This is a genomic window from Streptomyces olivoverticillatus, from assembly GCF_014203555.1.
Taxonomy (GTDB): Bacteria; Actinomycetota; Actinomycetes; order Streptomycetales; family Streptomycetaceae; genus Streptomyces; species Streptomyces olivoverticillatus.
In genome coordinates, this window is sequence record NZ_JACHJH010000003.1 from 664,048 (window position 1) to 719,128 (window position 55,081).

51 protein-coding genes (1 of these 51 cut by a window edge) are annotated in these 55,081 nt (G+C 72.6%); 22 read left to right on the plus strand and 29 right to left on the minus strand.

The annotated features are described in order from the left end of the window. Positions 1-128: the end of a lysophospholipid acyltransferase family protein gene (locus FHS39_RS13685; RefSeq protein ID WP_184349589.1), read on the plus strand. Its footprint begins 598 nt before the window's first position; only the last 128 of its 726 coding nucleotides appear in the window; its start codon lies off the left edge, out of view; the stop codon is at positions 126-128. On the opposite strand, the gene FHS39_RS13690 is transcribed toward FHS39_RS13685, so the two are convergent. From FHS39_RS13690 to FHS39_RS13700, 3 genes are read right to left on the minus strand one after another with little or no spacing between them, the layout of a single operon-like run. Further along, the gene (locus FHS39_RS13690; protein WP_184349590.1) at positions 125-1,207 is read right to left on the minus strand and encodes a threonine aldolase family protein; all 1,083 of its coding nucleotides are present in this window, start codon (positions 1,205-1,207) and stop codon (positions 125-127) included. The two genes, FHS39_RS13685 and FHS39_RS13690, sit on opposite strands and share 4 nt — an antisense overlap. Continuing rightward, positions 1,204-1,965 carry an SDR family NAD(P)-dependent oxidoreductase gene (locus FHS39_RS13695; RefSeq protein WP_184349712.1) on the minus strand — a complete coding sequence of 254 codons (762 nt, stop codon included), beginning with the start codon at positions 1,963-1,965 and terminating at the stop codon, positions 1,204-1,206. Before FHS39_RS13695 ends, FHS39_RS13690 begins: the two co-directional genes overlap by 4 nt. Before the next feature lie 35 nt (positions 1,966-2,000). Next, complete coding sequence (locus FHS39_RS13700) at positions 2,001-3,398, minus strand: DUF6421 family protein (RefSeq protein ID WP_184349591.1); 1,398 nt, start codon at positions 3,396-3,398, stop codon at positions 2,001-2,003. Positions 3,399-3,704: 306 nt separating this feature from the next. Between FHS39_RS13700 and FHS39_RS13705 the strand changes: the two genes are divergently transcribed. Genes FHS39_RS13705 through FHS39_RS13715 form a run of 3 tightly spaced genes read left to right on the plus strand, consistent with a single transcriptional unit; the run spans position 3,705 to position 6,345 of the window. Beyond that, positions 3,705-4,664, plus strand: a complete 960-nt coding sequence (locus FHS39_RS13705) for an ABC transporter substrate-binding protein (protein WP_246470193.1) — start codon at positions 3,705-3,707, stop codon at positions 4,662-4,664. Between the two features lie 44 nt (positions 4,665-4,708). Beyond that, positions 4,709-5,584 carry an amino acid ABC transporter permease gene (locus FHS39_RS13710; RefSeq protein WP_184349713.1) on the plus strand — a complete coding sequence of 292 codons (876 nt, stop codon included), beginning with the start codon at positions 4,709-4,711 and terminating at the stop codon, positions 5,582-5,584. After that, a complete protein-coding gene (locus tag FHS39_RS13715) occupies positions 5,581-6,345 on the plus strand; it encodes an amino acid ABC transporter ATP-binding protein (protein WP_184349592.1) in 765 nt (254 codons plus the stop codon). Before FHS39_RS13710 ends, FHS39_RS13715 begins: the two co-directional genes overlap by 4 nt. 16 nt (positions 6,346-6,361) lie before the next feature. On the opposite strand, the gene FHS39_RS13720 is transcribed toward FHS39_RS13715, so the two are convergent. Further along, complete coding sequence (locus tag FHS39_RS13720; protein WP_184349593.1) at positions 6,362-6,913, minus strand: GNAT family N-acetyltransferase; 552 nt, start codon at positions 6,911-6,913, stop codon at positions 6,362-6,364. An 85-nt stretch (positions 6,914-6,998) separates the two neighbouring features. On the opposite strand from FHS39_RS13720, the gene FHS39_RS13725 reads away from it, so the two are divergent. From FHS39_RS13725 to FHS39_RS13745, 5 genes are all read left to right on the plus strand, one after another. Further along, the gene (locus FHS39_RS13725) at positions 6,999-7,391 is read left to right on the plus strand and encodes a VOC family protein (protein ID WP_184349594.1); all 393 of its coding nucleotides are present in this window, start codon (positions 6,999-7,001) and stop codon (positions 7,389-7,391) included. Between the two features lie 152 nt (positions 7,392-7,543). Next, positions 7,544-8,149 (plus strand): DUF5134 domain-containing protein, encoded by a 606-nt coding sequence (locus tag FHS39_RS13730; RefSeq protein WP_184349595.1) that lies wholly within the window; start codon positions 7,544-7,546, stop codon positions 8,147-8,149. An 81-nt stretch (positions 8,150-8,230) separates the two neighbouring features. Next, positions 8,231-9,178: a M56 family metallopeptidase gene (locus FHS39_RS13735; protein ID WP_184349596.1), complete on the plus strand. Its 948-nt coding sequence runs from the start codon at positions 8,231-8,233 to the stop codon at positions 9,176-9,178. 74 nt (positions 9,179-9,252) lie between these two features. Beyond that, positions 9,253-9,816 (plus strand): YceI family protein, encoded by a 564-nt coding sequence (locus FHS39_RS13740; RefSeq protein WP_184349597.1) that lies wholly within the window; start codon positions 9,253-9,255, stop codon positions 9,814-9,816. 43 nt (positions 9,817-9,859) lie between these two features. Beyond that, positions 9,860-10,555 (plus strand): HAD family hydrolase, encoded by a 696-nt coding sequence (locus FHS39_RS13745; RefSeq protein WP_184349598.1) that lies wholly within the window; start codon positions 9,860-9,862, stop codon positions 10,553-10,555. Positions 10,556-10,581: 26 nt separating this feature from the next. Here FHS39_RS13745 and FHS39_RS13750 read toward each other — a convergent pair whose 3' ends face one another. From FHS39_RS13750 to FHS39_RS13780, 7 genes are all read right to left on the minus strand, one after another. Continuing rightward, positions 10,582-11,427 carry an ATP-grasp domain-containing protein gene (locus FHS39_RS13750; RefSeq protein ID WP_184349599.1) on the minus strand — a complete coding sequence of 282 codons (846 nt, stop codon included), beginning with the start codon at positions 11,425-11,427 and terminating at the stop codon, positions 10,582-10,584. Continuing rightward, a complete protein-coding gene (locus tag FHS39_RS13755; protein WP_184349600.1) occupies positions 11,424-12,290 on the minus strand; it encodes an ATP-grasp domain-containing protein in 867 nt (288 codons plus the stop codon). The genes FHS39_RS13750 and FHS39_RS13755 overlap by 4 nt, the downstream gene beginning before the upstream one ends. A gap of 147 nt (positions 12,291-12,437) precedes the next feature. Beyond that, positions 12,438-13,433, minus strand: coding sequence for a methylmalonyl Co-A mutase-associated GTPase MeaB (meaB, locus tag FHS39_RS13760; protein ID WP_184349601.1), 996 nt, complete (start codon positions 13,431-13,433; stop codon positions 12,438-12,440). A 4-nt stretch (positions 13,434-13,437) separates the two neighbouring features. Then, complete coding sequence (gene scpA, locus FHS39_RS13765; RefSeq protein ID WP_184349602.1) at positions 13,438-15,639, minus strand: methylmalonyl-CoA mutase; 2,202 nt, start codon at positions 15,637-15,639, stop codon at positions 13,438-13,440. Further along, positions 15,639-17,519, minus strand: coding sequence for a methylmalonyl-CoA mutase family protein (locus tag FHS39_RS13770; RefSeq protein ID WP_184349603.1), 1,881 nt, complete (start codon positions 17,517-17,519; stop codon positions 15,639-15,641). The genes scpA and FHS39_RS13770 overlap by 1 nt, the downstream gene beginning before the upstream one ends. Before the next feature lie 81 nt (positions 17,520-17,600). Next, positions 17,601-18,626 carry a CinY protein gene (locus FHS39_RS13775; RefSeq protein WP_184349604.1) on the minus strand — a complete coding sequence of 342 codons (1,026 nt, stop codon included), beginning with the start codon at positions 18,624-18,626 and terminating at the stop codon, positions 17,601-17,603. Between the two features lie 102 nt (positions 18,627-18,728). Further along, on the minus strand, positions 18,729-20,822 hold the full coding sequence (locus FHS39_RS13780) for a SpoIIE family protein phosphatase (protein ID WP_184349605.1): 2,094 nt from the start codon (positions 20,820-20,822) through the stop codon (positions 18,729-18,731). An 80-nt stretch (positions 20,823-20,902) separates the two neighbouring features. Here FHS39_RS13780 and FHS39_RS13785 point away from each other — a divergent pair, with 80 nt between their 5' ends. After that, complete coding sequence (locus tag FHS39_RS13785) at positions 20,903-22,333, plus strand: lipase maturation factor family protein (RefSeq protein ID WP_184349606.1); 1,431 nt, start codon at positions 20,903-20,905, stop codon at positions 22,331-22,333. Between the two features lie 28 nt (positions 22,334-22,361). On the opposite strand, the gene FHS39_RS13790 is transcribed toward FHS39_RS13785, so the two are convergent. Next, positions 22,362-23,786, minus strand: a complete 1,425-nt coding sequence (locus FHS39_RS13790) for an FAD-dependent oxidoreductase (RefSeq protein WP_184349607.1) — start codon at positions 23,784-23,786, stop codon at positions 22,362-22,364. Between the two features lie 122 nt (positions 23,787-23,908). Between FHS39_RS13790 and FHS39_RS13795 the strand changes: the two genes are divergently transcribed. Then, the gene (locus FHS39_RS13795) at positions 23,909-24,922 is read left to right on the plus strand and encodes a PHP domain-containing protein (protein WP_184349608.1); all 1,014 of its coding nucleotides are present in this window, start codon (positions 23,909-23,911) and stop codon (positions 24,920-24,922) included. Positions 24,923-24,946: 24 nt separating this feature from the next. Here FHS39_RS13795 and ligD read toward each other — a convergent pair whose 3' ends face one another. Next, positions 24,947-25,849 carry a non-homologous end-joining DNA ligase gene (gene ligD / locus FHS39_RS13800; protein WP_184349609.1) on the minus strand — a complete coding sequence of 301 codons (903 nt, stop codon included), beginning with the start codon at positions 25,847-25,849 and terminating at the stop codon, positions 24,947-24,949. 32 nt (positions 25,850-25,881) lie between these two features. On the opposite strand from ligD, the gene ku reads away from it, so the two are divergent. Continuing rightward, the gene (gene ku, locus FHS39_RS13805; RefSeq protein WP_184349610.1) at positions 25,882-26,901 is read left to right on the plus strand and encodes a non-homologous end joining protein Ku; all 1,020 of its coding nucleotides are present in this window, start codon (positions 25,882-25,884) and stop codon (positions 26,899-26,901) included. A 37-nt stretch (positions 26,902-26,938) separates the two neighbouring features. Here the strand turns inward: ku and FHS39_RS13810 are convergent, their stop codons facing one another. Then, positions 26,939-29,644, minus strand: coding sequence for an ATP-binding protein (locus tag FHS39_RS13810; protein WP_184349611.1), 2,706 nt, complete (start codon positions 29,642-29,644; stop codon positions 26,939-26,941). Positions 29,645-30,030: 386 nt separating this feature from the next. Here FHS39_RS13810 and FHS39_RS13815 point away from each other — a divergent pair, with 386 nt between their 5' ends. From FHS39_RS13815 to FHS39_RS13835, 5 genes are read left to right on the plus strand one after another with little or no spacing between them, the layout of a single operon-like run. Then, the gene (locus FHS39_RS13815; protein WP_184349612.1) at positions 30,031-31,518 is read left to right on the plus strand and encodes an ATP-binding protein; all 1,488 of its coding nucleotides are present in this window, start codon (positions 30,031-30,033) and stop codon (positions 31,516-31,518) included. Positions 31,519-31,546: 28 nt separating this feature from the next. Beyond that, positions 31,547-31,933: a roadblock/LC7 domain-containing protein gene (locus FHS39_RS13820; protein WP_045933771.1), complete on the plus strand. Its 387-nt coding sequence runs from the start codon at positions 31,547-31,549 to the stop codon at positions 31,931-31,933. Further along, the gene (locus FHS39_RS13825; RefSeq protein WP_184349613.1) at positions 31,930-32,298 is read left to right on the plus strand and encodes a DUF742 domain-containing protein; all 369 of its coding nucleotides are present in this window, start codon (positions 31,930-31,932) and stop codon (positions 32,296-32,298) included. Before FHS39_RS13820 ends, FHS39_RS13825 begins: the two co-directional genes overlap by 4 nt. Then, positions 32,279-32,902 carry a GTP-binding protein gene (locus tag FHS39_RS13830; RefSeq protein ID WP_184349614.1) on the plus strand — a complete coding sequence of 208 codons (624 nt, stop codon included), beginning with the start codon at positions 32,279-32,281 and terminating at the stop codon, positions 32,900-32,902. Before FHS39_RS13825 ends, FHS39_RS13830 begins: the two co-directional genes overlap by 20 nt. Continuing rightward, a complete protein-coding gene (locus FHS39_RS13835) occupies positions 32,899-34,326 on the plus strand; it encodes a cytochrome P450 (RefSeq protein WP_343069567.1) in 1,428 nt (475 codons plus the stop codon). The genes FHS39_RS13830 and FHS39_RS13835 overlap by 4 nt, the downstream gene beginning before the upstream one ends. On the opposite strand, the gene FHS39_RS13840 is transcribed toward FHS39_RS13835, so the two are convergent. Then, positions 34,212-35,399 carry a terpene synthase family protein gene (locus FHS39_RS13840; protein WP_184349615.1) on the minus strand — a complete coding sequence of 396 codons (1,188 nt, stop codon included), beginning with the start codon at positions 35,397-35,399 and terminating at the stop codon, positions 34,212-34,214. The genes FHS39_RS13835 and FHS39_RS13840 overlap by 115 nt on opposite strands. 336 nt (positions 35,400-35,735) lie before the next feature. Here FHS39_RS13840 and lnt point away from each other — a divergent pair, with 336 nt between their 5' ends. Continuing rightward, positions 35,736-37,292: an apolipoprotein N-acyltransferase gene (gene lnt, locus FHS39_RS13845; RefSeq protein ID WP_425507774.1), complete on the plus strand. Its 1,557-nt coding sequence runs from the start codon at positions 35,736-35,738 to the stop codon at positions 37,290-37,292. Here the strand turns inward: lnt and FHS39_RS13850 are convergent. Next, positions 37,264-38,169, minus strand: a complete 906-nt coding sequence (locus FHS39_RS13850) for a Gfo/Idh/MocA family oxidoreductase (protein ID WP_184349616.1) — start codon at positions 38,167-38,169, stop codon at positions 37,264-37,266. The two genes, lnt and FHS39_RS13850, sit on opposite strands and share 29 nt — an antisense overlap. A 187-nt stretch (positions 38,170-38,356) precedes the next feature. Here FHS39_RS13850 and FHS39_RS13855 point away from each other — a divergent pair, with 187 nt between their 5' ends. Both FHS39_RS13855 and FHS39_RS13860 read left to right on the plus strand, forming a co-directional pair. After that, the gene (locus tag FHS39_RS13855) at positions 38,357-38,881 is read left to right on the plus strand and encodes a DinB family protein (RefSeq protein ID WP_425507775.1); all 525 of its coding nucleotides are present in this window, start codon (positions 38,357-38,359) and stop codon (positions 38,879-38,881) included. A gap of 103 nt (positions 38,882-38,984) precedes the next feature. After that, positions 38,985-39,584: a hypothetical protein gene (locus FHS39_RS13860; RefSeq protein ID WP_184349618.1), complete on the plus strand. Its 600-nt coding sequence runs from the start codon at positions 38,985-38,987 to the stop codon at positions 39,582-39,584. 21 nt (positions 39,585-39,605) lie between these two features. On the opposite strand, the gene FHS39_RS13865 is transcribed toward FHS39_RS13860, so the two are convergent. The 5 genes from FHS39_RS13865 to FHS39_RS13885 form a co-directional block, all read right to left on the minus strand. After that, positions 39,606-40,292 (minus strand): uracil-DNA glycosylase, encoded by a 687-nt coding sequence (locus FHS39_RS13865; protein WP_045933713.1) that lies wholly within the window; start codon positions 40,290-40,292, stop codon positions 39,606-39,608. Between the two features lie 122 nt (positions 40,293-40,414). Beyond that, positions 40,415-41,176: an SDR family oxidoreductase gene (locus FHS39_RS13870; protein ID WP_184349619.1), complete on the minus strand. Its 762-nt coding sequence runs from the start codon at positions 41,174-41,176 to the stop codon at positions 40,415-40,417. 19 nt (positions 41,177-41,195) lie between these two features. Next, positions 41,196-41,957, minus strand: coding sequence for a 3-oxoacyl-ACP reductase FabG (gene fabG / locus FHS39_RS13875; protein WP_045933715.1), 762 nt, complete (start codon positions 41,955-41,957; stop codon positions 41,196-41,198). A 126-nt stretch (positions 41,958-42,083) separates the two neighbouring features. Further along, complete coding sequence (locus tag FHS39_RS13880; protein ID WP_343069569.1) at positions 42,084-42,476, minus strand: DUF3037 domain-containing protein; 393 nt, start codon at positions 42,474-42,476, stop codon at positions 42,084-42,086. Further along, positions 42,473-43,297: a HipA family kinase gene (locus FHS39_RS13885; RefSeq protein ID WP_184349620.1), complete on the minus strand. Its 825-nt coding sequence runs from the start codon at positions 43,295-43,297 to the stop codon at positions 42,473-42,475. The genes FHS39_RS13880 and FHS39_RS13885 overlap by 4 nt, the downstream gene beginning before the upstream one ends. A gap of 186 nt (positions 43,298-43,483) precedes the next feature. Here FHS39_RS13885 and FHS39_RS25855 point away from each other — a divergent pair, with 186 nt between their 5' ends. Further along, positions 43,484-46,165: an AAA family ATPase gene (locus tag FHS39_RS25855; RefSeq protein ID WP_184349621.1), complete on the plus strand. Its 2,682-nt coding sequence runs from the start codon at positions 43,484-43,486 to the stop codon at positions 46,163-46,165. Between the two features lie 44 nt (positions 46,166-46,209). On the opposite strand, the gene FHS39_RS13895 is transcribed toward FHS39_RS25855, so the two are convergent. The 8 genes from FHS39_RS13895 to FHS39_RS25150 all read right to left on the minus strand — a co-directional run bounded on the left by FHS39_RS13895 (position 46,210) and on the right by FHS39_RS25150 (position 54,182). Beyond that, on the minus strand, positions 46,210-47,349 hold the full coding sequence (locus FHS39_RS13895) for an NADase-type glycan-binding domain-containing protein (protein WP_184349622.1): 1,140 nt from the start codon (positions 47,347-47,349) through the stop codon (positions 46,210-46,212). Beyond that, complete coding sequence (locus tag FHS39_RS13900) at positions 47,346-47,903, minus strand: phage tail protein (protein ID WP_184349623.1); 558 nt, start codon at positions 47,901-47,903, stop codon at positions 47,346-47,348. Before FHS39_RS13900 ends, FHS39_RS13895 begins: the two co-directional genes overlap by 4 nt. A 28-nt stretch (positions 47,904-47,931) precedes the next feature. Further along, complete coding sequence (locus FHS39_RS13905; protein ID WP_184349624.1) at positions 47,932-49,890, minus strand: putative baseplate assembly protein; 1,959 nt, start codon at positions 49,888-49,890, stop codon at positions 47,932-47,934. Further along, positions 49,890-50,348, minus strand: coding sequence for a GPW/gp25 family protein (locus tag FHS39_RS13910; protein ID WP_184349625.1), 459 nt, complete (start codon positions 50,346-50,348; stop codon positions 49,890-49,892). Before FHS39_RS13910 ends, FHS39_RS13905 begins: the two co-directional genes overlap by 1 nt. 34 nt (positions 50,349-50,382) lie before the next feature. After that, entirely contained in the window at positions 50,383-52,314 is a 1,932-nt protein-coding gene (locus tag FHS39_RS13915) for a VgrG-related protein (RefSeq protein WP_184349626.1), read from the minus strand. Then, entirely contained in the window at positions 52,314-53,036 is a 723-nt protein-coding gene (locus FHS39_RS13920) for a CIS tube protein (RefSeq protein ID WP_184349627.1), read from the minus strand. The genes FHS39_RS13915 and FHS39_RS13920 overlap by 1 nt, the downstream gene beginning before the upstream one ends. 60 nt (positions 53,037-53,096) lie before the next feature. Continuing rightward, on the minus strand, positions 53,097-53,519 hold the full coding sequence (locus FHS39_RS13925) for a phage tail protein (RefSeq protein WP_184349628.1): 423 nt from the start codon (positions 53,517-53,519) through the stop codon (positions 53,097-53,099). Between the two features lie 66 nt (positions 53,520-53,585). Next, entirely contained in the window at positions 53,586-54,182 is a 597-nt protein-coding gene (locus tag FHS39_RS25150) for a hypothetical protein (protein ID WP_221462697.1), read from the minus strand. Between the two features lie 64 nt (positions 54,183-54,246). On the opposite strand from FHS39_RS25150, the gene FHS39_RS25155 reads away from it, so the two are divergent. Continuing rightward, complete coding sequence (locus FHS39_RS25155; protein WP_221462698.1) at positions 54,247-54,597, plus strand: hypothetical protein; 351 nt, start codon at positions 54,247-54,249, stop codon at positions 54,595-54,597. Positions 54,598-55,081 lie beyond the last annotated feature (484 nt).

Genomic DNA, 55,081 nt, shown 5'->3' on the forward strand with positions numbered 1-55,081 from the left:
AGCTGCTGGAGTCCGCCCAGCGCGCCTACCCGGTGCGCACCGAGGGCGCGCACGACACCTGGTGGATCCCCGCCCACCTGGGCGGCACGGCTCCGGCCCCCGCGGAGGCCGGAGCCGCGGGCTGCTAGCGCTTGGCCATCTCCTCCGCGACCGCGGCGGTAAAGGCGTCGACGTCGGCCTCGGTGGTGTCGAAGGAGCACATCCAGCGGACGTCGCCGGCCGTCTCGTCCCAGAAGTAGAAGCGGTAGCGCTTCTGCAGGCGCTCGCTCACCGCGTGCGGCAGGCGGGCGAAGACGGCGTTGGACTGCACCGGGTGCAGCACCTCGACGCCTTCCACCGCCCGTACGCCCTCGGCCAGGCGGGCGGCCATGGCGTTGGCGTGCGAGGCGCTGCGCAGCCACAGGTCGCCCGTCAGCAGCGCTTCGAACTGCACGGAGACGAAGCGCATCTTGGAGGCGAGCTGCATCGACAGCTTGCGCAGGTGCTTCATCGCCTTGACCGCGCCGGGGTTGAGGACCACCACGCACTCGCCGAAGAGCAGGCCGTTCTTGGTGCCGCCGAAGGAGAGCAGGTCCACCCCGGCGTCGGTGGTGAAGGCCCGCAGGGGCAGGCCGAGGCTTGCCGCCGCGTTGGCCGCGCGGGAGCCGTCCAGGTGGACCTTCATCCCCCGCTCGTGGGCGTGGTCGCAGATCTCCCGGATCTCCTCGGGCGTGTAGCAGGTGCCCAGTTCGGTGGTCTGGGTGATGGAGACGACCTGCGGCTGCGCGCGGTGCTCGTCCTCCCAGCCCCAGGCCTCGCGGTCGATCAGCTCGGGCGTGAGCTTGCCGTGCTCGGTCGGCACGGCCAGCAGCTTGAGGCCGCCGACACGCTCGGGCGCCCCGCACTCGTCGACGTTGATGTGCGCGGAGGCAGCGCAGATCACCGCGCCCCACCGCTCGGTGACGGCCTGCAGGGCGACGACGTTGGCGCCGGTGCCGTTGAAGACCGGGAACGCCTCGGCGGTCGGCCCGAAGTGGGCGCGCATCACGTCCTGCAGGTGGGCCGTGTAGTCGTCCTCGCCGTAGGCGACCTGGTGGCCGCCGTTGGCGAGGGCGAGGGCCGCGAGGATCTCGGGATGGGTGCCCGCGTAGTTGTCGCTGGCGAAGCCGCGCAGCTCCGGGTCGTGCCGGCGTATCGCGTCGGTCGCCGCCGACGGGGTGGTGCTCATGGTTGCGGGGTCAGCCACAGACGGGTTCCGTTCACATCCTGGGCGGGCTTCTCCCAGACGTCGACGATGGCCTGCGCCAGGTCCTTGACGTCGGTGAAACCCGCGAATTTCGCATTGGGCCGCTCGGCGCGCATGGCGTCGTGCACCAGCGCCTTGACCACCAGGACGGCGGCCGCGGCGGGCGGGGCCGCATCGCCCCCCGCCTTGCGGAAGGAGTCGCCGAGCGCAAGGGTCCACGCCTCCGCGGCGGCCTTGGAGGCGGAGTAGGCGGCGTTGCCCGCGGTGGGCTTGGACGCCCCCGCGGCGCTGACGAGCAGGTAGCGGCCGTTGCCGCTGCGGCACAGCGGGGCCTCGAAGGCCAGCGAGGTGTGCTGCACGGTGCGGATCAGCAGCTTCTCCAGCAGCTCCCAGTCCGCGAGGTCGGTCTCGGCGAAGGTGGCCGAGCCGCGCCAACCGCCGACCAGGTGCACCAGGCCGTCGATCCGGCCGAACTCCTTCTCGGTGCGGTCGGCCCAGGCGCGCGTGGCGTCCAGGTCGAGCAGGTCGACGGTGTCGCCGGTGACGGTGGCGCCGCCGTGGGCGTAGCGCGCGGCGTCGACGGCCTCGGCGAGGCGGGCCGCGTCCGCGTCGGCGGCGACGACGGTCGCCCCGGCCTCCGCCAGGCGCAGCAGTGCCGCCCGGCCGGCGGGGCCCGCGGCCCCTGCCACCGCCACGACGGCGCCCTCCAGCCGGCCGTTGCCGTTCGTCGGAGCGCTCATGGTCGTCGCCTCCTTCTCCCGCTCGGTCGTGTCGCTCACGCGGCCACCTGCTCGGTGCGCGCCGGGGTGATCCCCTTGGTCGAGGCGATCACGCCGCGCAGCTTCTTGGCAAGGGCCTCATAGAACATGCTGAGCGGGAATTCGTCCGCGAGCACGTCATCGACCAGCTTGCGAGGCGGCTGAGTGAGGTCGAGGGCGTCGGGGCCCTTGGCCCACACGGACCCGGGGTGCGGGGCGAGGTAGGTGGAGACCAGCTCGTAGGCGGCGAACCAGTGGACGAGCTTGGGGCGGTCGATGCCGTCGCGGTAGAGCTTTTCGATCTCGCCGCACAGCTGGTTGGTGATCTGCGGGGCGCGGTCCCAGTCGATGTGCAGGGTGTTGTCCGTCCAGCGTACGACCTCGTGCTTGTGGAGGTACGCGAAGAGGAGCTGGCCGCCGAGGCCGTCGTAGTTGCGCACGCGCTCGCCGGTGACCGGGAAGCGGAACATCCGGTCGAACAGCACGGCGAACTGGACGTCGCGGCCCTGGGCGTAGCCGTCGGCCTCCAGCTTCACGGCCTCCTTGAAGGCGGTGAGGTCGCAGCGCAGCTCTTCGAGCCCGTACATCCAGAACGGCTGCCGCTGCTTGATCATGAAAGGGTCGAAGGGCAGGTCGCCGTGGCTGTGGGTACGGTCGTGGACCATGTCCCACAGGACGAATGCCTGCTGGCAGCGGTCCTGGTCGCCGATCATGTCGGCGATGTCGTCGGGCAGCTGCAGGCCCAGGGTGGCGACGGCGGACTCGGTGACGCGGCGGAAGCGGGCGGCCTCGCGGTCGCAGAAGATGCCGCCCCAGGAGAAGCGCTCGGGGGCCTCGCGCACGGCGATGGTCTCGGGGAAGAGGACGGCGGAGTTGGTGTCGTAGCCGGCCGTGAAGTCCTCGAAGGTGATGCCGAGGAAGAGCGGGTTGTCGTAGCGGGTGCGCTCGAGCTCGGCGAGCCACTCGGGCCATACGACGCGGAGCACGACGGCTTCGAGGTTGCGGTCGGGGTTCCCGTTCTGGGTGTACATCGGGAAGACGACGAGGTGCTGGAGGCCGTCGGCGCGCTCGGCGGCGGGCTGGAAGGCGAGCAGCGAGTCGAGGAAGTCCGGGACGCCGAAGCCGGTGTCGGCCCACTTGCGCAGGTCGGCAACCAGTGCGCGGTGGTAGGCGGCGTCGTGCGGCAGGAGCGGCGAGAGCTGCTCCACGGCGGCTATGACCAGATCGAACTCGGCCCGGACGGCCGGGCCCGGGGGTGCGCCCTCCGCTTCGAGGTCGATGGAGCCGTCGGCCGACTGCCACGGCCGGATCGTCTCCACGGCGGCCTTCAGGGCGGCCCAGGCGGGGTGCTCAACCACGCGATCCACGGACAAAGTGTCGGCCTTTGCCACTGGGGACGCAAAAATTTCCGTCACGACTACCCCTCCTCAGGAGAACCGGCGTTAAGACACCGTATCCATGTGAGGTTCTCCCGCTCAAGGGGAGCAACCACAAATTATCCTGCGGATCCCCGCGCAGGCCGCTGTTTTTCCTGTCGACTACCGCCGTACGAGGGATCACGCATAGCCATACGTCACGTGCTTCGCACAGGCCTCAGGCGGCGTCCTAGGTTCTTTCCGGCCACTTTCCGGCGACTATGTCAGGTGTCCGTCTGTCCACCCGTTGGGGCCGGAAATTCATGAAGCGGCAACAGTCTTCCGCCATTCGGACGGATCATGGTCATGACCTGGACAGACCGCCCGGTGCACTGCCAGTCTCCCGCCATGTCGCTCGCCGAGAAGCCCAGCCGCGCAGCTGCCCGGACCTCGCTCCGGACCGCCGCCTTCGTCCTCGTGCTCGCAGCGGCCGCCGGCTGCGCCCCTCAGGAGGACGCCGACTCCGCGAAGGCTTCCGGTGCCTCCGGGACCGCTTCCGGGGCACAAGCCTCCTGCACGAAGGGGCATCTGGCCACTCGGACGGCCGGGCGGCTGACCGTGGGCACGGACAAGCCCGCGTACGCCCCCTGGTTCCAGGACGACGCCCCCGCGAACGGTAAGGGCTTCGAGTCGGCCGTCGCCTACGCCGTGGCCGACCGGCTCGGCTACCCGGCGGGCGACGTGGTCTGGCAGACGGTGCCGTTCAACAGCGCGGTGACACCGGGCGAGAAGAAGTTCGACTTCGACATCAACCAGGTCTCGGTCAGCGACGAGCGGCGCCGGGCGGTCGACTTCTCCTCCGGCTACTACGACGTGCGGCAGGCCGTCATCGCTCTCAAGGACTCCCCCGCGGCGAAGGCCCGCACGGCCGCCGACCTCAAGAAGGCGAGACTCGGCGCGCAGGTGGGCACGACCTCCCTCGACGTCGTCAACGACGTCATCAAGCCGGAGAAGCCCGCGGCCGTCTTCCAGAAGAACGACTTCGCCAAGACGGCACTCAAGAACGGCCAGGTCGACGCCATCGTCGTGGACCTGCCCACCGCCTTCTACATCACGTCCACCGAGGTGCCCGAGGCCAAGGTCGTGGGCCAGTTCGAGGCCGCCGCCGGAGGCCGGGCCGAGCAGTTCGGGCTCGTCCTGGACAAGGGCAGCCGCATCACCGGATGCGTCAGCGCAGCCGTCGACGGCCTGCGCAAGGACGGCACGCTGGCCCGGCTGGAGAAGAAGTGGCTGTCCGAGGCCGTCGACGCTCCGGTGCTCAAGTGACGGCCGGCCAGGCGGTGTCGCCGGAGCCGCAGGACGCCGGGCCCATGGCCGCGGACGGCACCGCCGACGTCCGGCCGTACGTGCCCTCGGCCCGGCGGCTGGAGCGCGAGCGCTTCCAACGTGCCCGGACCCGCCGCGCCACGGCCGTCGCGGCGGCCAGCACGCTGGTGACGGCCGTCGCGCTCTTCCTCGTGGTGGTCGAGTCCCCCGGCTGGCCCCGGACCCGGGAGACCTTCTTCAACGCCCACTACGCCCGTGAGGCGCTGCCGCACATCCTCGACGGGCTGTGGCTGAACATCCGGCTGCTGGTGGTCTGCGGCGCGGCGGTGCTCCTGCTCGGCCTGCTGATCGCCGTCGCCCGCACCCTGCGCGGGCCGGTGTTCTTCCCGCTGCGCGCCCTCGCCACCGCCTACACCGACTTCTTCCGCGGGCTGCCGCTGATCATCTGCCTGCTGATGGTGGTCTTCGGGGTGCCCGCCCTGCGGCTGCAGGGGGTGACGAACGACCCGGTGCTGCTCGGCGGCACCGCACTGGTGCTCACCTACTCCGCCTACGTCGCCGAGGTCTTCCGCGCGGGCATCGAGTCCGTACACGCCGGCCAGCGCGCGGCCGCCCGCTCGCTGGGGCTCGGCAGCGGGCAGACGCTGCGCTACGTCGTCCTGCCGCAGGCGGTGCGCCGGGTCGTGCCTCCGCTCCTCAACGACCTGGTCTCGCTCCAGAAGGACACCGGGCTCGTCTCGATCGCGGGCGCCGTCGACGCCGTCTACGCGGCCCAGATCACCGCCAGCAAGAGCTTCAACTACACCCCGTACGTGGTCGCCGGGCTCATCTTCGTGGCCCTGACCATCCCGATGACGCGGTTCACCGACGCGGTCACCGCACGGATGGACCGCCGCCGGGCGCAGGGAGGAATCGTATGAGCGAGAGCGGCGGACAGGGCCCGGTGCTGCGGCTGGAGGCGGTGCGCAAGACCTTCGGGCGGACGGTGGTCCTGCGGGACGTCGACCTGGAGGTGGCGCCGCACACGGTGACCGCGCTGATCGGTGCCTCGGGCTCCGGCAAGTCGACGCTGCTGCGCTGCGCGAACCTGCTGGAGGAGATCGACGACGGTGCGATCTTCCTCGACGGGGAGGAGATCACCGACCCCCGCGCCGATCCGGACGCCGTGCGGCGCCGCATCGGCGTGGTCTTCCAGGCCTACAACCTCTTCCCGCACATGACCGTGCTGCAGAACATCACCCTCGCCCCGCGCCGGGTGCACGGCGTGGGGCGCGCGGAGGCGGAGGAGCGGGCGCGCGAGCTGCTGGAGCGGCTCGGCCTGAGCGGCAAGGCCGGTGAGTATCCCGACCGGCTCAGCGGCGGTCAGCAGCAGCGGGTGGCGATCGTACGGGCGCTGGCCTGCCGGCCCCGGCTGCTGCTGCTCGACGAGATCACCGCGGCGCTCGACCCCGAGCTGGTCGGCGAGGTGCTCGACGTCGTGCGCGGGCTGAAGGACGAGGGGATGACGATGATCCTGGCCACCCATGAGATGGGCTTCGCCCGGGACGTCGCCGACCAGGTGTGCTTCCTCGACGGCGGGGTGGTGCTGGAGCGCGGCACCCCGGCCGAGGTCTTCGGCGAGCCGCGGCAGGAGCGAACCCGGCGCTTCCTGCGACGCCTCGTCCAGGCCGGACGGCTGTAGGGCCTTTCCCGGGCCGTCAGGCCAGCTTCTTGACCAGCAGCTCGAACTCGAGGTCGTCGCGCTGGGGTATGCCGAACCGCTCGTCGCCGTAGGGGAACGGGCTCATCCGCCCGGTGCGCCGGTAGCCGCGCCGCTCGTACCAGGCGATCAGCTCGTCGCGCTGGCGGATGACGGTCATGTGCATCTCGGCCACGCCCCACTCGACATGGGCGAGCCGCTCGGCCTCCGCCAGGACGGTCTTGCCCAGCCCGCCGCCCTGCGCGGTGGGACGGACGGCGAACATGCCGAAGTAGGCGTGGTCACCGCGGTGTTCCACATGGCAGCAGGCCACCGGCTCGCCGTCCAGCTCGGCCACCAGCAGCCGGCTGGCCTCGTGCTCCACCACGGCCAGGACGCCGTCGGGGTCCGTGCGCCGGCCCTCCAGGAGGTCGGCCTCCGTCGTCCAGCCGGCGCGGCTGGCGTCACCGCGGTAGGCCGATTCGACCAGCTGCACGACGGCCGGGACGTCGGCGGCGGTGGCGGGCCGGAAGGCCGGTCCGACGGCGCGGCTGCGGGTGGCGGTGTCCATGCGGTGCGGTGTCCTCTCCTTGCGATTCCCAAGACTTCGGGCGCTTGTACGACCCTAGCCGAGGTGGTGTGCGTACAGTCGCCGCATGGTGCACGTACTGAGCAGCAGGGTGCTACTGACGCCGACCGATCCGGAGCGGTCGCGGGCCTTCTACGGCGGGGCGCTGGGGCTCGCGGTCTACCGCGAGTTCGGCACGGGTCCCGAGCGCGGCGTCGTCTACTTCCTGGGCGGCGGGTTCCTGGAGGTCTCGGGCCGCTCGCAGACTCCGCCGGGGCCCGGGCTCGAACTGTGGCTGCAGGTGGAGGACGCCGCGCGGGCGCACGAGGAGTTCACGGCGCGGGGCGTGGAGGTGCTCCGGCCGCCGGAGAAGATGCCCTGGGGCCTGATCGAGATGTGGATCGCCGATCCGGACGGGGTGCGCATCGCGGTGGTCGAGGTGCCGGAGGGGCATCCGATGCGGTACCGGCCGGGCATCTGACGGCGCGTACGCCCGCCCGCTGCCGTACGCCCACTCTGCGCGGGCGTACGGCGGCGGCCGCCTGTGCTCCCCCTGTGCGCCCGTGCGCTCCCGTGCGACCCGGCTCGGCCGGGCATTCTCCGGGGGTAGGTGTGCATCCGGGGAGGTGGAGCGTGCACGGACCGCCGCTGATCGGCTGGGGGCTGGTGGCGCTCTGCGCCGCGGCGGGGATCTACTGCCTCTCGCGCACGCGGGCCGGCGCGGCGGGGGAGCGCCGGGCCGCATGGGGAGACGCCCTGATGGGCCTGGGCATGGCCGCCATGGCGGTGCCCACCGGCGCGCTTGATGCCCGGCCGTGGGGGACGGCCGCGTTCGCGGCGGTGTTCGGCGCCGTCGGCCTGCACGCCCTGGCACCGGCCCGGGCGCGCGCGGAGGCGAGCCGGGCGCATGACGGACACCAACTGCACCACGCCGTGGGCGCCTTCGCGATGGTCTACATGGCCCTGGCGATGGCCCACTCCCCCACGGCCGGGCACGGCGGCGTCCACCACCTGGGGGCCGGACACGAACCGGCCGGGACGCCGCTGCTCACCGGGGTGCTGTTGGTGTATTTCGCGGTGTACGTCGTCCGGGCGGTGGCCCGCATCGTCCCGGCGCCCGCGATGGTCCCGGGCGAGCCCCCCTGGCCGGGGCCGGAGCGGGCGTACGGGTCCGGGCTGACGCGCGCCTGCCGGCTGTCCATGGGGATCGGGATGCTGGCGATGCTGCTGACCATGTGAGCGGCCGTCGGCTCGCGTGGTGTGCGTCACTTCCCGTGCGGGGGCATGTCCGGCCCCGCGCCGCCCTCATAGGGTGATCGCATGATGGTCCCGCTCGCGTTGCTGGTCCTCGGCGGACTGGTTGCGGCGATGGCGCCGCGCGTGCTGACCCGTACCGACTGGCCCGACCGGGAACCCGTCCTGGCCCTGTGGGTGTGGCAGTGCGTGGTGGCCGCCGTGCTGCTGTGCTGTGCGCTCGCGATGTTGCTGAGCGCCGCCGCGGCCTGGGAGGCCGTCCGGGGCAACGTCTTCGCCCCCGCGCCGCACGGCGTGATGGAGGCCTACGCGCTCACCGGCTACGGGGCGTGGGCCGCGCCCCTGGCCGTGACCCTCGCCTGCGGTGCCGTGTGGACCGGGGCCATGCTCACCCGGGAGATCCGCGGGGCCCGGGCCCGGCGCCGGGCCCGCCGCGCCGAGCTGCGCGTCCGCTCGCCCCGGCTGCCCGGCGAGGCACGCGGCGGCGAGCGGCTGGTGGTGCTGGAGGGCGAGCGCCCCGACGCCTGGCTGCTGCGCGGCGGCGCCGCACCCCGGCTGGTGATCACCACCGGTGCGCTGCGGCGTTTGAAGGGCCCCCAGCTGGATGCGGTGCTGGCCCATGAGCAGGGGCATGCGCGGGCCCGGCACGACTGGCTGCTGCACTGCTCGTCGGCGCTGGCCAACGGCTTTCCGCAGGTGCCGGTCTTCGCCGCCTTCCGCGACCAGGTGCACCACCTGGTGGAGCTGGCGGCCGACGACTCGGCCTCGCGGCGCTTCGGGCGGCTGACGACCGCCCTGGCCCTCGTCGAACTCAACGAGCACCGCGGGGTGTTCGGCCCCTGTCCCACCCGGCCCTCGCACGTCCCGGACCGGGTGCACCGCCTGCTGGCCCCCGCGCCCCGGCTGACGGCCGCCCGCCGGCTGCGGCTGACCGCCGTGGCGGCGCTGGTGCCCTTCGTGCCGGTGCTGGTGACGTTCGTACCGGGCCTGCGGGCGCTGGGCTGGTCGCACTGACGGCCCGCACGACGGGAAAGCCTGTGCTTCCCGGCGTACCCTGACACAGGGGTCACAGCCGCCTGGGAGCCGCCATGGCCACGACAAAATGGTTCTTCGAGCCCAGCCACACCGGTGCGGAGTTCCGCGCCCGGCACATGATGGTCGCCCATGTGCGCGGCCAGCTCAAAAACGTACAGGGGTCCTTGGAAGTCGACCCCGACGAGCCGGAGAAGGCCCGCATCACGGCGACGGTCGACGCCACCGGGGTCTACACCGGCCAGCCGCAGCGCGACGCCCATCTGCGCAGCGCCGACTTCTTCGACGTCGACAACCATCCGACCTGGACGTTCACCGGCTCGCGCATCCACCAGGCGAGCGGCACCGAGTTCGAGGTCACCGGCGATCTCACCGTGCGGGGCGTGACGCGCCCCGTGACGTTCCAGGTGACGTATCTGGGGCAGTGGGACACCCCGTGGTGGGAGGACGGCAAGGACCTCGGCCCCAGGCGCCGGGCCGGCTTCTCCGCGACGGCCCGCCTCAACCGGCATGACTTCGGGGTGAGCTGGAACGACGTGGTCGACCGGGGCGGGGTGGTCGTCAGCGACATGATCGACGTCCTCGTGGACGTCGAGGCGGTGCTGGAACCCGGCGGATGACCATGGGGGGATGAGGCCGTCGCCCGGCGGGGAGACTCCCGCCATGACGATCAAGGGTGTGCTCTTCGACTTCTCCGGAACCCTCTTCCGCATCGAGTCCACCGAGTCCTGGCTGCGCACGACATCGGAGCGTGCCGGTGTGCCGCTCGACGGCGACCGGACGGCTTCGCTGGCCCGGCAGCTGGCGGATGCCGGCGCACAGCCGGGCGGACCTGCGCCGACGGTCGTACCCGCGGACCTCGCCGAGGTGTGGGCCGGCCGCGACAGCAGTACGGAGCAGCATCGGGCCGCGTACACGGGCATGGCCCGCCGGGTGCCGCTGCCGGATCCGGGGCTCTACGACGCCCTGTACGCCCGGCACATGGAGCCCGCGGCCTGGCGCCCGTACGCCGATGCGGCCGGCGTGCTGGCCGGGTTGCGCCGCCGGGGCGTGCGGACGGGGGTGGTGAGCAACATCGGCTGGGACCTGCGCCCGGTCTTCCGCGAACACGGCCTGGACGCCTGGGTGGATGCGTATGTGCTCTCCTGCGAGCACGGGCTGCAGAAGCCCGATCCACGGCTGTTCCGCACCGCGTGCGAGGCTCTCGGTCTGCCGCCCGAGGAGGTCGTGATGGTCGGCGACGACCGGCGCGCGGACGCGGGGGCGGCCGCGGTGGGGTGCGAGGTGTTCCTGGTGGACCATCTGCCCGTGGAAGAGCGCCCGGGCGGCCTGTTGCCCGTTCTCGACCTGGTCGGCTGAGCCGCGGGCGCGCAGCCGCCCCCCGGTCACATGGTCGCGGGCACGCGGGGGCGGCGGCCGCCCGCCGCCGTGCGCAGGGCCAGATCGGCCAGCGCCTCGGGGGCGCCGATCTGCCCGCGTATGCCGGGAAAGGCGTTGATGTCGACGATCACCGGTGTGCCGCCCGCGTCCAGCACGTCGACGCCGTAGACGTCGAGGGCGAAGACCTCGCCCACCCTGCGTACCAGGTCGAGCAGGCCCACGGGCAGGTCGCCGGAGTCCAGCGGACGGGTCGCCTTGTCCGGTACGGGCGTGGCCAGCTCCGAGCGGCGCAGGCCCGCGAAGACGTGGCCGTCGACCACCCAGAGCTTGTGGTCCCAGCCGTCGTTGGGCGTGAAGTCCTGGACGACCACCGGCTCGTCCGGCCACTGCCGGGCCAGCGCCCGCAGCTGCGCGCGGTCACCGACGCGGGCCACCAGGTCGTGGCGGCGGCTGTGGCGGCTCTTGACCACGACGGGGAAGACAGCACCCTCGGCGTCTCCGGCGCCGGCGGCCACGGCGAGGTGGGTGAGCGAGGGCTCGGTGCGGGTGGCGGCAAAGGGCAGCCCGGCGGCCAGCGCGCGAGCGGCCATGGCGGTGCGGTCCTGGCAGAGCTCGGTGGCGGCGGCCGAGTTCAGCACGGGCGCGCCGTGTTCCTCCAGGTGCCGGGCGTAGGCGAGGGCGCGTGGCGTCCGCGTCTTGAGCAGGTAGACGTCGGCGAGCGAGGAGGGATCCGGCAGGCCGGTCGTCTCGTTCGGGTCCAGCGACGAAACCTCGTGCTGCGACCTCAGCAGGGCGGCCGTCCGGGCCAGGAGCGGATGGCCGGCATCCGGTGTGAGCAGGCAGATCCTCATGCGCCGCCGCCGACCGTCACAGGGGCCGCGGGCCGGCCGCCGGGGGTGCGCCCCTCGGCCCCGGCCAGGCGCAGCACGGCCCAGGCCACCTTGGTCACGGCGTCGGGCACCTGACGGAAGCTCGGGAAGTCGTTGACGTCGACGACCACCGGGCCCTCGGGCCCGAAGACGACATCCACGCCGTACAGGTCGAGCCCGTAGACCGCGCCCACCTCGGCGGCGATCGCCGCGACCTCGGCGGTCAGCGGCACCTGGCGTTCGCGCACCGGGTGGTCGGGGTGGAGCGGGGAGCGGCGCTCGGTAGCGTAGAACTCGCCGTCGACGCAGTACACCTTGAGGTCGACGCCCGAATTGGGCACGTATGACTGGGCGATGAGCATGCCGTCGGCGGATATCTCCGGGGCGGCCTCCACCAGGTGCCCCGGGTCCGGTACGAGGCGTACGGCCCGTCCCGAGCTGCCGTCGGCGGGCTTGACGACCAGCGGGTAGGCGTCGGCGGGCAGGGCGGCGAACTCCTCGGCGAGCACGGCCGCGTAGGTGGCGGGCACCGGCAGGCCGCGGGCCTCGGCGAGCACGGCGGCCAGGGCCTTGTCCCGCACCCCGCGTATCGATCGGGCGTCGTTGACCGTGGTGAGCCCCACGGCCGCCGCGCCCTCCAGCAGCGTCAGCCCCGGCCCTCCGGAGACCGTCTTGAGCACCCAGGCGTCGTGCCGGCCGGAGCGCACCTCCTCGGAGAGCCTGATCAGCGAACTGCCGGGCCGCAGCACGTCCACCCGGTGGCCCCAGGCGGTCAGTTGGCGTATCACGTCCACCGGCATGCCGTCGTACCGGTACTGCTCCTCCACCAGGAAGCAGAGTCTCATGTGGTGCATCATCCTCGATATCCCGGATGTCCGACGTTTGCTCCGGCGGAGCTTGTGACGGCTCAGGATGTCATGAGGACACGGCTTCTCCGCCCGGCCCCCCTGACCGTGCCGCGTGGCCGGGCGGGAAGGCGGGCGGACGGGCGGTCAGGAGCCGCTGCCGTCCCGGAATGCGTGCAGCAGCCGCCCCGCGGCCGCACTCGCCGTCATGGTGCCCTCGCGCAGCGCCGCTTCGAGGCCGGGGCCCACCCGGCGCACCTCGGGGTGGTCGCGCAGCTCGCCCAACAGCTGCTCGCGCACCATCGTCCAGGCCCATTCCACCTGCTGCTCGCGGCGCCTGCCGTCCAGTTCCCCGGTCGCGCCGAGCACCCGGCGGTGCTGCTCCACCCGCTCCCACACCGCGTCCAGGTCCGTGCTCTCGCGCCCGCTGCAGGTGAGGACGGGAGGCTTCCAGGCGGCGTCCGGGGTCTGGAGCAGCCGCAGGGCCCCGGCGAGCTCCCGGGCGGCGGACTTGGCGTCGCGTTCGTGCGGGCCGTCCGCCTTGTTGACGGCGACGATGTCGGCGAGTTCCAGCACGCCCTTCTTGATGCCTTGCAGCTGGTCTCCGGTGCGGGCGAGGGTGAGCAGCAGGAAGGTGTCGACCATACCCGCGACGGCCGTCTCCGACTGGCCGACGCCGACGGTCTCCACGAGCACCACGTCGTAGCCGGCCGCCTCCATCACCACGATGGTCTCGCGGGTGGCCCGTGCCACGCCGCCGAGCGTGCCGGCGGTGGGCGAGGGGCGGACGAAGGCCGCGGGGTCGACGGCGAGCCGCTCCATCCGGGTCTTGTCGCCCAGGATGCTGCCGCCGGTCCGGCTGGAGGACGGGTCGACGGCGAGCACCGCCACCCGGTGCCCGAGGCCGGTCAGCATGGTGCCCAGGGCGTCGATGAAGGTGGACTTGCCCACCCCGGGCACGCCGGTGATGCCGACCCGCCGGGCCGCGCCCGCGTGCGGCAGCAGCTGCGTCAGCATCCGCTGGGCCAGCTCGCGGTGGTCGGCCCGGTTCGATTCGACGAGGGTGATGGCGCGGGCTATGGCCGCCCGCTTGCCGTCCAGCACGCCCTTGACGTAAGCGTCCAGATCAATCGTCCGTGCCATGGGCTCACAGCTCGTGGCCGAGGACCCCGGCGAGGGTCTCCAGCAGGTCGTGGGCGGCGTCGGGGATGACCGTGCCGGGCGGGAAGACGGCGGCGGCGCCCATCTCCAGCAGGGTGGGGACGTCCTGCGGCGGGATGACCCCACCGACGACGATCACGATGTCCTCCCGGCCCTGCTCCGCCAGTTGCTCGCGCAGCGCGGGCACCAGCGTGAGGTGGCCGGCCGCCAGCGAGTTGACGCCCACGATGTGCACGTCCGCCTCCACCGCCTGCCGGGCGACCTCGGCCGGGGTCTGGAACAGCGGGCCGACGTCCACGTCGAAGCCGAGGTCGGCGAAGGCCGTGGCGATCACCTTCTGGCCGCGGTCGTGGCCGTCCTGGCCCATCTTGGCGACCAGGATGCGGGGACGGCGGCCGTCCTCCCGCTCGAACGCCTCGACCAGCGCGCGGGTTCGCTCCACTGCGGACGACGCTCCTGCCTCTTCGCGGTACACCCCGGAGATCGTACGGATCTGCCCGGCGTGCCGTCCGTAGACCTTCTCCAGGGCGTCGGAGATCTCTCCGACGGTGGCCATGGCGCGTGCCGCGTTCACGGCCAGGGCCAGCAGATTGCCTTCGAGGCCCGCGCCGGGGCCGGACTCGGCGGCCGCGGTCAGGGCGCGCAGCGCGTCCTGGCAGGCCGCTTCGTCGCGCTCGGCGCGCAGCCGCTGCAGCTTGGCGATCTGCTGGGCCCGTACCGAGGAGTTGTCGACCTTGAGCACCTCGATCTGCTCGTCGCTGTCGACCCGGTACTTGTTGACCCCGATCACCGGCTGCCGGCCGGAGTCGATGCGGGCCTGGGTGCGGGCCGCGGCCTCCTCGACGCGCAGCTTGGGGATGCCCGCGTCGATGGCCTTGGCCATGCCGCCGGCCGCCTCGACCTCCTCGATGTGCTGCCAGGCGCGGCGTGCGAGGTCGTGGGTGAGCTTCTCGACGTACGCGCTGCCGCCCCACGGGTCGATGACCCGGCAGGTCCCGGACTCCTGCTGAAGCAGCAGCTGGGTGTTGCGGGCGATGCGGGCGGAGAAGTCGGTGGGCAGGGCGAGGGCCTCGTCCAGGGCATTGGTGTGCAGCGACTGGGTGTGACCCTGGGTGGCGGCCATGGCCTCCACGCAGGTGCGCGCCACGTTGTTGAAGACGTCCTGGGCGGTCAGCGACCAGCCGGAGGTCTGCGAATGGGTGCGCAGCGACAGCGACTTGACGTTCTTGGGCTCGAACTGCTTGACGAGCCGGGCCCACAGCAGCCGGGCCGCGCGCAGCTTGGCGATCTCCATGAAGAAGTTCGTGCCGATGGCCCAGAAGAACGACAGCCGCGGTGCGAAGGCGTCCACGTCGAGGCCCGTGCCCAGGCCCGCGCGCAGGTACTCCACCCCGTCGGCGAGGGTATAGGCGAGCTCCAGGTCGGCCGTGGCGCCGGCTTCCTGGATGTGGTAGCCGGAGATGGAGATGGAGTTGTAGCGCGGCATCTTCTGCGAGGTGTACGCGAAGATGTCGGAGATGATCCGCATCGAGGGCTGCGGCGGGTAGATGTAGGTGTTGCGGACCATGAACTCCTTGAGGATGTCGTTCTGGATGGTCCCGGCCAGCTTCTCGGGCGGTACGCCCTGTTCCTCGGCGGCGACGATGTAGAGGGCGAGGACGGGCAGCACGGCGCCGTTCATCGTCATCGACACGCTCATCCGGTCCAGCGGGATGCCGTCGAAGAGCTGCCGCATGTCGTGGATCGAGTCGATGGCCACGCCCGCCATGCCGACGTCGCCGGTGACGCGCGGGTGGTCGCTGTCGTAGCCGCGGTGGGTCGGCAGGTCGAAGGCGACGGAGAGGCCCTTCTGGCCGGCCGCGAGGTTGCGGCGGTAGAAGGCGTTGGACTCCTCGGCGGTGGAGAAGCCCGCGTACTGCCGGATGGTCCAGGGCTGGTTGACGTACATCGTCGGGTAGGGGCCGCGCAGGTAGGGCGCGATGCCCGGATAGGTGCCCAGGAAGTCGACGCCGGCCAGATCCTCGGCGGTGTACAGCGGCTTGACGCCGATGCCCTCGGGGGTCTCCCAGACCAGGTCCTCGGCGCGGTGGCCGGTGCTCTCCTTCAGCGCCGTGCGCCACTGGGCGAGGTCGGCGGGGGCGGCGCCGGCCGGGCCCAGTTCGATGCCGGAGAAGTCGGGGATCCGCATCACGCCACTCCCATGCGGTCGAGGACGGTGGAGAGGACGGCGACCGCGTCGCCGCCCGCGAAGACGAACTCGTCGACTCCGGCTCGCCGGTAGGCTTCGCGCCGCTCCCCCGGTCTGCCCGCGAGGAACACCTGCCGGGCGCCCGCTTCCTTGAGGGCGGCGGCGACGGCTTCGGCGTGCTCGGCGTACAGCGTGTCGCTGGAGCACAGGCAGGCCACGGTGGCGCCGCTGCCGGCGAACGCCGCGGCGGACGCCGCGGGGGTCTCGGGCGCCGTGCACGGCACGGGCTCGATGCCGCCGGCCTGGAAGAGGTTGGCGGCGAAGGTGAGCCGCCCGGTGTGCGCGGCGGCGGGGCCGAGCGCGGCGAGGAAGGCGCGGGGCCGGTCGCCGGTGGCGGCGAGGTGGGCGTCGGAGCGGGTCCGCAGCTCCTCGTACGCCTCGTCCCGGCGGACGACGGGCAGGCCGCCGGCCGGGGCGGCGGGGGCGGGGTCCCGGTGCACCGGCTCCTCGCCGAGGTGCGGGAACTCGCTGACGCCGGTGATGGGTTCGCGGCGTGCGGCCAGGTCGGCGCGGCGGTCTTCCCAGGTGGCGGCGAGGCGCTCGGCGACCAGCCCGGAGCGCAGCGCGGCGGCCTGCCCCCCGGCGCGCTCGATCTCCCGGAACCACTCCCAGGCGGCGTGGGCGAGTTCGTCGGTGAGCCGCTCCACGTACCAGGAGCCGCCCGCCGGGTCGATGACGCGGGCCAGGTGGGACTCCTCCAGCAGGATCGTGGAGGTGTTGCGGGCGATCCGGCGGGCGAAGGCGTCGGGCAGGCCGAGGGCGTGGTCGAAGGGCAGCACGGTGACGGCGTCGGCGCCGCCCACTCCGGCGCCCAGGCAGGCGACGGTGGTGCGCAGCATGTTCACCCACGGGTCGCGGCGGGTCATCATCACCGAGGAGGTGACGGCGTGTTGGCGCTGGGCTCCGGCCGCGGGCGCGCCGCCGCTGACCTCGGCGACGCGGGCCCACAGCCGCCGTGCGGCGCGCAGCTTGGCGATGGTCAGGAACTGGTCGGCGGTGGCCGCGTAGCGGAACTCCAGCTGGGCCAGGGCCTCTTCGACGGTGAGCCCGGCGTCGGTGAGCGCGCGCAGGTAGGCGACACCGGTGGCGAGGGAGGCGCCCAGCTCCTGTGCGGCGGAGCCGCCCGCCTCGTGGTAGGGCAGGGCGTCGACGGTCAGGGCGCGCAGGCCGGGGTACTCGCGGGCGCACTGCACGGCGAGGCCGGCGGCGGCCGCCAGCGGCCCGGCGAGGTCGTCGCCGCCGCTGCGGGCGGCGGTGCCCAGCGGGTCGGCGCCGAGGTTGCCGAGGGCTGCGGTGCGAGGCAGCTCGCGCTCGTCGTAGAGGCGCAGCAACTGCCGGGCGGCGGCCTCGAACTCGGCGCCCGCGTCGAGGACGACGGGGGCGAGGTCGAGGTAGACGCCGTCGAGGGCGGCCGGCAGGGCGTCGACGGGCAGTCCGCGCTCGCCGGCAGTGAGCCAGAGGGAGGTGACGCCGTTCTCCAGGTCGGCCAGGATGGCCTCGTTGGCCCGGCGCGGCTCCGAGCGGGCGTGGTTCTGGCGTACGTCCCAGCCCGTGACGGCCGTGCCCTCGGGCCGGCCGCCGCGGGTGAACGGCGGGAAGCCGGGCCGGCCGGGGTCGGGCGCGCCATCCTCGGCCGTGTAGAGCGGCCGGGTCGCGAGCCCGTCCTCGAGCGCGGTGGCCAGCGCTTCCTCGGCCGCCGGACCCTCGGCCGCGGTACCCGCCTTGCTCAGCACGCCTTCGACGAGGCGCTGCCACTGCTGGCGGGTGGCGTCCGGGAATTCGGCGGCCAGGGAGAAGCCGTCATCAGGCAGGACCGTCATGGGGGGAAGGCTAGGCGAGCGGGTGCGCCCGGCAGCAGGGGCAACGGCTGTGACCTTGGCCTCTTCCGGTTCCGGGGCGGCTCAGCGGGGTGTGCAGTCGCGGGCGGGTGCGTCGTGGGTGAGGACGCAAGCGATGGTCTCCCCGCGGCTCTTGCCGTAGCGCTCGGCGAGTGCGGTGCGGAAGTCGGCCCACTGGCGGCGGGTGTCGGTGATGGCTCCGTGCACGGCCCGGTCGAAGTTGTCGGCGGTGCGGCCGCGGGGGGTGGTGGGGTCGGCGGTGCTGCCGGCGACGGGGTCGATGAGGCCGGTGTCCTTGTTGAGGTCGCCGTGGGCGACGCGCTTGGCGCAGACGAGGGGCACCAGGGAGAAGCAGCCGGTGCTCAGGTCGCGCGGGACGTCCGAGGCCAGGGGCGGGCGGCCGGTCGAGAGGGCGAGGAGCGGGGAGGGCGCGGGCAGGCCGAGGCCGGGCGGGTTGGCCGTGCCGAGGGGACGGTCGGCCGCGGCCTTGTCGGCCCAGTTGCTGTGCGAGTAGAAGTCCTGGACGCCGTGCAGGGCGCGGCCGAAGCCCTCGATGGCCTCGCACTTGTTGCGCCCGGGTATGCCGAGCGTGAAGGTGCAGTCCTTGTTCAGGTCGCTTTCGGAGGGGGCAATTCCGCCGTCGGAATTGAGGGTTCCGCCCGCAGCGTCGACGCCCTCCCGGAAGCGGGTCTGCAGTTTGGCAACGCAGGCGAGCAGTTGGCGGGTGGCTTGTTCTCTGCTGCGCGGGTAGCCGGGGGTGGCGAGGAAGTCGGCGTTGTCGCAGTGCGCCTCGGGGGTGGCGGCCTCATCGGAGTCGGGTGCGCCGACCGCGCCGAAGGTGCCCTTGTGCCCGGCGACCTGGCCCAGGGAGCGGGGTTCGAAGCAGCTGCCGTCGGAGGGGGTGCCCGGTGCGCAGGCCAGGGCGGCGCGGGTGATGCGCTCGTGTTCGGCGTGCTGGCCGAGCGTGTTGACGGTGCCGAAGGCCTGGGCGGACGGCGCCTGGAGGGCGACCAGCGTCGGCGCGATCAGGGCCGCTGCGCCGATGAACAGCGCTCCGTGCCGGAATGGGGAGGGTCTGGAAGTCCACATGGTTTTCGGCCTTTTCAGGTCTTCGGGGTGCGAAGAGGCCAGTGGACCCGGCAAGGGCGGTGTGAGGCAATTTTATGTGGTGTGTGCAGCTTTCACGGGCCGTCAGTCGTCGGTCGTCCCTTCCGCCACCTCGTGCCGGCCCGGGACGATGAACTCGCACCACACGGACTTGCCGCCGCCGCGCGGCTCGACGCCCCAGACGTCGGCGAGCCGGTCGACGAGCAGCAGGCCGCGGCCCGAAACGCCCGACTCGCCGGGCTCGCGGCGGCGCGGCAGCGCGCTGGACTTGTCCTCCACCTCGACGCGCAGCCTGCGTTCGGGTCCGGTGAGCATGCGGATGGTCACCACGGCGGCCCCGTCGGTGTGCAGCAGGGCGTTGGTGACCAGTTCGTCCGCGACCAGCTCGATCTCGTCGGAGCGCTCCCGGGCACCCCAGGCCCGTACCGCGGCGCGGATCATGTGGCGGCCCGCGGAGAGGGCCTCGGGGTCGGCGGGGGCGATGTGCTGCTGCAGCCGCCCGCCGCCGCGGACGCCGGGCCCGTGCCGGCGCAGCAGGAGGACGGCCATGTCGTCCTCGCCGACGCGCTCGCCGATCACGTTGCACAGCCGGTCGGCGAGCTGGTGCAGGTCGTAGGGGCCGTCGCGGACGGCGCCGATGAGGCGGCGCATGCCTTCGTCGAGGTCGGAGCCGGGCTGTTCGACCAGGCCGTCGGTGAAGAGCAGCAGGGTCTCGCCCGGGTCGAGTTCGACGGTCGTGACGGGGTAGTCGAGGTGGCCGAAGTCGGCGGAGAGGCCGAGCGGCAGTCCGCCGGAGACGGGCAGCCGCCGGCAGGTGCCGTCGGTGTGCCGCAGCAGCGGGTCTATGTGCCCGGCGCGGACCACCTGCAGCACGCCGGTGGAGAGGTCGGCTTCGGCGTAGGTGCAGGTTGCGAAGCGGTCCGTGTCCAGTTCCTCCAGGAAGGAGGAGGCACGCGCCATGACGGTGGCCGGGGCGTGGCCCTCGGTGGCGTAGGCCCGCAGCACGATGCGCAACTGGCCCATGACGGCGGAGGCATGGGTGTCGTGGCCCTGGACGTCGCCGATGACGGCGCCGACGCGGCCGCCGGGCAGCGGGATCACGTCGTACCAGTCGCCGCCGATGTCCCGGCCCATCCGGGCGGAGCGGTAGCGGACGGCGATCTGGGCGCCGGGGATGTCGGGGATGCGGCGCGGCAGCATGGACTGCTGCAGGCCCTCGGCGAGGTCGTGCTCCTGGTCGAAGAGCATGGCGCGGGCGATGCTCTGGGCGAGGCTGGTGCCCAGGGCGATGAAGAGGTTCCGCTCCTGCTGGGTGAAGCCGCGCGCGTCCCGGTAGAGCAGGCCGAGGGCACCGATGGGGCGGGCGTGGGCGATCAGGGGGAGGTAGGCGGCGGAGCCGATGCCGATGTCCCTGATGCGCTCCCACAGCCAGGGGTAGGAGGCGGCGAACTCCCCGGGGGACTCGATGAAGCGCGGGGCGAGGGTGCGGATGACCTCGCTCATGGGGAAGTTGTCGTCGACACGGGTGTAGCGGGTGCCGGGGATGAAGTGCTCCGAGGGGCCTTCGGCGACCAGGTGGATCCGCCCGGTCTCGACGAGGCCGAGGACCAGCAGGTCGGAGCCGAGGTGCTTGACGGCCTGGGCATCCTTGAAGAAGTCGATGACGTCCTGGACGGTGCTGGCGTGGGCCAGGGCGGCGGTGATCGTCTCCACGACGCTGGTCTGGTGGCGGCGCTCCTCGTCGGCTTCCGGCCTGACCGGACTGCCGAGCTCTTCGGTGGCGTCGCGGACGATGCCGATGATGCGGTGCGGGCGGCCCTGCGCATCGCGCCGGATGCGGCCCTGCGCGTACGCCCAGCGGGTGGTGCCGTCACCGGTGCGGACACGGTAGTAGACGCCGTAGGCCTCGCTGCCGTCCTTGAGGGCCTGGGCGATCAGGCCGTCGGCGCGGGCCGCGTCCTCCGGCGGGAGCCGCCCGGCGATGTCCTCGACGCGGTGTACGGACGTGCCGGGCGGCACGCCGAGGACTTCCTGCGCCATGGGGTCCAGGTGCAGCCGGTCGCCGTCGATGTCCCAGTCGAAGCTGCCGATGCGATTGAGGGCGAGACTCAGCTCGGGGCGAGCCGGCCAGTCGTCCGGCGGCGCTGCGTCGGCGGACGTCGCTCCCCGATCAACCATAGATCCACTCTGCCACTTTTTGTCCGTTTCTTCGATGTGACTGCACGGTCGGGAGCGGTCCGGGTGGTACGGATACCGCCATGGAGTGGTTCACGGCGTCCGGGTACTGGCTGAGCCGTCTGGTCCTGCAGCGGGCGCTCGCCGCCCTCTATCTGGTCGCCTTCACCACGGCGGCCCTGCAGTTCCGCGCCCTGTTCGGCGAGCGGGGCATACTGCCGGTGCCGCGCTTCACGGAGTACGTGCCACTGCGCAGGGCGCCCAGCGTCTTCCACCTCCACTACTCCGACCGCTTCTTCGCCGCCTGGGCGTGGGGCGGGGCGCTGCTGTCGGCCGCGGTGGTCGCGGGCGCCGCCGACGCGGTGCCGTTGTGGGCGTCGATGGCGATGTGGGCCGCGCTGTGGGTGCTGTACCTGTCGATCGTCAACGTGGGCCAGACCTGGTACGGATTCGGGTGGGAGTCCCTGCTGCTGGAGGCCGGTTTCCTCGCCGTCTTCCTCGGCAACGCCCGCACGGATCCGCCGGTGCTCGTGCTGTGGCTGCTGCGCTGGCTGCTCTTCCGCGTCGAGTTCGGGGCGGGGCTGATCAAGATCCGCGGCGACAGCTGCTGGCGCGATCTGACCTGCCTGTACTACCACCACGAGACCCAGCCCATGCCCGGCCCGCTGAGCTGGTTCTTCCACCGGCTGCCCAAGCCGCTGCACCGCGTGGAGACGGCCGCCAACCACGTCGCCCAGCTGGTGGTGCCCTTCGGGCTCTTCGCCCCGCAGCCGGTGGCGAGCGTCGCCGCGGGCCTGATCATCTGCACCCAGTTCTGGCTCGTCGCCTCCGGCAACTTCTCCTGGCTCAACTGGGTGACGATCGTGCTCGCCCTCGCGGCCGTCGACGGATCCGCGGCGGCCGACCTGTTCTCGCTGCCCGCCCACGCGCCGCTGGGCGCGCCGCCCGTGTGGTACGAGGTCCTGGTCCTGGCCGCCACCGTCCTCGTGGTGGTGCTCAGCTGGTGGCCGGTGCGCAATCTGCTCTCCCGGCAGCAGCGGATGAACATGTCCTTCAACGCGTTCCACCTGGTCAACACCTACGGCGCCTTCGGCAGCATCAACCGCAGCCGCTACGAGGTGGTGGTCGAGGGCACCGACGAGGAGAAGGTCACCGCGCAGACGGTGTGGAAGGAGTACGGCTTCAAGGGCAAGCCCGGCGACGTACGACGGCTGCCGCGCCAGTACGCCCCGTACCACCTGCGGCTCGACTGGATGATGTGGTTCGCCGGGATCTCACCGGCCTACGCCCGCGACTGGTTCGGGCCGTTCGTCGAGCGGCTGCTGACCAACGACCCGCCGACCCTGCGCCTGCTGCGGCACAACCCCTTCCCCCAGGCCCCGCCCACCCACGTCCGGGCCCGGCTCTACCTCTACCGCTTCACCACCTGGCGGGAGCTGCGGGAGACCGGCGCCTGGTGGCACCGCACCCTGGAGCGCGAATTCCTGCCGCCGGCGGCCCTGCGGCGCTCGTGAGACACCGCCCGGCCGCTCTTCCCGGGCGTCAGCGCGGCCCCGGGCCCGCCAGGGCCAGCTCGGCAGCGGTGATCGTCGGGCCGGGCAGGGGGCGCCCGCCGGGGCCGCGCAGCACCCGCAGGGCCGTCACTGGGGAGAACAGTGCGGCGGGAGGCGCCGAGAGCGTCATGACGTCCATCAGCGCCCGGATCACCGCCGGATCCACGGTCGAGGTGCGGAGCATCCGCTGGAAGTAGCCGCGCACCAGGCGGGCCGCCACCGGTGGCCGCTCCCCCACGGCACCTGGGTACTGGATGTCCTCACCGACGGCCATGGTCCACGCCGCCTCGGCCGTACGGGCGACCGCGCGCTGCACCCGGCGGGCGGCCCGGGCGTCGGTCGGCGGGCACGCGCGCAGGGTGTCACGCAGCGCGGAGGCGCCCATGGCCGCGACGGACATGCCGTGCCCGTAGACGGGGTTGTAGGCGGCGACGGCGTCGCCCATGACGACGAACCCCGCGGGCCAGGAGGCCGCCCGCTCGAAGTAGCGGCGGCGGTTGACCGTCGAGCGGGAGAGATACACGTCGGTGAGCGGCTCGGCGCCGGCGATCAGGTCCGCGGCGAGCGGATGCCGCAGGCCACGGGCGAACGGCTCGAACTCCTCGGCGCGGCCGGACGGTTCGCCACCCCGGGTGCCGGAGACGGTGACGAGCCAGCGGCCGCCCTCGATGGGGTACAGGGTCAGCCCCTGCCCCGGCCGGGACGGGCCGGATTCGGGCTGCACGTTGACGACGGGGAAGTCCTCGCAGCCAGGCGGCGCCCGGAAGAGCCGGGTGGCATAGACCAGCCCCGAGTCCACGGTCGTCTCGCGGACCGCGGGCAGGCCCAGCCGCGCCAGCCAGCACGGCGCCTGCGAACCGCGGCCGGTGGCGTCGACGACCAGGTCCGCGGCCAGGTGCTCGCTCTCACCGGCCCCGGCCCGGCCGAGCTCGGCACCGGTGACCCGCCGGGCGTCACCGCTGAGCGCCCGGACCTCGGTACCCTCGCGCAGCGTGATCCGCGGGTGTTCGAGGACCCGTTCGCGCACGACCAGGTCCAGCAGGTCGCGACTGCAGGCGATGGTGAAGTGCTCGGTGGGGATCCGGGGCACCCAGCCCTGCGCCGACAGGGAGACGAGGTTCGTCAGCAGCCCGATGCGACGGGCCCCGGCGGCCAGCCAGCGCTCGGTGATGCCGGGCAGCAGCGACTCGACGGTGCGGGCGCCGCCGGACATCAGCAGATGCGCGTGACGGGCCTGCGGCAGGCCCTTGCGCGGGCGGGCGCTGTCGGGCATCCGGTCCCGGTCGGCGATCACGACCTCGTCCACGTGGTCCGCGAGGACGGACGCCGCCAGCATTCCGGTCATCCCGCCGCCGAGCACCAGGGCCCGGCTCGGCCGGTGTCCGGTGCCGCCGCTGTGGTGGGCGTCGCCCATGGCATGCCTCCCTCGTCCCGGCGCCGGGCGGCGCCGGAAGTGACCTGCCCAGGCCGGGGGCGGACGGAACACGTGCGGGCCGCCGTGCGGTGAGCCACGGTAGGGGTGTGGAGGTGGGTGCCATGGGGCCCGTGGAGGCACTGGAGCGCATCGCGTTCCTGCTGGAGCGCGTGCAGGAGCCGACGTACCGGGTGAAGGCGTTCCGCACGGCCGCCGCCGTGGTCGGTGCACTGCCGGAGGACGACGTGCGGCGACGGGCCGCGAACGGTTCCCTGACGGAGCTCAAGGGGCTCGGCCCCAAGACCGCGCGGGTCGTCGAAGAGGCCGTCGGCGGCGCGGTGCCCGGCTATCTGGCCCGCCTGGAAGAGGAGGCGGGCGGGCCGCTGACCGAGGGCGGCGAGGCCCTGCGGGCGGCGCTGCGGGGCGACTGCCATCTGCATTCCGACTGGTCGGACGGCGGCAGCCCGATCGACGAGATGGCCCGGACCGCCCGCGCGCTCGGGCACGAGTGGGCGGTGCTCACCGACCACTCGCCACGGCTGACGATCGCCCGCGGGCTGTCCCCGGAACGGCTGCGCGCCCAGCTCGACGTGGTGGCCGAGGTCAACGAGGAGCTGGGGGACGGCTTCCGGCTGCTGACGGGCATCGAGTGCGACATCCTGGCGGACGGGTCGCTCGACCAGGAAGCCGAGTTGCTGGAGCGGCTGGACGTGGTGGTGGCCTCGGTCCACTCCAAGCTACGGATGGACGCCGAGAGCATGACCCGCCGCATGGTGTCGGCCGTCGCCAGCCCGCTCGTGGACGTCCTGGGGCACTGCACCGGCCGGCTCTCCGCGGGCAAGAAGCGGCCCGAGTCGGAGTTCGACGCGGCCATGGTCTTCGCCGCGTGCGCGCGGTTCGGGACCGCCGTGGAGATCAACAGCCGCCCGGAGCGTCTCGATCCGCCGCGCAGGCTGGTGCGCCAGGCCCTGGAGGCGGGGGTGCTGTTCGCCGTCGACAGCGATGCCCATGCCCCCGGCCAGCTGGACTGGCAGGTCTACGGCTGCGCCCGGGCCGAGGAGTGCGGGGTGCCCGCCGAGCGGATCGTCACCACCTGGACAGCCGGCCGGCTGCTGGAGTGGACCCGGCCGAAATGACCGTGGCCCTCGGACCTGGGCCCTTCACGGGAGGCGGGCGCGGGTGGCGTCGGCGGCGAGCGGGGCCAGCAGGTCACCGTAGGTGTCGACGCGGTCCAGGACGTCCTCCGGGCCGAACACGAGCTCGTCCGGGTCCCGGCAGGCGACGACCTCGTCCCAGGTGACCGGGGCGGCGACGTCGGGGCGCTCGCGCAGCCGCACGGTGTACGGCGCGGCGGTGGTCTTCGCGCTGGCGTTCTGCGACCAGTCGATGAGCACCTTGCCCCGGCGCTCGACGCGGGCCATGGAGACCACCACCAGGCCCGGGTGCTCCCCCATCATGCGGGCGGCCAGCTCCTTGGCGTAACCGCTGACGGCGCGGCCGGACGCCGGGTGCACGGGCGCGTACAGGTGCAGGCCCTTGGAGCCTGAGACGACGGCGTGCGCGGTGAGGCCGTCGTCGTCGAGCAGTTGGCGCAGCCGCTGGGCGACCCGGCAGCACACCACCAGGTCCGCGCCCGGCCCCGGGTCGAGGTCCAGCACGAGGCGGTCGTGGGCGTCGGGCCCGGCGGCCGCGGTCCACTGCGGCACGTGCACCTCGTAGGCGCCCAGGTTCACCATCGCCACCAACACCGCGGTGGAGTCGACCACGACCTGCTCCGTGGTGCCCTCCCGGTGCCGCACGGGCACCCGGGGCACCCAGCCGGGCGCCCCGGGAGGCGGGTTCTTGGCCACCCAGCTCTCGCCCCCGGGCCCCTCGGGGGCGCGGACGAAGGAGGCCGGGCGGCCGGCCGTGTGCGGCAGCATCGCGGGGGCGATCCGTGCGTAGTACTGCAGCACTTGGGCCTTGGTGTGCCCCGTCGCGGGGTAGAGCAGACGGTCGAGGTGGGACAGCGACAGCCGGTGACCCTCGACGTCCACCACCTGCCGCTCCACAGAAGCGGGCATAAAGTAGAAATTCCCCTCGGAGGGAACAAACTATGCGGACCATGTGGAAGGGTGCCATCGGGTTCGGCCTGGTGTCCGTGCCCGTACGCCTGTACGCCGCGACGCAGGAGCACGGGACGAGGCTGCACCAGGTCCACGACGAGGACGGCGGCCGGATTCACCTCAAGCGGGTCTGCGACGCCTGCGGCAAGGAAGTCGACTACGAGCACGTCGCCCGGGGCTACGAGGACGAGGAGGGCCACACCGCGGTCCTCACCCAGAGCGACCTGGCCGGGCTGCCCCTGCCCAGCAAGAAGCTCATCGACGTCCTGGCCTTCGTCGACGCCGACCGCATCGACCCCGTCCAGCTGGCGAACTCCTACTACCTGGCGCCCGACGGGCCGGCCGCCAACAAGCCCTACGTGCTGCTGCGGGAGACCCTCAAGCAGACCGAGCGGGTCGCCGTCACCAAGATCGCACTGCGCACCCGGGAGTCGCTGGCGCTGCTGCGGGTCCACGACCGGCTGATGACCGTCCACACCATGTACTGGCCGGACGAGATCCGCGCCACCGAAGACCTGGCCCCGCCCGACTCCGTCACCGTACGTCCGCAGGAGCTCAAGATGGCGACGAGCCTGATGGACACCCTCTCCGAGGACTTCGACTTCGAGCAGCTCGAGGACGAGTACGAGGTGGCCCTGAGCGAGCTCATCCACGCCCACCTGGACCACCGGCCCGCCCCCAAGAAGGCGGTCACCCGGGCGCCCGACAACGTCATCGACCTGATGGCCGCGCTCCAGGCCTCCATCGACACGGCGGGCAAGAAGGCGCAACCGGGAAAGGCCCCTGCGAAGGCGGCCACGGAAAGCCGCTCCACGAAAACCGCGGAATCGAATAAGAGAACGACAAAGAAGAGCATGGCCAAAAAGGCCACGGCCGGCGCGGGGAAAGGCGCCACCGCAAAGAGTGCGGCCGCCAAGAGCGCTACGTCGAAGTCCGCTGCCGCGAAGAGCACCACTGCGAAGAGCACGAAAAAGACCGCCGCCCGGAAAGCGAGCCATCGCGCCTCCTGAGCACGCGACGGCTGTTTTCCGTCAACCTGCGGACACATCAACCTGTGGGCGGGGCCTCCTCGATGCCGCAGTCGGCGCCTTCGGCGCGGGCGGTGGCCACCAGCCCGTCGGCACCACAGCGCTCCGCCAGGGCCAGCCCGGCGCGCAGCCGCGCGGCGGCCTCTTCCCGCCGCCCGGCGCGCTTCAACGCGGTGCCATGGTCGACCAGTGCCACCGCGTACTCGAAGCGACAGGGCGACCTGCGCAGGTGCTCCACCGCCTTCTCCAGCTTGGCCAGGCCCTCGGCGGGCTCGGCCAGCGGGGCCGAGCGGCGCAGCGCCTCGCCGATCGCGGTGTCGGTGCCGAACCGCAGGGCGTGCCGGAGGGCCTGGCCGGCGAGGGCACGGGCCCGCTCGGGCTCCTCGTCGGCGATGGCTGCGGCCAGATCCAGTGCCCACGGCGCCCACAGGGTGTTGTTGCGGCCGCGTTCCTGCAGCCGGTGCCCCGCGGACTCGAGCTCGGCGACGGCCTCCTTCACCTTGCCGCGGGCGAGCAGCAGCCGCCCGGCCAGGCAGGCGGCGTCCGGCAGGACGATCGCCGGGGAGTAGGGCGGATAGAAGGAGTTCTCCTCCGCCACGACCTGGGCATCCTCCACCCGACCACGGGCGATCAGGGTGTCGATCAGCATGCAGGTGCCGTCCCACTGGATGGGCAGGCCCGGGCCGAGGCGGTGGGCCAGCTGCAGCCCCTTGCGCAAGGACGCCTCCGCCTCGGTCAACTGACCGCGGCGGCGGTACACCAGGCCGCGGAAGTCGTGGGCGAAGGCGAGGTGGGCGCCGCTCCAGCCGGAGATCTCGAAGGCGCGCACGCCCTCGTCGAAGAGCTTCCCCGCCTCGTCGAGCCGGTCGGTGTAGGCGTAGGTGATGCCGATGATGCTGGGGACTTCGAAGCCCCACTCCGTGTTGGTCCAGCCCAGGCCCTCGGCGAGCCGGCCGTCCACCAGGGCGCGGTCCACGGCCTCGATGACCTCCAGGGCGTTCTCGCCGCGGATCATCCCGTCGAAGCCGCGCAGCGCGAGCAGGGCGCGCTCGGCGTTGTCCCGCCCCTTGAGGTGCCGGGCGAGCTCGGCGATCCGACGGGAGCGGCCGTGCGCGTCCTCCTCTTCGACCTGGATGCCCTTCCACAGGTAACGGGCGGCCTGCAGCCGCATCAGGCCGGGCCCCGGCGGGGTGGCGGCGGCCTGGGCGGCCACCACCTCGGCGGCCTCGCGCAGTTGGTTGTTGTGCGCGTAGGCCTGGGAGAGCCGGTACGTGGCGTCGACGCGCAGGTCGTCGCTGAGATCGGGCAGGGCGAGGGCGGCGCGCAGGTGGTTGACGGTCGTCTGCGGCGAGGTGAGCAGGGCCGCGCAGCCCAGCTCGTACAGGAGCATGGCGCGGTCCTCCTCGGGCGGCGGCTCGCGCAGCGCCCGTTCCAGGCAGCGCCGGGCGGCGTCCGGGGCGCCGACCGCGAGGTGCTCGCGGGCCGCCGCGCGCAGCTGGTTGACCACGAGCGGGTCGTCGTCGGGATGGACCTCCAGCAGGTGGCGGGCGGCGACGGCCACACCCAGGCCCGCATCCTCGGACAGCCAGGCGGCCTGCCCGTGCATGGCGGTGCGGGTGGCGGCCGGGATGGCCTTGTAGACGGCCGTGGCGATCAGGGGGTGGACGAATTCCAGCCTCTCGGAGCCGACGAGGATGCGCGCCTCGCGCAGCCGGTCGGCGCTCTCGCCGGCCTCGGCGGGCGTCATGCCCGCGAGGTTGGCGGCCAGCCCCGGCTGGATCTCGGTGCCGAGCACGGCCGCGGCCCAGGCGAAGCGGATGACCGAACTCCCGAGCCGCTCCAGTCGGTTGACCAGGCCGCTGCCGCGGGCCGCGGCGCCCAGGTCGCGCAGCAGGGCGGCGGATTCCTCGACCGGCTTGAGCGCCCGGTCCTGTGCCTTGGCTATCAGCTCCACGGCCTCGTAGGGATTGCCCCCGGTGACGGCCCAGACCTCGCGGCAGAACGGATCGTCGGCGTCGGGGCCGAGGGCCGCGCGCACCAGTCCGGCCACGGCCTCCGGCGTCAGGGCGCGCAGCTCGACGGCGCGGGCCGCCCGCCCGGTCACCAGCTCCTGGAACGCGGGAGTGTGCTCGGGCAGTTCGCCGGGCCGGTAGGCGAGGACGACGAGCAGGGGCAGCTCCCGCAGCCGCACGGCGAAGGAGGTGAGCCAGGCCAGCGACTCGGGGTCCGACCAGTGGGCGTCGTCGATGGCGACGACCAAGGGGTTGTGCTGAAGGGAGAGTTGGGTGATCAGCCAGTCGAGGCCGTCGCGCACGCCCTGCGGGTCGGCCTGCGGTCCGACCGGCGGCGCGATGCCCAGCGCGGGGCCCGCGATGTCGAACCAGCCGCCGAGCAGCTCCTGCCGGGCGGACGTGGACATCGCGGCGAGCGCGGGCTGGAGGAGCTGGCGGACGACGTGGAAGGGGACGGTCTCGGCGGACTCGCTGCCGCGCGCGAAGAGCACCGTACAGCCGCCGCACTCGCCGGCGATGCGCCGGACCTCGGCGAGCAACGCCGTTTTCCCCAGGCCTGCTTCGCCGCTGAACAGGAGCAGCCCGCTCTGTTTGCCGTCCCCTGAGCCGCTCTGGCCGCACAGGCCGCGCACCGACTGTTCCGCGACGGCGAGCTCGCGCTCACGCTCGAACAGGGCGGCAGATGGGTTCCGTTCGCGCTGATGCCCCGACATGGCGATGTCTCCCCGGAGGATGTGGTGGGCCGAGCCTAGCCCCGTGGGCACCGGATGGGGCAGGGTTCGGCGGACGTACCACCCGTGAGCGTGACCCGCCGCCCCGGTCGAACATTCATTCAGGCCGTTCGGAAATGCATTCGCTTAATCATGGGTGGGCCATTATGAGGCCATTCGAATTCCCTCGTCAGCCCATCCCGGGAATATGACAACTTCGCGCCGGAGCGCCGTGCGACAAGCTACGCTCCATGTCGCGCAGCGGGCCGTCTTGACTTCGGGCCGCCGCGGTCAAGTGCTGTGCTGTCGCCGCTTTCCGGAGCCCCTTCGGAAAATGCCGCGCGCCGGCCCCCACACCCCCTCTGTCTTCCAGCGTTCCGAGGATCTCGATGGTTGGTACAGGCTCGTCGGCTCCAAGGCGGCCCGTCTCCGCTCTCATATGGCTGATCTCCCCTCTGGTACTGGCCGTGTGCACGGTGACGGCAGTGCTCGAAGTGACCCCGGCGGCGCGCGCGCCGGTGGCCTGGTGCGGGGCGGCGGCCACCGTGGCAGTGGCGCTCGCCGCCTCGGAGGCGGCCCGGCGCGGACGGGTGATCGCCGGGCTGCGCCGCCGCCACGCCGAGCGCGAGGCCCTGCTGCAGTACCGGCTCGACCAACACGACGCCGAGACCTGGCGCTTCGCCCGCGAGGTGATGCCCGAAGCGCTCAAGCTGATGCGTCACGGTGCCCCCACCGACCAGGTGGTGCGGGTCACCATCCCGGCCCACGAGCTCGAACCCGGCTTCGCCGCCGCGCACCGCTCGATCGTCCGGTCCGTGATCGAAGCCGTGCAGGCGGAAGAGGCGCTGCGTGACGCGGCCCACCGTGCGTTCGTCAACATCGCCCGCCGGATGCAGGCCATCGTGCACCAACAGGCCTACGACATCCGGGACATGGAGCACAAGCACGGCAACAACCCGGACGTCTTCGGCGACCTGCTCCACCTGGACCACGGCAACGCCCTGACCGGCCGGCTCGCCGACAGCATCGCCGTGCTGGGCGGCTCCCGCCCCGGGCGCCAGTGGCGCTCCGAGATCCCCCTCTACAACGTGCTGCGCGGCGCGATGTCGCGCATCCTCGAATACCGTCGGGTGGACCTGCACTCGGTGGCGGACGTCGCCGTCGTCGGCCCCGCCGTGGAGCCCGTGATCCATGCCCTGGCCGAGCTGCTGGACAACGCCACCCGCTACTCGCCCCCGCAGACCCGGGTGCACCTGACCGCGGTGGACATCCAGTCCGGGATCGCGGTCGAGATCGAGGACGCGGGCGTAGGCCTGACCGACGAGGCCCGCCGCCGCACCGACCGGGTGCTCTCCAAGGAGGGCGGCCTCGACCTGGACGACCTGGGCGAGTCCCCGCGGCTGGGCCTGGCGGTGGTGAGCCGGCTCGCCAACACCTACGACTTCCTGGTCTCCCTGCGGCCTTCGGCGTACGGAGGGGTCCGGGCGGTGCTGGTCATCCCGCCGAACCTGATCACCGCGAGCAAGTTCCCCGGCGGCGACATCGCGCGCGCCCCCAAGCTCCCGCCCGCGAAGAAGCGGCGGCGCCCCGGCTCCATCCCCGTCCAGCCGTCGGCGGCGCCCATCATGGACAGCCCCATCCCGCCCCCACTGGGCGACAGCGGCCTGCCGCAGCGCCGCCGTCGCCGCGGCCCCGCGCCGCTGCCCTTCGGCCGGGCCGCGGCGGCCCAGCGGACCCCGGCCCCGCCCGCTCCGGAGGAGCCGCCCGTACAGCCCGGACTGTGGCTCGCCGCCTTCACCAGCGGCATCAACGGGGAGATGCCGGTGCCGGACCAGGGGCGGCCGACCAGTGACAACCCGTCAGACAAGGAAGAGTAGCCAAGTGACGCAGCAGCCGCGGTTCAACATGGACTGGATGCTCAAGGACCTGGCCACCAGCGTCCCTCAGACCCGCCACGTGATCGTGCTGTCCTCGGACGGCCTGCGCATGGCCCAGCACGGCACGGACACCGAGGTGGCCGACCGCCTGGCCGCCGCCTGTGCCGGACTGCAGAGCCTGTCCTCCGCCATCGCCTCCGAATTCCCGCACGGCGACGGACAGATGCGCCTGGTCGTGATCGAGGTCGACGGAGGTTTCTTCTACCTGATGGCCGCGGGCGCCGGGGCGTACCTGGCGGTGCTGGCCGACGACGACGTGGACGCCGGGCTGATGGGCATGAAGATGCGGGATCTGGTCGCCAGGATCGGCTCGCATCTCACCAGCCCGCCCCGGGTCAGCGGGTCGGTGACATGAGCGGACCCGGACCCGATCCCACGGCGCAGCCCCCCGGCAACCCCGACCGGCTGTACATCCTCACCGGCGGCCAGACCCGCCCGGAAGCCAAGACCGAGCTCGACCTGGTGACCCTGATCGTCACCCGCTCGGAGTCCGACCCCGGGCTCCAGCCGGAGCACACCGCCGTGGTGAGGATGTGCGACTTCCCGCTCTCGGTCGCTGAGATATCCGCCTATCTGGAGCTGCCGGTGAGCACGCTGACCCCGCTGCTCACCGAGCTGCTCTCCAAAGGGGAGGTCGAGGCCCGCCCACCGGTGCCGACGGCCGCGCTGCCCGACGTCCAACTCCTTGAGGCGGTGATGAATGGACTACAAAAGCTCTGACGGCTACGCCGGGCCGCGCAGCGAGGACATCCTTCCGGCCTCCGCCACCGCGGCCGTCAAGGTCGTGATCGTCGGAGGCTTCGGAGTCGGCAAGACGACCCTGGTCGGCTCGGTCAGCGAGATCCGGCCGCTGACCACCGAGGAGACCATGACCCAGGCCGGTGTCGGCGTGGACGATCTCGCAGGGATCGAGCACAAGACCGAGACCACCGTGGCCATGGACTTCGGCCGGATCAGCATCAACGAGCAGCTGGTGCTGTACCTGTTCGGCACGCCGGGCCAGGAGCGCTTCTGGTTCCTCTGGAACGGCCTCTTCGAAGGCGCCCTGGGCGCGGTGGTCCTGCTCGACACCCGCCGGATGGAGGTCAGTTACGACGTCATCGGCCGCCTGGAGGAGCGCGGCGTACCGTTCGTCGTCGGGGTCAACGCCTTCCCCGGAGCACCCAGGTACCCCATGTCGGAGCTGCGGACGGCGATGGACCTCGACGAATCCGTACCCATGATCGACTGCGATGCCCGGGACCGCGCTTCCTGCCGCGACACCCTAATGGCGCTGATGCGCTATCTCTACACCCTCACGACCGTCTCCACGGAGTCACAGTGACCAACCCTGCCGAACACTCCCGCACCGACTCCCTCACGGCGCCTCCCCCGCAGTGCCCGGCCCACTCCGCGGGCGGTGCGGCGCGGCTGTACGGAACGGAGGCCGAGGACGATCCCTACGGGCTGTACGAGCGGCTGCGTGCCGAGCACGGCCCGGTCGCGCCCGTGCTGCTGCACGGCGACCTCCCGGCCTGGCTGATCCTGGGCTACCGGGAGAACCTCGACGTCACCCGCACCCCCTCGCGCTTCTCCCGCGACTCCCGGCTCTGGCGCGCCATGCAGGAGGGCAAGCTCACCCCGGAGCATCCGCTGGCCCCCATCTCCACCTGGCAGCCGGTGTGCGTCTTCGCCGACGGCCCGCAGCACGAGCGCTGGCGCGGCGCGGTGAACGACAGCATCGCGCGCTTCGACAAGCGGGGCATCCGGCGCCATGTGACGCAGTGCGCCAATCAGCTGGTCGACCGCTTCTGCGCCTCCGGCCGCGCCGAGCTCGTGCACCAGTTCGCCGAGCACCTGCCGATGATGGCGATGACACAGCTGCTGGGCATGCCCGAGGAGTACAGCCCCCGGCTGGTCAATGCCGCGCGCGACATGATCAAGGGGACCGAGACGGCGGTCGCGAGCAACGAGTACGTCCAGGAGATCCTGCGCAAGCTGGTGGCGCGCAAACACGCCCAGCCCGGCGCCGACTTCACCACCTGGCTGATCGAACACCCCTCCGGGCTGTCCGACGACGAAGTGCAGCAGCACCTGCGGCTGGTTCTCATCGCCGCGTTCGAAACCACCGCGAACCTCATCGCGAACACCTTGAAGATGGTCCTCACCGACGTCCGCTTCCGGGCCTCACTCGCGGGCGGCCACATGACGCTGCCGGACGCGGTGGAACAGGTGCTGTGGGACGAGCCGCCGTTCATCACGATCCTGGGCCGCTGGGCCACCCAGGACACGGAGCTGGGCGGACAGCAGATCAAGGCGGGCGACGCGCTGGTGCTGGGGCTGGCCGCGGCCAACATGGACACGGTGGTCCGGCCCGACCTGGACGTCCCCATCCACGGGAACCGCGCCCACCTGGCGTTCAGCGGCGGGGCACACGAGTGCCCGGGCCAGGATGTGGGCCGGGCGATCGCGGGCACGGGCATCGACGCCCTGCTGCTGCGACTGCCCGACCTCACCCTTGCCGTGGAGGAATCCGAGCTCGAGTACCGCTCGTCACTGATGTCCCGTCATCTGACGTCGCTGCCGGTGAAGTTCACGGCCCACCAGGCGCCGCTTCCGGAGCTGATGATGGGACCCGGTCCGGACTCCTCCTCTCACACCACCAGCCCCGTGCACCCCATGGCGGCCCCGGCGCCCTCCACGCAGGTCCCCGCCGCGGTCTCCACCTCCTGGTGGCGCTCGTTCAGGAACTGGCTGCGGCGCTGGTAGCCGGTGTCGAGCTGGCTCCACCACCAGGCAATGGACGGGATGGGCAGCGGGGCCAGGCTGTCGTCCGAAGGGCGGGTCTTCCACCACCGGACGACGCCGTCGGCCCCGTAGGACCCGGCATACCGGGAGCAGGTCGACGCCCAGTCGAGGTGCCCGCGGACGAACTGACCGAGCGCCACCAGATAGCAGCGCAGCTCCATCCCGGCTCGCGGCCAGAGCTGCTCGCGCAGGCGCAGGAAGAGAGTCATGACACGGTCGCGCATGGCCATGGCCTCTTCCTGCGCGAGGGCGAGTCCGCAGCCCCGCTCCTGTGCGACGACGTCGATCAGGTTGAGGTTGTCACCGGCCCGATGGATCTCCTTGTTCCGCGAGTAGAAGTCGTTGTCCCAAGCCACGAGGGTCCAGGCCATCTCGGTAAGAGCCCGCACCTCGGGCCGGTCCAGATCCTCGTCCTGCAGTTCGTAACCTCCGGCAATGTCCATCAAGGCCGTCGAGGGCGCCATGCCGATCGCGCGCATCCACATGGCGGCGTAGTCATTGAGGCTGGGCAACGACCGGTCGCGCCGGCAGGCAGCCTCCCACACAAGACCAGACATATAGATACGCATCCCCTCGATCCAGCGCCGCAGCTGCCGGGCACTGGCGTGCTCGGTCAGCTCCAGGCGGATGGCCCGCAGGGCGGCCGCATGGGGCGAATCGTCGGGCCATTCGGGTACGGGCGCCTCCAGGATGCGCATGACGCGCGACGTGGCGTGGGCCAGGCCGTGGGCGGTGGCCCCCGCCTCGTCGCAGAGTCCGTCGTCGAGCGAGAAGAGAACGGCGTGCAGCTTGGCGACCACGATCAGCGGACCGGTCCGTCCGTACGGCATGGTCTTGGCGGTCAAGCCCCCGAAATCGCACTGCGCCAGTCGCTTGCGCTGGTGCCGTGAGGTGTCGAGCTGCTTGTGGAGCATCCAGTCCACCGACTCGTTGTCGATCTCCTTGATCCGGGGATGGACGGCCGGCGGTATAGGGCAGTAGAAGGGAACGATCTCAAGGGGTTGGACTGTTAACCGATCCCGTACGCGTGTCACGCCGCCTCCCCAGGCCGACTCGCAGCGCTCCTGTCTACTTTTGTGCGGTACTTGCCCAGGCCGGACCACGGATAACCCGGTACGGGCACCGGCGCACGGGATTCCGGCGCGGAGCGCAAGGATCGCTTCGGATCGTTTTCGATCAGATCCAGCCAAAGGCATTTTCCATGTGGGTAGGAACGGTTGAATATTGCACGCTGATGTCGGGGTTTTTTTCCTCATGATCCCTCCGGATTCGGGAGCGCCAGGGTTGGCCGGATGTCGTTCGCCCTTGGCACGGATGATGGACGGGCCATGCTCGACACTGGTGACCGGCGCAGCTCTGGGAGGCACGTCATGCCGATGGTGTCGACGGGACGGTGGCAGCCGGTCCTCACCTCACCCCGGTGGCGGGCCGTCGCCGCGGTCCTCGCCGGAGCGCTGCCCGCCCTCGCCTTCCCGGAGCCCTCGCTGTGGTGGCTGGCCTACGGCGCCCTGGTCCCGTGGCTGCTGCTGGTGCGTTCGGCCACGAGCGCCCGCCGCGCCGCCGTCGAGGGCTGGCTGGGCGGAGCCGGGTTCCTGCTCGCGGTGCACCACTGGCTGCTGCCGAGTCTGCATGTCTTCATTCTGGTGCTGGCCGCGCTCCTGGGGCTGCTCTGGGCGCCCTGGGGTGTGCTGGTGCGGCGGCTCCTGGGCGCCTCGCCCGGACCCGGCCGGACGGCTGCGGCGCTCGTCCTGGTGCCGGCCGGCTGGCTGATGGTGGAACTCGTGCGTTCCTGGGAATACCTGGGCGGCCCCTGGGGGCTGCTCGGCGCCAGCCAGTGGCAGGTCCCTCCCGCGCTGCGGCTCGCTTCGGTGGGCGGCGTCTGGCTGGTCGGCTTCGTGCTGGTGGCCGTCAACACCGCGCTGGCCGCGCTTCTTTCGGCGCCCCGGGCGCGCCCGGCCGCGGCGGCCGGGCTGCTGGCCTGTGCGGTGGCCGTCACCGGCGTGTGGGCCTGGGCGCCCCGGCCGCAGCCGGCGGGCTCGGTGCGCGTCGCGCTCGTACAGCCCGGCGTGATCGAGGGCGCGGACAGCGTCCAGCGGCGCTTCGACCGGGAGGAGCAGCTCACCCGGGAGCTGGCCGGGCGGGACGTCGAGCTGGTGGTGTGGGGCGAGAGCAGCGTCGGCCAGGACCTGGCGCACCGCCCCGACCTCGGGCGCCGACTGGCCGCGCTGTCCCGCACGGTCGGCGCGGAAGTGCTGGTCAACGTCGACGCCCGGCGCTCCGACCGGCCGGGGATCTTCAAGAGCTCGGTGCTGGTCGGGCCGGACGGGCCGACGGGCAACCGCTACGACAAGATGCGGCTGGTGCCGTTCGGCGAGTACGTCCCGGCCCGCTCGGTGCTCGGCTGGGCCACGTCCGTGGGCAAGGCGGCCGGCGAGGACCGCAGGCGCGGCGACGCGCAGGTGGTGATGCGGCTGCCGGGCACGGCCGGCGAGCTGCGCGTCGGCCCGCTGGTGTGCTTCGAGTCGGCGTTCCCCGACATGAGCCGGCATCTCGTCGGGGACGGCGCCCAGTTGCTCGTCGCCCAGTCGGCGACCTCGACCTTCCAGCACAGCTGGGCGCCCGCCCAGCACGCCTCGCTGGCCGCGCTGCGGGCGGCCGAGACCTGGCGGCCGATGGTGCACGCGACGCTCACCGGGGAGAGCACGGTGGCCGACGCCCGCGGCCGTACGGTCGGCCGACGGCTGGGTACGGACGCCAGTGCGTCCGCCGTCTACGACGTGCCGTTGGCGCGCGGCACGAGCCCGTACGTCCGCAGCGGCGACTGGGCGGTGTACGGCTCGCTGGCGGCGCTGGCCGTCTTCTGCGCCGCCGAGGGCGTGCGCCTCGCCCGGCGGAGGGTCAGCGGGCCTGTTCCTCCACGAGGCTGACGATGCGCTCGCACAGCTCGTGGGTGCGCAGGGCGTCCTCGGCGTCCAGCACCTTGCCCGCCCGCACCGCGTCGAGGAAGGCGAGGACGATCTGCTCGATGCCGCGCTGGCGGGCGACGGAGACCCAGTCGCCCCGGCGGCGCAGGCTCGGCTGTCCCTTGTGGTCCACGACGTCGGCGAGGTTGAGTACCTGCCGTTTGGTGTCCCGGCCCGAGACCTCCAGGATCTCCTCGGTGGAGCCGCTCATCCGGTTCATGGTGCCGATGGCGGTGAAGCCGGGGCCGGACATCTGGAGCACGACGTGGTGGACGAGGCCGTCCTCCACCCTCGCGCGCACGTCGATGTGGTCGGCGGTGCCGGGTGCCAGGAAGCGCAGGGTGTCGACGACGTGTATGAAGTCGTCGAGGACGAGGGTGCGCGGGGCCTCGGCCAGGCCGACCCGGTTCTTCTGCATCAGGATCAGGTCGCGGGGGTGGTCCGCGCACTGCGTGTACCCGGGTGCGTAGCGGCGGTTGAAGCCGACCATGAGGGAGACCTGCCGGTCCCGGGCCAGGCTCACCAGCCGCCGGCTGTCCGCGAGGTCGTAGGCGAGGGGCTTGTCGACGTAGACCGGCACACCCGCCTCCAGGAGGCGGGCGACGAGCTCGGGGTGGGCGGCCGTGGCCGCGTGGACGAACGCCGCGTCGAGGCCCGCCGCGAGCAGGGAGTCCAGGCTGGTGTGGCGCTGCTCCTGCGGGATCCGGTAGGTGTCCGCGACCCGGTGGAGGGTGTCGGGGTTGCGGGTGTGCAGGTGCGGCTCCAGTCCCGGCTGGGCGGCGAGCACCGGCAGGTACGCCTTTTGCGCGATGTCTCCGAGCCCGATGCAGCCGACCTTCACGAAGCCTCCTCGATGTCCCCTCCGGCCGTCGTGGGGCCGGTCTCCGTACCGGCAGGATACGTGCGCACGGGTGGCCGCCAGTCGGCCACTCCGTCCAGGCCGCGCTCTGGGCGAGGGGGCCACGGAGCTGCTGCGGGGGATGCTCGGGCGATAAATCCCTGGCCGGCTCCGCCCGGACGCGAGCAAGATGGCCCCCATGTCCAGCATCGAGCACATCCGCCCGCCTGCCTGCGTCGCCGAGGCCGAGAGCCTCCGGGCGTTTCTCGATTACCACCGGACCACACTGGCCAGGAAGTGCGCCGGTCTGGACGACGCCGCGCTGCGCGAGGCGTCCGTGCCGCCCTCGCCGCTGACCTTGCTGGGGCTGGTGCGTCACATGACCGAGGTGGAGCGCCACTGGTTCCGCCGGGTGCTGGCCGGGGAGTCGACGGCCGGGCCGCTCTATTACAGCGACGCGGATCCGGACGGGGATTTCAGCCTGTCCGAGCACGACACCCGGGAAGCGGCCTTCGCGGCCTGGGAAGCGGAGGTGGCCGCCTGCCGCGAGGCGGCGCGGGGCCGGTCGCTGGACGACCTGAGCGCCGCTCCGCGCCACCGCGGCGACCATGTCGACCTGCGCTGGATCTACCTCCACATGATCGAGGAGTACGCGCGCCACAACGGCCACGCCGACCTCATCCGCGAGCGGATCGACGGCGCGACCGGGGAGTGACCGCTGCGCGCAGGGCGCACGGCCGGGACTGACGCTTCCGCTTCACCCTCGCGAGGAGTTCCCAACCCCCTTGTGGCTCAGCAGGGTTGGGCGGGTGCATCGAATGTCCGCAGCGGCGGCCCTGGTGGCGGTGGCGATGTCGGCTGCCGTCGGCTGTGTCTCCGTCTCCCCGCATCCCGCTCCGTCCGGCCACTACCGCCCCTCCGGGCCGCAGGCCGCCGAGGGCCCGGCCCGCGAGTCCCTGGCCGGCACCGGGAACGCCCCGGGTCAGGGCCCCGCGGGGAAGCCCGCCCCGGACGCGTCATCGGCGTTGCTGCGCGACGCCCAGGGGCCCGGCCGGGACCCGGTCGCCGGCCGGGCGGCCCCGGTGGCTCCCCCGGACTCCGCGGACGGCCCGGACCTCGCCGACCACCCCGGCCGCGCGCGAGCAGCGGATCGCGGCGAGGCGCCTGCGCACGCCGACGCTCCCCCGTCCGCCCCGGGCCCGGCCGAGGAGGCTCCCGCCCCACCGCGCCGGGAGCCGGACCCCGCGCCTCCCCCCGTCCGGCGCGCCGGACCCCGGCCCGCCCCCGAGGAGCCCCAGGCGGCACCGGCCCCCGCCCCCGGGGCCCGCAGCGGCGTCTGCGGGCTCGGCGAGAGCTACGGACACTGGCAGCAGGGCAGCGACGCCTCCCGGATCTGCCGCCAGGTCTACGGGCACTGACCGCCCCCGGCGCCGCTCGGGTCAGAGCGCGAGGTCGGGGATGCGCCAGTCGATGGGCTCGTGCCCCTGGCCGGCCACGGCCTCGTTGATCTGCGTGAACGGGCGGCTGCCGAAGAACCTCTTCGCCGACAGCGGCGAGGGGTGGGCGCCCTTGACCACGATGTGCCGCTCCTCGTCGATGAGCGGGAGCTTCTTCTGCGCGTAGTTGCCCCACAGCACGAAGACCGCCGGGTCGGGCCGGGAGGCCACCGCGCGGATCACGGCGTCGGTGAACTTCTCCCAGCCCTTGCCCTTGTGGGAGTTGGGCTCGCCGCCGCGCACGGTCAGCACCGCGTTGAGCAGCAGGACGCCCTGCTCGGCCCACGGCATGAGGAAGCCGTTGTCCGGTACCTCGTAGCCGAGCTCCGCCTGCATCTCCTTGTAGATGTTGCGCAGCGACGGCGGCGTCTTCACCCCGGGCCGCACGGAGAAGCACAGGCCGTGCCCCTGGCCCGCGCCGTGGTACGGGTCCTGGCCGAGGATGAGGACCTTCACCTTGTCGTAGGGGGTCGCCTCCAGGGCGGCGAAGACCTCGCCGCGCGGCGGGTACACCGGAGCCTTGGCCCGCTCCTCCTCCACGAAGTCGACGAGCTCCTTGAAGTAGGGCTTCTCCAGCTCTTCGCCGAGGACTCCGTGCCAGGACGCGGGCAGCATGTCGGTGACGGTCACGTCAACAACCTCCGGGGTTCGTTCCGTTCTCGTGGAAGAACCTACCGGCGCCCACTGACAACGCCCGCCGCGGCCCGTGCCCAAGGCCCTGCGGGGCCCCGGGCACGGGCCGCGGCGCGGCGTCAGACCCCGGCGTTGAGGAAGAGCCCGCCGTCCACGACGAGCGTCTGCCCGGTGATCCACCCGGCGGCGTCGGACAGCAGGAAGGCCGCCGCGCCCCCGATGTCCTCCGGCACGCCCAGCCGCCCCAGCGGGTAGGAGGCCACGGCCTCCTCCTCGCGCCCCTCGTAGATGGCGGCGGCGAACTTGGTCTTCACCACGGCCGGGGCGATGGCGTTGACCCGTACCCCCGGCGCCATCTCGTGGGCGAGCTGCAGCGTGAGGTTGACCATCGCGGCCTTGCTCATGCCGTACGCGCCGATGAACGGCGAGGCCGCCACGCCCGCCACGGAGGCGATGTTCACGATCGCCCCGCCGTTCTCCTTCTGCCACGCCTTCCATGTCTGCTGGGCGAAGCCGAGCGCCGAGACGACATTGGTCTCGAAGACCTTGCGGGCGACGGCCAGGTCGAGCTCCGCGATCGGGCCGAACACGGGGTTCGTGCCGGCGTTGTTGACCAGGTAGTCGATGCGCCCGAAAGCCTCCATGGCCCGCTCGACGGCGACGGCCTGGTGGGCCTCGTCGTGGGCCTTGCCCGGCACGCCGATCGCCCGGCCGGGGCCGAGCTTCTCGACGGCCAGGGCGAGGGCCTCCTCATTGCGTCCGGTGACGACGACCCGGTCGCCGCGGGCCACCAGCGCCTCGGCGATGCCGTAGCCGATGCCCCGGCTGGCGCCGGTGACCAGGGCCACCCTGCCGCTGTCCTGCTGCTCCTGCGCACTCATGCGTCCGTCGTCCCTGTCGTCAGTTGAGGGGGCCGCCGGCCACGTACAGCACCTGGCCGGAGACGTAGCCGGCCTGCTCGCCGGTGAAGAAGGCGATGGCGTTGGCGATGTCGTCGGGCGTGCCGATGCGCTGCACCGGGATCTGGGAGGCCGCGGCGGTCTGGAAGTCCTCGAAGCTCATGCCGACCCGGGCGGCGGTGGCGGCCGTCATGTCGGTGGCGATGAAGCCGGGGGCGACGGAGTTGGCGGTGATGCCGAACTTGCCGAGCTCCTTGGCGAGGGTCTTGGTGAAGCCCTGCATCCCGGCCTTGGCCGCGGCGTAGTTGGCCTGCCCGCGGTTGCCGAGGGCGGAGCTGCTGGAGAGGTTGACGATCCGGCCGAACCCGGCGTCCACCATGTGCTTCTGGCAGGCGCGGGACATCAGGAAGGCGCCGCGCAGGTGGACGCCGATCACGGTGTCCCAGTCGCTGTCGCTCATCTTGAACAGCAGGTTGTCCCGGAGCACGCCGGCGTTGTTGACCAGGATGACCGGCGCGCCGAGCTCCTCGGCCACGCGGGCGACGGCCGTGTCCACCTGGGCGGAGTCGGAGACGTCGCAGCCCACGGCGAGGGCCTTGCCGCCCGCCGCGGTGATCTTCTCCACGGTGTCCGCGCAGGCCGCCTCGTCGAGGTCGAGGACGGCGACCGCGCGGCCCTCGGCGGCCAGCCGGACGGCGGTCGCGGCCCCGATGCCACGGGCCGCGCCCGTCACCAGGGCTACGCGCTGCTCGGTGGTGGACATGCGGGTTCTCCTCACCTCGAAGGCGGCTCCCCCGCCACCGGAGCAGCGGATGAGCAACCGCTTAGTAGCTTCAGCCGATCAGACGCTAGAAGCCCCGCCATCCGCTGTCAACGCCCCCGCCTCGCCTCACCTGACCAGCAGGTCCAGCAGGCGTTCGGGTTCGCTCTCGGGGTCCGCGGTGAGGCCCGTGTGCACCGGTCCGGGCTGGACGACCGTGCTGCGCGGCGCGATCAGCCAGCGGAACCGGCGCCCGGCGTCGTCGCAGGCGGCCTGGCCGGCCCGTTCCCCGCCGGCGCAGACGCCCTCGACGGCGTGCAGCGCGGCGCGCACGCCGGCCACGTCCGCCGTGGGGTCGAGTGCCCTCAGCCGTGCCTCGTCCAGGTGGACACGGGCCGCCACATAGGACGTCGCCTGGCAGTAGACGACCACCCCGGCGTTGATCTGTTCTCCGCGCTCCACGCGCGGGACGACGCGCAGCAGCGCGTATTCGAAGACTTCGCGTCCGTTGTGGCGCGTCACTTTCCGGCCTTTCCGTTCAGCCTGACACGCACCCATTCGGGGGCCTGCGAGGGCTTTTCCGCGCTGCGCTCGCCGAGCGCGATCCGGTCCCCGATGGTGGCGGCGCGGGCGAGCAGCACGTCGACGTACGCCCGGCGCACGGCGTCCGGTCCGTCGAAGCCCGGCTCGTCGGCGAGCCATTCGTCGGGGATGTCGGCGGCGGCCTCGGCCAGCAATTCCCTCGTGATCTTCGGGGCGAGCTCGGCCGATGCGGCGGCGATGTCCGGACCGAAGGAGGCCAGCACGTGGTCGGAGGCGTCGTAGGCCTTCGCGGCGGCGGCCTCGGCGGTCGGCCAGTTGTGGTGCCAGATCATGGTCGCGCCGTGGTCGATGAGCCACAGCTCGCCGTGCCACACCAGCAGGTTGGGATTGCGCCAGGAGCGGTCGACATTGCCCACCAGCGCGTCGAACCACACCACGCGCCCGGCCTCGGCCGCGTCGGTCTCGAAGGCCAGCGGGTCGAAGCCGAGGGCGCCGGGCAGGAAGTCCATGCCGAGGTTGAGCCCGCCGCTGGCCTTGAGCAGCGCCTGCACCTCGGGGTCGGGCTCGCCGCGGCCGATGACGGGGTCGAGCCACATCCGCGCGAGCTCCGGCACGCGCAGACCGAGCGCGCGGGCCAGCTGCCCGCAGACGACCTCGGCGACCAGGGTCTTGCGGCCCTGGCCCGCGCCGGTGAATTTCATGACGTACGTACCCAGATCATCGGCTTCGACGATGCCGGGGAGAGAGCCACCCTCCCTCAGGGGTGTCACATAACGAGTCGCAATGACTTCTGTCAGCATTTCCCCAGGTTATCGGGCCCCCTTGCCTCGGGAACCACGACGGGCTGCGGATGGCGCTCGACCGCTGCGGGGACTATCGACCCGCACCGTGGCTCGAAAAGGGTGAACTCGGCACCGTATCCATACGATTGAGAATCTGAGAGGCCTCTAGCAATAGTGACTCGGAGGACGATTCCAGTGCATATCGTGGCTCGACATGCAGAGCGGCGTGAGTTCGATCGATTGGTGACCTCGGCCGCCGTCGGGCGCGGTGGGGCGGTCGTGGTGGCGGGCGAGGCGGGTATCGGCAAGTCGACGCTCATCGACGCCGCGGTGGGAACACTGGACGGGTTCGAGGTGCTGCGAGCCGCCGGTACGGAGTTCGAGCGCGATCTCCTCTACGCAACCTTGCACCAGCTGTGCGCCCCGGTACTCGAACACCGTCGGGCGCTTCCTGCGGTACAGCGGAGGGCGCTGGAGGGGGTGTTCGGCCTCGGGGCGCAGACCTCGCCCGACCCGTTGACGGTCGGACTCGCCGTCCTGGGGCTGCTGCACGAGGTGGCGCAGCACAAGCCGGTCTGCTGCGTGGTGGACGACGCCCAGTGGATCGACGACGCTTCGCGGCGGGCGCTGGTCTTCGTGGCCCGGCGCGTGGCCGCCGAGCGGATCGCGGTGGTGTTCGCCGCACGGGATGTCGGCTCGGTGCCCGGACTCGCCGACCTTCCGCGATTACCCCTCGCGGGTCTGGGTGACGAGGACGCCCGGGCCGTGCTGGGAGCGGCGACGCATGCCGAGCTGGACACCGAGGTCGTCGACCGCATCCTGGCCGAGGCACGTGGCAACCCGCTGGCGCTGCTGGAGTTCGCCCACCACGCGGAGCCGTTCGGGGTGCCCGGCCCACAGCGCTGCCGGGCCACCGTGGTGGACACGTTGGAGGAGCAGTTCGTCCACCGCTTCGAGCGGTTGCCGGACACCACGCGCTCGCTGGTGGTGCTCGCCGCAGCGGAGCCGGTCGGCGATCTCGGCCTGCTCCGTCGCGCGGCGAAGGTCATCGGACTGGATGCCACAGGGCTCACCCTCGCGGAGAACGCCGGACTTCTGGCCTTGGGGCCGCGGCTGCGTTTCCGGCATCCGCTCGTGCGTTCCGCGGTGTACGCATCGGCCACCCCGGGGATGCGCAGACGCGTGCACGGTGCTCTCGCGGAGGCGACCGACCCGGAGGCCGACCGCGACCGCCGGGCGTGGCACCGGGCTCACGCCGTCGTCGACGCCGACGAGAACGTCGCCGCGGAGCTGGAGGGGTCCGCCGATCGGGCCCGCCTGCGCGGCGGATTCGCCGCGGCCGCCACGTTCATGGAGCGGGCGGGGCAGCTGACTCCGGCTTCCGACCGCCAAGCCGGGCGGCTGCTCGCCGCGGCACAGTTGCGGTTGCAGGCCGGGGCCCCCACCCTGGCCCGTACGCTCGTCGCCCGGGCGGAGCGCCGGCCGATGGACGAGAAGGGCCGCGCCGCGGCGCGGCTGTTGCGGGCGCGGGTCGACTACCAGCTGTCGCACAGCCCGCAAGCCACCGCCAGACTCGTCGACGTCGTCGCGGAGTTGGCTCCTGACCAGGCGAGGGAGACCTACCTGGAGGCGTTCGCGTCGTTCATGTACAACGACAACCAGCCCGGCCGTCTCCAGGAACTCGGCGCCCGGATCCGCAACCGGAAAGCGCAGCAGGAGTCCGCCCGGCCGGCCGATCTGTTGCTCGACGCCCTGCTGGCTCAGACCATGCTGCCCGTCGAGCGGGCGGTGCCCGCGATGCGCGACGCGGCGACGGCGTACCATGCGGCTGCCCCCTCGTCGGGCCACTGGCGGATGAATCTTCTCTGCCAGGTCGTCATCGACCTGCGCGATGACGTGGCGATGGAGGAGATCTCGGACCGCCAGGTGGACGTGGCCCGTCGCCAGGGCGCCCTCGCCTCGTTGCCGCAGGCACTGCGCTACCAGGCGATATCCAGGGTTTCGGTCGGCCGGTTCGACGACGCGGCCGCCAGCCTCGGCGAGGCCCAGGCCGTCGACGAGGCGGCAGGCACGACACCGCTCCTGGGGCCCGAGCTCGTCCTGGCCGGCTTCCGCGGTGACCTCGACCGGTACCGCGAGCTGCGGGAGTTGCTGGGCCGGGGTGGGCGACCGTACGAAGCCGCCGGCGAACACTACGCCAGGGCGGTACTGCACAACGGGCTCGGCAACTACGAGGCGGCTCTGGAGGCCGCGCTGGCGGCCCAGCACCGGCACCAGGCCGGCTCCTACTCGATCTGGGCCGTCTACACCGAGCTCGTCGAAGCCGCCGCGCGCGCCGGACGCGGCGAGGAGGCCGTCGTGGCCATGAAGCACCTGGAGGCGCTGGCCCGCACGAACCCCCTTCCTTGGGCCGTCGCCGAGTGGCTGCAGGCACAGGCCCTCCTCAGTCGGGGTGAGGACTGCGAAGCGCTCCACCGACAGGCCATCGACCACTTCGCCCGGACCCGCGTCCGGGTGCTGCACGCTCGCGCCCGGCTGACGTACGGGGAGTGGCTGCGCCGCGCGAACCGACGCGTCGCGGCCCGCGACGAGCTGCGGGCGGCGCACGACATGCTGTCGGGCATCGGTGCCCGCGCCTTCGCCGAACGCGCCGCCCGGGAGCTGCGGGCCACCGGCGAACAGCCGAGCCCGCACGGTGAGCATCCACTCGGCCGGCTCACCCCGCAGGAACGGCTCATCGCCGGAAAGGTCGCTGCCGGAGCGACGTCCAAGGAAGTGGGCGTGATGTTGTTCCTCAGTCCGCGCACGATCGACGCCCACCTGCGCAACGTGTACCGCAAACTGGGCATCTCCTCGCGCCGCCAGCTCCGCGGCATGTCGCTGTGACCACCCGACCCCGCGTGACGTGATCGCTCCGCCCCTCGGCTGATTCAGGACTGGTCCCCACCGGACCGGCCGAAGAGCTCGATCTCCGCTATGGCCGTCTGCTTGTCCGCGGACGCCGCGTAGGACGACTCGATGGTGAAACGCACTCTGGTGACCTCACCGACACGGAAGGCGCGACGCTGCCCGCCCGCGCCCGGGTCCAGGGTGAGTTCGCGGGTCTCGGTGCCTCCGTCCTTCCTCGTGACCGTCGCCTTGACCCGGTGCGGCCGGGCGGACTTGTCGAGTTGGTCGGCACGGGTGGACACACCCGGCGTGATGAGGAGGTCGAGCAGCCGGGCAGGGTGGGCGAAACTCACCTCGATCCACTCGCCCTGGCCCGATTGCGAGACCCCCGGGCCCCACCAGGTGTTGTTGAGCTTGTCGAAGGCCAGCTTCGGTTCGTGACCGGGGTAGGAGCGCGAGGCCCGGATCTCGTCCGGCTCGACCGGCGCACGTGTGGCGAAGTGGTCGCGCGTGGCCTGGATGCCGTCGGGGACGTACAGCACGCCGAGAATGAGCAGCGTCACGGCGATGGCGGCGGTGATCCAGGTGCCGATGCGGTCGAACGCGCGGCGGAGGCGGGGGCGGTCGCCGGCCCAGGGGGCCTCATGGCGACCGGGGCCGAGGAGGCGGCGCCACCAGGGGCGGTGTCCGGGCTCCGGTGTGCCGTCCGCGGCGAGTGCCATCGCGCAGCGCCGGCAGAAGTGGCGGTCGGGGTGGTTCGGGGTGGCACACCAAGGACAGGGCGGGCCGTTTCCCGCCTCCTGGGGGCCGGGGACGCGTACGTGGGGCCGGCCGGTGTCGGGCCGGCCGGGAAGGACCGGGGCCACGGCCGGGGCGGGCACGGGAGGGGTGGCCTCCGGCTCGCTGACGGGGACGAGGAGGGAACGGGCACGGTCGGCCATGGGGTCGCCTGCGTGGTCGGTGCCGGGGTCGGTGGCCTCCTGGTCCGGCGGGCCGGAGGGAGCGGGCGCCGCGTCGGCACCGCTGGGTGCCGGCGCCGGGCCGGTGTCGCGGGCATCGGTCGCGGTCCCCGCGGCGGGCGTCCGGGCCCGCTCCCAGTGGAGGACGGCTCCGCAGGCATCGCAGAACGACTGCCCCGGCTTCGCGCGGGTGCCGCACTCACCGCAGTCCAGCGTGGTCATCTTTCCGAGGTCCTTTCGGCGGCGGTCACCGTGACGGTGTAGGGCATGTGGGCGGGGCGGGCCGCGGCCACGAGGGTGTCCAGGCGGTAGGTGTCGGCCGGGGTGGGGTCGGGCAGCCGGAGGGCGACGTGGAGGTGGGGGCGAGCCGCGCCGGGGAAGGGTCCGCGGGGGCGCGCGCTCCACGCGGCACCGCCGCTCTCCGTGATCTCCGGTGAGACACCGAACGCGAGGCGTACCGCTTCCGACAGGCCGCGCCGGGTACCCCGGACCCGGTGCAGGCCGATCGCGGCGGCCACGGCGACGCGCAGCCGTGGCTCGGGTTCGGTGCCGTCGGTCTCGGCGCCGACCCAGGTCCCGAGCCAGCGGGCGAAGTCGGCCGGTGTGAGGGCGGGGTCGAAGTAGGAGTCCAGGCAGTCGAGCACGTTCAGGATCGGCGCGAGGACGTCGTCGAGCCCCGCGACGAAGCGCTGGGCGAGATCGTCCTCGGCGAAGACGGCCGGGAGCATCGCCCCGATGGGGGCGGAGGAGCCGAGGTTGTCGACGGAGCCTCTCATGGCCGGCTCCCCGCGTACGTCGATGGCGTCACGTCCCGTCTCCGATCACCCGTACGCGGTGGTCGAAGGAGAAGACCAGGGCCGGTGGTTCCAGGTCGATGCGGTCGGTCGGATCGCCGCGCCGGCCGGTCAGCGGGTCGGCGGGATGCAGAACGACCTCGTCGACCAGTTCCACGCCGGGGACCCGTTGCAGGACGGCGAAGACCTCGCCCGACTGGACCGGGCGGCCGAAGGGCCAGCCACGGCCCTCCGCGCCGCCGGTGAGCGGGTCGAGGTGCCGGTAGAGGGCGTCGTGGGCCCGGCGGCGCACGCGGTCGGTGTCGGTGCCGCGGAAGGCATGGACGGTGGCGACGACGGTGACGCCCTGGTAGTAGGGCGGGCCGACCGCGAGTCTGGTGCCGATGAGGCGGCGTTCGTCGAGGTGGCGGGTGATGCGGTCCAACAGGCGGTCGCCGGGGACGAGTTGCTCGAAGCGGAGCCGGCCCCCGGGATCGGGGACGGCCTGCGGTACGACCAGCACCCGCACCGCGTAGGCCCCGTGCTCGTCCGGGTCGCCTTCCAGGCAGGTGATGCGGGCGGACTCGGGCGCGGCCCGGCGGGCGAGTTCCTCGTAGTCGCGCAAGGTGACGGCGCGTTCCTGGGCGCGGAGGGTGATCGGGGCCCGGACCTTGGCTTCCTCGACGGTCTCCCCGTCGACCCCGCCCCGCGCGGCTTCGCGGTTGACGACTTCGGAGACGTACGGAATGGAGGTGCGCAGGACCCGGACGGCACCGCGGGTGACGTTGCCGGTCCGGCCGCCGCCGGTGCGGTAGCGGCGGGCGCGGATGACCGCGCCCTTGGGGGCGACCATGCCGTACTGGCGCAGGGTGCCGTCGGCTTCGCGGACGGCGGGGCCGAAGGCGATGTCGCCGGTCGTGGCGTCGAGGGTGAGGTGACGGTCGTCCGGCCGGGACCCGGCGAAGTGCGGGACGACCTGCCAGTCCTGCCAGCCGTCGTGTTCGGCGGTCTGGAGCAGCAGGGGCGGGTCGTCACCGATGACGGGCGCGTGGGCGAGCCGCCGTCGCTGCCCGGGCAGGCCGGTGGATTCGCCGAGCGCCTCGTCGTACACGGTGGCGGCGTGGACGACGCGGGTGGTGCCGCCGAGGGTGCAGACCTCGGCGGCTCGCACGGTCGGGGACGTGGTGTAGAAGGGCTGGCCGGGCAGGGGTTCGGTGACCCGGCAGCGCAGCCAGCCGGCTTCGTGGCCGCCGTTGCGGGACAGGACGTGGCCGCCGGGGACGTGCAGGACGATGTCGCCGGCCCGGTTGAGGCCGCCGGTGCCGTCGCGGTCGATGTCGCAGGGTTGCCAGCCGTCCTCGGTCCACGCCTCCCACACCAGCGGCGGCTGCCTCGGGTCGACGCCGACGCCGTCCACCCGGCTGTCGAGTTCGAGGGCGACGGCGCAGTGCGGGACGGCCGCCGTGAGACCGATCAGCATGCAGTCGCCGGGGCCGGGTGTTTCGGCGAAGCACCGTATGTGGGTGCCTTCGGCGAGTGCGGTGGTGCGGTCGGCGACGGGCTCGCCCCGGTGCTGCACCACCAGGCGGCTCATGGCGCAGGGGACGATGGCCAGTTCGTGCTCGGTGGCGAAGACCACCGCCTCCTCCTGCTCCGTGCGCAGCGTGGCCACTTCGGTGCCGACCGGCACCGGCACGGTCTCCTCCTGGGGTGCGGACAGCCAGAAGGTGACGTCCGTACGGGCCGCCGACGGCGGAAAGAGGGTGACGCCGACGAGGTCCAGGAACGCCAGGTGGTTCTTCTCGGGGACCCGGTTGAGGCGGTAGACGATCTGGTCGGCCATGTGGGCGACGGTCTCGACGAGGGTGACGCCCGGGTCGGACACGTTGTGGTCGGTCCACTCCGGGGCGCGCTGCTGGATGTAGCGCTTGGCGTCGTCGACGAACTGCTGGAAGCGGCGGTCGTCGAGGTTGGGGGAAGGCAGGGCCATCAGCGGTCGCTTTCGGGGGAGTTGCCGGAACCGTCGTCGAAGTGGCCGCCGCCGGGGCCGTCCGACTCGTGGGAGGGGATGACGTAGAACGGGAAGACGAGGCTGCGCGGGTTGTTGGTGCCGCGGATCTGGTAGCGGATGTCGATGTACAGGACGCTTTGGTCGGTGCCGGCGGTCACCTGGACGTCGGTGACCTCGATGCGCGGCTCCCAGCGGTCCAGGGAGCCGTACACCTCGTGCTGGATACGGCCCGCGGTCTGCTCGTTGACCGGGGCGAACACCAAGTCGTGGATGGCGCAGCCGAATTCCGGCCGCATGGGACGCTCCCCCGGCGCGGTCGCGAGGACGAGGCGGATCGCCTCCTCGATCTCCCGATCGCCGCTGACCAGCGCGATGCCGCCGGTCGGTCCGATGCGCAGCGGGAACGACCAGCCGGATCCGACGAACTGCTCGGCCATCAGCCGCCCACCCCTTCCTCGATCGCACCGGCGCTCACGCCGGAATCACCATCGGCGCCAGTCCGTTGATGGTCACCGCGCCCGTGATCGGGACCGTGACGGCCCGAACACTCACGTTGGCCACGGAGTTGACCTGCACGCTCCCGTCCGCGCTGAGCAGTGCGCTGCCCAGCGCGTTCATGGTCAGGGCACCCATCGCGTCCACCGTGACCGCACCCGCGAGCGACTTGACGCTGACCAGACCGCTGCCCTCGATGTCGAGCGGGCCGCCGCTCTTGATGCTCAGCCGTCGCCGCGCACTGAGGGTGAGGTCGGTACCGGCCTCCACCGACACCGACCGGCTGCCCTTGATGGTGACGGAGCCCTTGCTGTCCACGATGATCTCGGTGTTCGTCCGGTCCAGGTTGATGGTCAGCTGTTTGTCGCCGGACGCCAGCCGGACGCCCTGCTTGCGGCCGCCGGTCTTCTGGCTGAGCAGGTCCACCCGGTTGCCGTCCCGGTCGGAGACGGTGTGCCGGCTCGCCTTCTTCCGCACGGTGTCGTGCAGCGGCACGTCACCGACGACAGTGGGCTGGTCCTTGCCGTTGTAGAGCCCGCCGATCACGAACGGGTGGTCGAGGGCGCCGCGGTCGAAGGCGACCAGCACTTCGTCGTTGACGTCCATCGGGAAGATCCCGCCGCCACCGAGGCCGCCCATCTGCACGGTGCGGGTCCAGTCGCTGACGTACTTGTCGTCCAGCCACGGGAAGCGCAGCCTCACACGACCCTGCTTGAGCGGGTCGTTCACGTCGGTGACCAGGGCGTTGGCCACACTCGGCAGCTTGGGCGCGGTGCCCGTACCGCCCCCGCCGGAGGACAGTCCGAACAGCGAACGCCACTGCCGGCCGCTGACGGTCACCCACGACTCGTAGTGCTTCCCGTCGCCGAAGACGTGCCGTACGGCGGTCGCCGTGTACTTGCCCTCGAAGGGCTCGCCGGTGTCCGTGAGCGTCACCGGCACTCCCGGCCGCAGTTTCGTGTTGCCCAACGCCACGACCTCCACCTCGGCGAAGGCCGCGGTGACGTCCTCGGCAAGGGCATCGGAGGCGAACTTCACCTCGGCCGACGTGTCGTACGGCGTCGACGTCTCGACCCGCTTGCCCGCCGGGAACTTGCCCGCGGCCCCGCCGGGCGTATCGCCGATGGCGAAGCCCGAGTTCTCCTCGGCGGGCGAGACCGAGCTGAGCGGCTTCTTCTGGGTGACGTCCCAACCGCGCGCCTCCACCTTGCCGACCTGGTCGGCTGCGGTGACGGCGGCCCGCAGCCGCAGGATGTCGTGTCCGGCCTGGAGCACGAGCGGGCTCTTGTCGCCCTCCGTGCTCGTCGGGGGCGCCCCCGAGGCGGGCTCCGGCTTGACGAACCGCAACTTGCCCATCGCGTCGATGGACATGACCATCTCGTTCTCGTCGGCGAGCCGCGCCAGGAAGTCCCAGTCGGTGACGTTGGACTGGCTGATGAACTCGTAGACCGTCTTCGTCGACTGGATCGTGCCGATGAGCACACCGTCCCGCGCGGCCAGCTTCCTGGCGATGTCCGAGGCGGACTGGTTCCTGTACGCGGCCACCCGGCGCTGGCGCATGAGCCGGTGCCCGGCGTCGTAGCCCCGGATGACGGTGAACGTGCCGGTGCCGTCGTAGTCGGCCTCGAAGCCGGTGATCTCACCGGTCAGCAGCGTGTCACCGGCGCCCTGCCCGTCGGCCACGGTCGCGATGGTGACCAGGGTGCCGAAGGTGACCGGGGTGTCGAAGGTCTCGTTCAGCCGGCTGATCATGACCCGGTACGGGTCGCGGAAGGTGAGCTGGAAGGCGGCGGGCACCCCGGCGCCCTGGTCGACCCAGCCGTCGACGAGGGCCTGGGCGGCGGCGTCGGGCAGTTGGACGCCGCCGATGGACACCTGGAGAACGGCGGACGTGGCGGGGTTCACCATCAGGGACGCACCTCCTCGGCGGCGGGCAGGATGAGTTCGGTGCCCGTGGGCAACCGGGCCGGGTCGTCGATGTTGTTGGCCTCGGCGATGGCCCGCCACACGGTGGCGTCCCCGTACTCCCGCCAGGCGAGGGACTGGAGCGAGTCACCGGCGACGACCCGGTGCACCCGCCGCGCGGTGAGCGCGCCCGAGGTCGGGTTCTGCCTCCCGGTCTTGCGCGGGATCTCGTGCAGACGGACCTGGCAGGTGGCACGGATGGGCACACCGGTGGTCCCGAACAGCGTGTACGAGGCCTCGACGGAGCTGACGTACGCGGTGAACCGGGCCGTGGAGAACGACCCCCACTGGAAGACCACCCAGGGCGGCGAGGGCCGTTTGGCCGCGATGCTCTTGCCGGTCACCCGGCAGCAGCTCATCAGGGACGCCACCTTCTTCAGCACCGTGTCGCTGGTCGGACGGCCGGAGGAGTCCAGGAAGACCTCCAGGGTCATCGAGCGCGGCTCGGCCCCCATGAACTCGGGCTTCGGACCGTCCCGCAGGGCCGCGGTCGGCGTCACCTTCCACTGCGCGGACCGGCTGAGCGACAGCTGCGCCGGGTTGAAGTCGAAGCGGAGCGTCCTGAGGAGCGCGCCCGGCCTGGTGCCGGAACCGACGGGAGGCTCGTGGATGGCCAGGGTGGCGCGGACCAGGCTCTTGCCGGCGCCGTTGCTGCTCTTGGGCATGTGGGGCGTTCTCTCTCCCGCTGCGCGGTCAGTGGTCGTCGGGTCGTCGGTCGTCGGTCGTCAGTCGGTGAACCCGTGATGCGCGATCTCCAGGACCTCCGTGGCGACGGCCGGACTGGCCGGGTCGAGAGCGGGTCCCTGCCAGCTGACGGGCAGTACGTCGATCAGCCCCCAGCGCGCGACCTCCGAGCCGTCCGCGCGCAGCGCCGTGATCTGGGCGGTGGGTCGCTCGATGCCCGTCTGGACGGAGGAGATCCACTTGGCGACCTTCGTGGTGTCCGGGGTGAGGGGGCGGGTCAGCCGGATGGTGGAGAAGGTGACGCGGGTCGGCAGGTGCCAGACGAAGCCGTTGTTGCCGCCCTCCTGCCGCTGCTCCGTCTCCACTTGCGACGACAGCCCGTCGCACCCGTTGAAGTAACCGAGGCTCTCGCCGTCGATGGAGAGGGTGAACCAGAGGGTGGAGCCCGGGTCCTGGCGGGACATCGCGGAGGGCCTTTCTGTCAGAGGTGCGGCGTCGGGCGGCCGGTGGGACGGAAGGCCGTCGGCCGGTCACTGGCGGGGATCGCGGAGTCTGCCGATCCGCTCGCGGTCCAGCCGCAGTTCGGTGCGGATCAGCCGGGTGACGCGGCCGATGATCCGGTGCACCAGTTCGTCGAGCTGGAAGTCGGTGAGTGCGCGCGGGTCGAATCCGCCGACGGGCGATTCCGCGTAGGCGGGCGGGGGCTGTTGCGCGGGCTGCTGTTGCTGGGCGTAGGGAGGGGGTGGGTCGTGGGGAGGGGCTGGGTCGTAGGGAGGCGGCGGTTCGTAGGGAGGCGGCGGGTCGCCGGCGGGTGGCCGGTGCTGCGGCCGGATCCGGGGCAGTGTGTCCGCCACCGTGGCCGCAGCCGCGGCCGCGAGCGCACCGATGGCCGAGCCCGGGGCGCGCTGGACGGTGACGGGGTGTGAGGAGGCCGGGGCGTCGCCGGTCCCGGGGGTGGGGAGGAGCGGGAGCGGTGCTGATATCGAAGGCGGGGTGAGAGAGGCCAGGGGGAGGGTCCGGGGGGCGGTGGTGGAGTGGTGCGGGGTGGGACGACGCAGCGGTACGGCCTTGGTGGGCGCGGTGCTGCGCTGGACGCTGACGGGAGAAGGGGCGGGGGCGGCGGCCACCGGGGGTGGCGGAGCGACCGGGAGGGTCGGGGCCGGGGGTGCGGGGCGAGGGGCCGGAGTGGGCGTGTCGGCCGCCCGGGCCGGGGGGCCGGCGAGCGACGTGGCGTCCGCGGGCACGCCGGTGACCGGGGCACCCAGTGCGGAGCGGCGCCGTACGGTGGCTGCCGGCGCACGCTGCAGCCGGGGCGCCGACGACGCCGAGCTCGGGGTGGAGCCGGGGCCGTGGCCCGGCGCCGCGGGGCCGACCGGAGTGGGGCCCGCCGAGGGCGGAGACGGAGCGGCGGGCTGCGCGGAACTCCGGGGCACGGCCGGGTCGGTGTACGGGCGTGCGGGCGCGGCGATCGCCGGCGCGGGCGTCGCGGAGACCGGGGCGCCGAGGCCGGACCTGGTGACCTCACGTGTGACGCTGCGCTGAACCGATCCGTTGGGTGCGGAGCGGGCGGGGGTCCGGTTCAGGGGCGGATTCGGCCTGGGACGAGACGTGGTGGACGCCGACGGAATCCCGGAGGGGGTACTCCCGGCCGGGGGCGGGGACTTCACCGGCCCAGCCGTGGACCGACCCGGGGCCGCCTGCGGTGCGCTGGAACCGGTCGCCGACGACACACCGGGTACGACGCGGGCGTCGGCAGCCGGGAGCGACCGCTGAACAGGAGCCACTGCTGCCGCAGGGCCCGAGGCCGGCACGGCTGCCGAAGCGGCGGCGCTGGCCGACCCTCCGACGGCACTCGGGCGAGCAGCCGACGGAATCCCGGAGGGGGTACTCCCGGCCGGGGGCAGGGACTTCACCGGCCCAGCCGTGGACCGACCCGGAGCTGCCTGCGGTGCGCTGGAACCGGTCGCCGACGACACACCGGGTACGACGCGGGCGTCGGCAGCCGGGAGCGACCGCTGAACAGGAG

What these genes read in the sequence shown, in the direction of transcription:
- FHS39_RS13690 (WP_184349590.1), bottom strand. Translation starts at nt 1,207, where the DNA reads ATGAGCACCACCCCGTCGGCGGCGACCGACGCGATACGCCGGCACGAC.
- FHS39_RS13695 (WP_184349712.1), bottom strand. Translation starts at nt 1,965, where the DNA reads ATGAGCGCTCCGACGAACGGCAACGGCCGGCTGGAGGGCGCCGTCGTG.
- FHS39_RS13705 (WP_246470193.1), top strand. Translation starts at nt 3,705, where the DNA reads ATGACCTGGACAGACCGCCCGGTGCACTGCCAGTCTCCCGCCATGTCG.
- FHS39_RS13710 (WP_184349713.1), top strand. Translation starts at nt 4,709, where the DNA reads ATGGCCGCGGACGGCACCGCCGACGTCCGGCCGTACGTGCCCTCGGCC.
- FHS39_RS13715 (WP_184349592.1), top strand. Translation starts at nt 5,581, where the DNA reads ATGAGCGAGAGCGGCGGACAGGGCCCGGTGCTGCGGCTGGAGGCGGTG.
- FHS39_RS13720 (WP_184349593.1), bottom strand. Translation starts at nt 6,913, where the DNA reads ATGGACACCGCCACCCGCAGCCGCGCCGTCGGACCGGCCTTCCGGCCC.
- FHS39_RS13725 (WP_184349594.1), top strand. Translation starts at nt 6,999, where the DNA reads ATGGTGCACGTACTGAGCAGCAGGGTGCTACTGACGCCGACCGATCCG.
- FHS39_RS13735 (WP_184349596.1), top strand. Translation starts at nt 8,231, where the DNA reads ATGATGGTCCCGCTCGCGTTGCTGGTCCTCGGCGGACTGGTTGCGGCG.
- FHS39_RS13740 (WP_184349597.1), top strand. Translation starts at nt 9,253, where the DNA reads ATGGCCACGACAAAATGGTTCTTCGAGCCCAGCCACACCGGTGCGGAG.
- FHS39_RS13745 (WP_184349598.1), top strand. Translation starts at nt 9,860, where the DNA reads ATGACGATCAAGGGTGTGCTCTTCGACTTCTCCGGAACCCTCTTCCGC.
- FHS39_RS13750 (WP_184349599.1), bottom strand. Translation starts at nt 11,427, where the DNA reads ATGAGGATCTGCCTGCTCACACCGGATGCCGGCCATCCGCTCCTGGCC.
- FHS39_RS13755 (WP_184349600.1), bottom strand. Translation starts at nt 12,290, where the DNA reads ATGAGACTCTGCTTCCTGGTGGAGGAGCAGTACCGGTACGACGGCATG.
- meaB (WP_184349601.1), bottom strand. Translation starts at nt 13,433, where the DNA reads ATGGCACGGACGATTGATCTGGACGCTTACGTCAAGGGCGTGCTGGAC.
- scpA (WP_184349602.1), bottom strand. Translation starts at nt 15,639, where the DNA reads ATGCGGATCCCCGACTTCTCCGGCATCGAACTGGGCCCGGCCGGCGCC.
- FHS39_RS13770 (WP_184349603.1), bottom strand. Translation starts at nt 17,519, where the DNA reads ATGACGGTCCTGCCTGATGACGGCTTCTCCCTGGCCGCCGAATTCCCG.
- FHS39_RS13775 (WP_184349604.1), bottom strand. Translation starts at nt 18,626, where the DNA reads ATGTGGACTTCCAGACCCTCCCCATTCCGGCACGGAGCGCTGTTCATC.
- FHS39_RS13780 (WP_184349605.1), bottom strand. Translation starts at nt 20,822, where the DNA reads ATGGTTGATCGGGGAGCGACGTCCGCCGACGCAGCGCCGCCGGACGAC.
- FHS39_RS13785 (WP_184349606.1), top strand. Translation starts at nt 20,903, where the DNA reads ATGGAGTGGTTCACGGCGTCCGGGTACTGGCTGAGCCGTCTGGTCCTG.
- FHS39_RS13790 (WP_184349607.1), bottom strand. Translation starts at nt 23,786, where the DNA reads ATGGGCGACGCCCACCACAGCGGCGGCACCGGACACCGGCCGAGCCGG.
- FHS39_RS13795 (WP_184349608.1), top strand. Translation starts at nt 23,909, where the DNA reads ATGGGGCCCGTGGAGGCACTGGAGCGCATCGCGTTCCTGCTGGAGCGC.
- ligD (WP_184349609.1), bottom strand. Translation starts at nt 25,849, where the DNA reads ATGCCCGCTTCTGTGGAGCGGCAGGTGGTGGACGTCGAGGGTCACCGG.
- ku (WP_184349610.1), top strand. Translation starts at nt 25,882, where the DNA reads ATGCGGACCATGTGGAAGGGTGCCATCGGGTTCGGCCTGGTGTCCGTG.
- FHS39_RS13810 (WP_184349611.1), bottom strand. Translation starts at nt 29,644, where the DNA reads ATGTCGGGGCATCAGCGCGAACGGAACCCATCTGCCGCCCTGTTCGAG.
- FHS39_RS13815 (WP_184349612.1), top strand. Translation starts at nt 30,031, where the DNA reads ATGGTTGGTACAGGCTCGTCGGCTCCAAGGCGGCCCGTCTCCGCTCTC.
- FHS39_RS13820 (WP_045933771.1), top strand. Translation starts at nt 31,547, where the DNA reads ATGGACTGGATGCTCAAGGACCTGGCCACCAGCGTCCCTCAGACCCGC.
- FHS39_RS13825 (WP_184349613.1), top strand. Translation starts at nt 31,930, where the DNA reads ATGAGCGGACCCGGACCCGATCCCACGGCGCAGCCCCCCGGCAACCCC.
- FHS39_RS13830 (WP_184349614.1), top strand. Translation starts at nt 32,279, where the DNA reads ATGGACTACAAAAGCTCTGACGGCTACGCCGGGCCGCGCAGCGAGGAC.
- lnt (WP_425507774.1), top strand. Translation starts at nt 35,736, where the DNA reads ATGCCGATGGTGTCGACGGGACGGTGGCAGCCGGTCCTCACCTCACCC.
- FHS39_RS13855 (WP_425507775.1), top strand. Translation starts at nt 38,357, where the DNA reads ATGGCCCCCATGTCCAGCATCGAGCACATCCGCCCGCCTGCCTGCGTC.
- FHS39_RS13860 (WP_184349618.1), top strand. Translation starts at nt 38,985, where the DNA reads ATGTCCGCAGCGGCGGCCCTGGTGGCGGTGGCGATGTCGGCTGCCGTC.
- FHS39_RS13870 (WP_184349619.1), bottom strand. Translation starts at nt 41,176, where the DNA reads ATGAGTGCGCAGGAGCAGCAGGACAGCGGCAGGGTGGCCCTGGTCACC.
- fabG (WP_045933715.1), bottom strand. Translation starts at nt 41,957, where the DNA reads ATGTCCACCACCGAGCAGCGCGTAGCCCTGGTGACGGGCGCGGCCCGT.
- FHS39_RS13885 (WP_184349620.1), bottom strand. Translation starts at nt 43,297, where the DNA reads ATGCTGACAGAAGTCATTGCGACTCGTTATGTGACACCCCTGAGGGAG.
- FHS39_RS13895 (WP_184349622.1), bottom strand. Translation starts at nt 47,349, where the DNA reads ATGACCACGCTGGACTGCGGTGAGTGCGGCACCCGCGCGAAGCCGGGG.
- FHS39_RS13900 (WP_184349623.1), bottom strand. Translation starts at nt 47,903, where the DNA reads ATGAGAGGCTCCGTCGACAACCTCGGCTCCTCCGCCCCCATCGGGGCG.
- FHS39_RS13905 (WP_184349624.1), bottom strand. Translation starts at nt 49,890, where the DNA reads ATGGCCCTGCCTTCCCCCAACCTCGACGACCGCCGCTTCCAGCAGTTC.
- FHS39_RS13910 (WP_184349625.1), bottom strand. Translation starts at nt 50,348, where the DNA reads ATGGCCGAGCAGTTCGTCGGATCCGGCTGGTCGTTCCCGCTGCGCATC.
- FHS39_RS13915 (WP_184349626.1), bottom strand. Translation starts at nt 52,314, where the DNA reads ATGGTGAACCCCGCCACGTCCGCCGTTCTCCAGGTGTCCATCGGCGGC.
- FHS39_RS13920 (WP_184349627.1), bottom strand. Translation starts at nt 53,036, where the DNA reads ATGCCCAAGAGCAGCAACGGCGCCGGCAAGAGCCTGGTCCGCGCCACC.
- FHS39_RS13925 (WP_184349628.1), bottom strand. Translation starts at nt 53,519, where the DNA reads ATGTCCCGCCAGGACCCGGGCTCCACCCTCTGGTTCACCCTCTCCATC.